The sequence below is a fragment of the Jannaschia pohangensis genome, from assembly GCF_900113875.1.
Taxonomy (GTDB): domain Bacteria; phylum Pseudomonadota; class Alphaproteobacteria; order Rhodobacterales; family Rhodobacteraceae; genus Jannaschia; species Jannaschia pohangensis.
Map to the genome: position 1 here is coordinate 220,519 of NZ_FORA01000002.1, position 56,103 is coordinate 276,621.

A 56,103-nucleotide genomic window follows, 5' to 3' on the forward strand; every position below is an offset into this window, starting at 1 on the left:
GATCATTCGCGCCCCGAACGCCCCGTCATCCGCACGCTGGAGGAGGAAATCGGCCGCGTTGTCCGCTCTCGCGTGGTGAACCCGAAGTGGATCGCGGGCGTCAAACGCCACGGCTACAAGGGCGCCTTCGAAATCGCCGCGACGGTCGACTATCTGTTCGCCTTCGCCGCGACGACGGGGGCGGTTCGCGACCACCACTTCGATCTGGTCCACGCCGCCATTCTGGAAGACGACGACACTCGCGACTTCATCGCCGAGGCCAACGCACCGGCCCTGGCCGACATCGCCGACCGCCTGCGCGAAGCCATCGACCGGGGCCTCTGGCAGCCCCGCTCCAATTCCGCGCGAGCGCTGATCGACCGTTTCGCGCGGGCATGACGCGGGCGCTCTTCATCTGCGGCAAGGCCCGGATGCGCAGCCCGACGGCGGCCGAGATCGCGCGCCAATGGGTCGAGACGGACTATGCGGGCCTCTCGCACGATGCCGATGTTGCCATTGACCACGACGCGGTGGACTGGGCCGATATCATCCTGGTGATGGAGGCGCGGCAGGCCAAGCGTCTGAAGACCCTCTTCCCCGATCTGTCGGCCCGAAAGACCATCGTCAACCTCGGGATTCCCGACCGCTATTCCTTCATGCAGCCGGAGCTGGTCACCCGTCTGACCCCCATCCTGCGCGCCCGTTTCGCGACCTGACAGGGCAGACGATCGCCAGCCAGGTCCCTTGATCGAAATCAGCGACGCGACCTCCGTGATTTGTCAGACTGCGGGGGCAAAACAGGAGATCTCACCATGCTGAAAATCGCCAAGATATCCGACAACCGGGTCGACATCGAGCTGAGCGGCAGTCTGGATGCCGACGCCATGCGTGTCGGTCTGGACAAGCTGATCGCCGACTCCGAGGACGTGCGGGCCGGGCGGATGCTTTATCGGATTTCCGATTTCTCCCTTCCGACCCTTGCGGCCATCGGGGTCGAAATGGCGCGCCTTCCCAAGCTCTTCGGCCTTCTGGGCAAATTCGACAAATGCGCCGTGTTGACCGATTCCGCGTGGTTGCGAACGGCGGCGTCGGTCGAGGGGGCGCTGTTCCCCGGTCTCGAGATCAGGAGCTTCGAGATGGCGGACGAGGCGAAGGCGGAAAAGTGGCTGGCGGCCTAAGGAGGAGCGCGGTCCGGTCCATTGAACCCCCTCCGCCGGGACGCGCCCGGACTTGACCCGTTGTCATGAGGCGAACAAATGAACGGATGACCGAAGACGAAACGCAATCACTTTCCGAGATGGAACCGCTCATCGATGCGCTCTTCGACGTCTCGTGCGACTTCGTGACGAAGTTCGGAAACTTTCTTCCGCACGGCGCGACGCTTGATTCAGCGGGGGCTGTCCGGCTGGTGGGCGCGATGACGGAAAACGAGATGACCAACTCGGAGGAAGTCCTGCCGCTCCTGCACGACGGCCTTCGCCAATCCACGGCGCAGGCCGACACCCGCGCCGTCGGGGTCAGCGAAAGCGTCTACATCGGGGCAGAGCGGGAGCCGGCGATAAAGGTGCTTGCCGAACATCGGGACGGCCTGACGGTAGCCCTTTACATGACCTGGAAGAAGCGGCTGCTGCGCGCGCCTCACTTCGGCGAAACCCGGATGGTCCGGGCCGATCCGGAAGTGGGACACTGGGCCTGATTTCCGCCTTCGCCGTCACTCCGCCCGACAGTCCAATGCCATGTTCACAAGGGCGATGTCGCCGATGGCGGTGCCTGGTTTCACGCGGCAGCCGGTGACCTCTTCGGTGGCGGCGACGGCGGCCAGGACCACTTCGGTCAGACCGGGGCGCCAAGTGGGGTTCGTGCGGGTCGCCTGCGCGGTTTCGAGGTTCCAGTTCACCCGGAAATAATGTCCGCCCGCGCTGGCGGTGCCGGACCGGTTCAGCCCGTCGAGGGGGTGCGCGCTGTTGCAGGCCGCGAGGACCGGAAGCGCAAGGAAGGCGAGGCGTCTCATCGCATCACCATCGGGTCAAAATGGTAAACGTCCGGTTAACGGGTCACGCGTCGCCAGAGCCTGTCTGCACCACATCGAGTCCACGCGCTTGCAGAAGGCGGAGCGTCGCGCGGGCCACGCGCACCTCGTTGGCGCGGGCTTCGGTCCAGGCGGCGCGAGCGGCTTCGGCGTTTTCGCCCTTGGTCGCGGGGTCGTGGCGGCGGCGGGCCTGGAAACCGGCACGGGCGAGGGAAGACACGAGTTTGCTGTCCAGCTTGGCGCGACCTGCAGTGTCGGTCTCGGGTTCATCGGTCATGGGAGCCCCTTTCAAGAAACCTGTCCGCCAATCGCTACGCCCTGCCGGTCGGCGAGCCAAGCGCCGTCTTGCCCGGTGGCGCAATCCCTCCTGTGCCGCTAGGATCGTCCGACACTACGCCGCAGGCAGGACGCAATGACAGAGACCCCGATGAAGCCCGACGACACCGAACGCCACAACGCCAAGATGGCCAAGAAAAAGGCCGCGCGGGACAAGATCATGGCCACCAAGACCGACGAGAAGGGTCTGGTGATCGTCCATACCGGCAAGGGAAAAGGTAAATCTTCCAGTGCCTTCGGGATGATCTTCCGCTGCATCGCCCATGGGATGCCCTGTGCCGTGGTGCAGTTCATCAAGGGCGGCATGGGCACGGGGGAGCGCGATCTGATCGTGAACAACTTCGGCGACCTGTGCGAATTTCACACCATGGGCGAGGGATTCACCTGGGAGACGCAGGACAAATCCCGCGACATCGAGATGGCACAGGCGGCCTGGGCCAAGGCGAAGGAATTGATCCTCGATCCGCGTAACCGTATGGTTTTGCTCGACGAAATCAATATCGCGCTGCGCTATGACTATGTCGACGTGGCCGAAGTCGTGGCGTTCCTGCGGGACGAGAAACCGCCGATGACCCACGTCGTCTGCACCGGGCGGAACGCCAAGGAGGAGCTGATCGACCTGGCCGATCTGGTGACGGAAATGGAGCTGATCAAGCATCCCTTCCGGTCCGGCGTGAAGGCGCAGGCGGGCGTGGAGTTCTGATAACGGGATCAGATTTCAGGGGTGATCCACGGGTGACGAACGGGTGATCTACGGGTGACGCGTCTGGTTTGGCTGGATTTTCCGTTTTGGACGGATGTCAGGCCAAGAACCAGCTGACGATCCGCTCCAGCAGAGGGACCAGTTTGGCCAGGATCGCCTGACCTTGCGGGGTCGCGGCCCAGAGGTGGATCGCCACCGCTCCGGTCGCGTAGGTCGAGGCCCCCTTGGCCGATCTGTCGAGTACCGCCAGAACGCTGCCGACAGTCTTGACGCCGCGACGAAGAAGACCCGGCCTGCGAGCCTCATCGGCCCGGGCCGCCTCGAAGTAGTCTTTCGCCGCCACAAGAGTTTCGCGAAGCGTGTCGTCCACGCTCGGCTCACCCTCGAACGCGGCGAGGGCCTCGTCAGTCACGGCCTCGGCGTCCTCGGGGGTCACTTCGGGGGCGAGCGGGGGCAGGTCGTCGACCTCCTCGGGCAGCAGGAGGCCGCAGTTCATCATGGGTCGCGACCAGATGGGTCCAGCCCGCCACGAAACCCTTGTCTAGGGCGTCGGTCACATAGCGGTCGGACAGGGCGCCACGCAGGATCGCCATCGGGCCGTCGAGAGTGATGTAGGTCGGAGCCTCGGCGGCAAGCACGTAGGCGTAGCGCTGCAATCGGCTCCGCTGGACATGGGGGAGTTGAACCTGCTCGGCCTCGGCAAGCAGGTCCTTCACGTCGGCACGCAGGGCGTCCAGCCGCGTGTCCCGCTCCACCGGGGCGAGGCGCTTGGGTGGGGAGGCATTGCCCGCCACGAGCTTGCCGTCGCGGACGCCCACCTCCACCTCGGCCGCATCCCGCAACCGGTCCGTCACGCTCCGCGCATCCGGGCCAGCCCCACCCCCGGCAGGGGGATCACGGAAGTCGGGGTGGGTGCCCTTGAGATATTGCACTGTCTCGATCGCGCACCTGTCTCCCGGGAGGCGTGACAAGAGGTCGAGGCGCCGGTCGTTGTTGGGATCAGCGGCGGGGGTGCCTTCGAACGACAACAGGCTAGCGCGTTCGTCCCAGAAAACAGGAATCGATAGCAAAACGCTCAGTTCACGAACACGCGTTTCATACAAAGAGAGATATGTTAGTGCAGACAGGCCGGACAGAGCACTGATATCGTCCACATGAGTCCTCGTCAGGTCCAGATGCGTCAGCGCAGACAGACCAGACAATCCACTGATGTCACTAACCTGCGTATCGGATAACCTCAGACGCCTGAGTGCGGACAGACCAGACAATCCACTGATGTCACTCACCTGCGTGTCGGCCAGGTCCAACTCTTCCAGCGCGGACAGGCTGGACAACGGAGTGATATCAATCACCGGCGTGCCGAACATAATCAAATGCGACAACTTGGAAAGGCTCGATAAAACACTGAAATCGCGGACTTCGGTGGTGGAAAGAGACAAAATTTCGATCTGAGTCAGAGCCGCCAAAGCAGAGATATCAGCCATTTTGTGAGCTATGACGTTGCTACGTTCTTCTGAGTTTAGATGCCCGATGGTGAGCACCAGCAAATCCGTAAGCAAACCGATCTCTTCCGGCACCCGCGTCAGCGCCGGAAGGTCCGAGAAATCAAGTACCAGTCGCGTTTCCGCGTTATCGCTTTCCGCCGCTGCCTCGATCCGCCGAAGCGCTTCGGCCTCGGCGGCGGAGGGGTCCGTGCGCCAAGCCTCGCTCACCCGAGCGCCTTGTCGCACCGTCCGCAGACGCCGTCGTGGCCGTGGTGGCCGACGTCGGGGAGGATCTTCCAGCAGCGTTGGCATTTGCCGCCCGTCGCCTGGGCGAAGACCACGGCGACGCCCGGCGCATCCTCGGACACATAGGCGCCTTCGGGGGCCGAAGCGGTCGAGACGGTGATGCCCGAGACGATGCACAGATCGTCGAAGACCACGTCCTTGAGCACCTCCGCCGTCGCCGTGTCGACGTGGACGGTCGGCGCGGCCTCGAGCGAGGAGCCGATGACCTTGTCGCGGCGCTGCACCTCGAGCGCGCCGGTGACCACGCGGCGGACGGCGCGGATGCGGGACCACTTGGCGGCCAGATCGGCGTCGCGCCAGCCGGGGCGCAATTCGGGGAAGTCCTGCAGGTGGACGGACGAGTCGTCGCCCGGGTGCACCTCGAGCCAGACCTCCTCCATGGTGAAGGGCAGGATCGGGGCGAGCCAGGTGGTCAGCCGGTCGTGGAGCAGGCGCAGCACGGTCCGGGCCGCCGCGCGGCGCGGCGTGGCCCCGTCGCAATAGAGCGCGTCCTTGCGCACGTCGAAGTAGAAGGCCGACAGGTCCACGGTGGCGAAGTGGAAGATCGCCTGGAACACGGCGGCGAAGTCATAGCGGGCATAGCCGTCGCGGACCACGTCATCCAGTTCGGACAGGCGGTGGAGAACCCAGCGTTCCAGCTCGGGCATCTCCAGAGGGTCGACGGGTGCGTCGTCGGTGATGGAGCCCAGCATGAAGCGCATGGTGTTGCGCAGGCGACGATAGCTGTCGGCGACGCCCTTGAGGATCTCGGGCCCGATCCGGTGGTCGGCGGTGTAGTCCACCGTCGCCACCCAGAGGCGCAGGATGTCGGCCCCGTATTGGTCCACGATGTCCTGCGGCGCGATGGTGTTGCCGATGGACTTGGACATCTTCATGCCCTTCTCGTCCATGGTGAACCCGTGGGTCACCACGGCGCGATAGGGCGCGCGGCCCTTGGTGCCACAGCCCTGAAGCATGGAGGAATGGAACCAGCCGCGATGCTGGTCGGTGCCTTCGAGATAAACATCGGCGATGCCGTCCTCGGTGCCGTCCGGGCGGTCGCGCAGGACGAAGGCGTGGGTGGAGCCGCTGTCGAACCAGACGTCGAGGATGTCGTCGACCTTGTCCCATTCGGCGGGGTCGTGGTCGGGGGCAAGGAAGCGTTCCTTGGCGCCGGGCTTGTACCAGGCGTCCGCGCCCTCGGCCTCGAATGCGGCGATGATGCGGGCGTTGACGGCCGGGTCGCGGAGCAGGAAATCCGGATCGTCGGCCTTGGCCCCCACCCTGGTGAAACAGGTCAGCGGCACGCCCCAGGCCCGCTGGCGCGACAGGACCCAGTCGGGCCGGTTCTCGATCATGGAAAACAGGCGGTTGCGGCCCGTTCGGGGCGTCCACTCCACCAGTTTGTCGATGGAGGTCAGGGCGCGTTCGCGCACCGTGGTGCCGTAATCGTCCTTGCCGTCGCCCACGGGCCGGTCGATGGCGGCGAACCATTGCGGGCGGTTCAGGCGGATGACGGGCGCCTTGGAGCGCCAGGAATGCGCGTCGGAGATGGTGATGCGGGCACGGGCCAGCAGGCCGCCGACCTCGACCAGCTTGTCGATCACCGCCTTGTTGGCACCGCCGGGCTTCTTGCCGTCTCGGCTCAGGATGTATTGCCCGCCGAAAAGCGGCAGGTCGGCGCGGAAGGAGCCGTCGGCCTCGATGTTGAAGGTCATCTTGAGGCCGTGCTTCACCCCGATCTGGTAGTCGTCGTCGCCATGGGACGGGGCGGTGTGAACGAAGCCCGTGCCCGCGTCGTCAGTCACGTGGTCGCCGGGGAACAGCGGTACGTCGTAGTCCCATTCGCCGTTGCCGCCGTCGATACCGCGGAGGGGGTGGGCGCAGGTCAGGCAGGCCAGTTCCGTCGGGGTCACGTCGCGTAGGCGGGTCCACTGCCCCTCTTCAAGCCTGGCAGCTTTCATCGTGGCCTGGGCCAAGGCATCGGCCATCAGGTATTTGTCCCCCACGGTGGCCCAGGATTCGCCGGGCGTGCCGGTCACCTCGTAGAGACCATAAGATGTGCCGGGGCCAAAGCAGATTGCCCGGTTCTGCGGCAGGGTCCAGGGCGTGGTCGTCCAGATGATGACCGAACAGCCCGCGAAATCCGCGCCCATGGCCTGCACAGCGGCGCCGAAACCCGCCTCGCCGTGCTTGGCGATCAGCTCTTCGGACAGGGCATCGTTGCCCCCGATCCCGGCGACCGGGAATTGCACCCAGACCGCGTCCGTCTGACGGTCGTGGTACTCCACCTCCGCCTCGGCCAGCGCGGTCTTTTCGACGGGCGACCACATCACCGGCTTCGACCCCTGATAGACCAGCCCGTTCATCAGGAAGGTCTGGAATTCGGCGGCGATCACCGCCTCGGCGTGGTGCGCCATGGTCAGGTACGGATCGGCCCAGTTGCCGGTGATGCCAAGGCGTTTGAACTCCTCGCGCTGCACATCCACCCACCCGGCGGCGAACTCGCGGCATTCCTGGCGGAACTCGACCACGTCGACGGCATCCTTGTCGCGGCCCTTCTGGCGGTAGGCTTCCTCGATCTTCCATTCGATCGGCAGGCCATGGCAATCCCACCCGGGCACATAGCGCGCGTCGAAGCCCATCATCTGGCGCGAGCGGACGACCATGTCCTTGAGCGTCTTGTTGAGCGCATGGCCGATGTGGAGGTTGCCGTTTGCATAGGGCGGCCCGTCGTGCAGCGTGAAGGGCGCGCGGCCCGTCTTTTCGCGCAGACGGTCATAGATGCCCATCTCTTCCCACCGGGCGAGCCAGTCGGGTTCGCGTTTGGGCAGGCCCGCGCGCATCGGAAAGTCGGTTTCGGGCAGGTTCAGGGTCGATTTGTAGTCGGGGGAGTCGGCGCTCATGTCGGCGTCCTTCGGATCAGCAATGGGGGTTCAATGCGGTGCGCGGACGGCGGCACCTTGGCCCGGCCGCCCCGATGGGTCAGGGCGCCGGGGGAATAATTCGCGGCGATATGTCTACTCTTCCCGTCATGGCGCGCGTTATAGGCCCCGGAACGGGGAAACGGCAAGCAGGCTTGGACATGGCAAGGATCGCGATTGCGGGGGCGGGGATCGGTGGGCTGGCGGCGGGGGCGGGGCTGGCGCGCGACGGCCACGATGTCACCGTTTTCGACCGCTACGAGGCGCACTTGCCCGTCGGATCGGGCCTCGTGGTGCAGCCTGTGGGTCTGGGCGTTCTTGACGGATTGGGCGTGGGCGATGCGGCCCGTGGACTGGGCCAGACCCTGCGCCGGATGGCGGGTCACGAGGCGGAGTCGGGGCGGCCCGTCCTGGATGTGACCTATGACCCGAAGGGGCGCGGACGCGAGGGGCTGGCCATGCACCGCGCGGCCTTGCATCACGTGCTGTTGACGGCAGCGGAACGCCAGCAGGTCCGGTTCGAACTGGCCGCCGAGATCACCGGGCGGGAGGGGACGCGCCTGCGCCTGACGTCCGGCCTGACCGAGGCATTCGACCTGATCGTGGATTCCGCCGGAGCCGGGTCGGTCCTGTCGCCGCTGCGGGCGCGCGCGCTTCCCTATGGGGCAATCTGGGGCAACGTTCCCTGGCCCGATGCCACGTCCCTGCCAACGGATGAGCTGCGCCAGTGTTACCGCCGCGCGGACCGGATGATCGGGGTGCTGCCCATCGGGCGACGTCCGGACGGCGGCCCGCGCCTCGCCGCGCTGTTCTGGTCGATGCCGCGCGGGGCTTTCGAGGATTGGCGGGCCACGCCGCTGGATCAGTGGAAGGCCGAGGCGCGGGCGCTTTGGCCAGAGGTGGCCCCCTTCCTCGACGGGGTCGCGCACCACGACGACATGACCATGGCGCGCTATTCCCACGGCACGCTGCGCAAACCCTTCGACGACGGAATCGTCCATATCGGCGACGCCTGGCACCGGGCCAGCCCGCAATTGGGCCAGGGGGCGAACATGGCGCTTCTGGATGCGGAGGCTCTGGTGCGCGCCGTGGCGGATGGACCGCTGGCCGAAGCGGGCGCGCGGATGCGCAACGCCCGCCGCCTGCATGTGACGACCTATCAGATGATGAGCGCGGCTTTCACGCCGCAATATCAGTCAGATAGCCGGATTCTTCCGATGGTGCGCGACCGCCTGCTGTTCCCCGTGGCACAGGTCTGGCCCGCAAGATCGATCCTGCCGCCGCTGGCCCGCGGGCAGATGGTGCCGCCGATCCTGGGCGGGCTTTAACGGGATCTTCACACACGACTGGCAAGGTCAGGGCATACAAGGAGTCATCCCATGTCCCTCAGCCTGCTTATCGCTTTCGCCGGAACCACGTTCATCGTCCTGGCGCCCCTCTGCCTGCCCAAGCCGCGCAACCAGTCTGTGCCACTCGACTGACCTAGGGGTCCTTTCGGTCGGGGTCATCGCCTTCGGCTCTGGTCGGACCGCCGTTGAATGGATTGGACGGGGCGTCGGGATCGGAAGCGGCGTCAGGATCGGGGCTTTCATCGCCGTCACCGTCGGAAGCAGCAACGGTATCGGTGCCACCGTCGGACGCAGCGGCAGCATCGGTGCCAGCATCAAGGTCAGGGTCGACGGCGGCGGAGCCGGTCCTGTCATCGCGGTTGGCCCCAGCACCCGATGCGTCGCCCTTTGCCCCGGTCTCGTCGCCGCCTGACCCCGAAGGTTCCCCGGGGTCGTCATGTGATCCCGCGGCAGGGTCCGGTCGCATTCCGCCAGCCCATCGATCAAGCCACGCGAGGCCGGCGAGGGCGAAGGCCAGGCCGACGAAGGCCCCGACCCGCAGCAACCCGCCAAGGGAGGCGGCATCGATCAGGAAGACCTTTGCCACCGTTGCCCCAAGGACGATCACACCCGCCCGCCGCCACAGGTTGGAGCCCTTGGCGACGCCCTGATAGAAAAGCGCTGCGCCCAGGATCAACAGGGCAACGGTATAGCTGGTGATTTCGGGTTGGGAGAAGCCGCTCCAAAGCTGCATGTCGTCCGGCCCGCGCCAGAGATGCCGGATGGCGAGGAAAACCCAATGGCCCGCCAGTCCGGCCCCTGCGGCGAAGATGGCCTTCGGAAACCAGGCGTCGGGCGCGCGGGCGGCCATGCGTCGACCGGCGAACAGCAGCAGAAGCGCGGGTGCCAGATAGGCGGGCAAGAGGGTGTTCAGGAATGGGGGGCCCTCGACTGTATCGTCCCAGATGAAGCCGAAAAGCGGCGACGCCAAGGTGACGCTGGAGAAGACGGCCATGGCGCCCAGGGCGAAGAACAGACCCGCAAGCACCGTGCGGAGCAGCGGCAGGCGTCCGCCACGCTCCCGCAGTTCGGCCTGGGCCCAGGCGAAGAGAAGCCACAGGAACGCGGTGAGACCTGTCGTCAGATAGACCGTATCGAGATCGGCGGCCCGTAGCACCCGCCAGAGCAGGATCGTGACCGCATAGCCCGCGACCGAAATGGCCGCGGTTTCGGCCACTGCCTCGGGTTCGGGACGGCCTCGACCGCGCAGCCAGAGCCAGGCCAGCGCGAAGCCCGCCACCGGCGCCAGCATCGACAGGAGCACGGGCAGCAGATCACCGTCGACGTGCCACAGTACGCCCGGCTCCCCGAGCAATCGCCACCCCACGAAGGGCGCGGCCAGCACCACGAACCAGCCCAGAAGCGGCAGGTTGAAGCGCCGGTCGAACCACGCGGCGAGCGCCGCCATCAGGGCAACCGCCGCCGTCAGGGCCGCCTCGCCCGCGATCTGACCAAGCGCATAGGCGATGACCGTCAGCGCGACGAGACCGGCCAACGAGGTGCGCAGCCGGTCGTCGCCGTCGCGGGCGGCCCAGAGCCCCGCCACGCCGACCAGACCGGCCGCCACGGCCAGCGCATGCAGGGCCCAGGAATAGTACCCGAGAACGAGGGGCGCGCCCCAGGAAAGATGCAGGGCGATCCCGATCACGGGCGCGATCAGAACTGTTCCAAACGCCCATCCCAACCGGTGAGTAAAGGCCTGTTGCAGTGACCGCTGAAATGCGAGGAGAGACATGGCACCGCCCGCCATCAGCATCAACGTCGTCGCAGCATCGCCATCCGGCGGGCGCGCGACCAGCACGAGGCCGAGGAGGGCTGCGGGCGGGATGAGGGCGAGATCCTCAAGCCCCTCGGCCGACCTGGCCCAAGCCGACAGGGCCGCCAGAAGCACGACCAACGCCCCCGTGGCGACCCAGATCGACTGATCGTGCGCCAGGACGACAAAGGCAGCGGCCAGGGTGACGGCGACACCGGCCAGCACGACCTCAATGTCGGGCAGCGTGCCGCGCCGAAAGGCCGCAAGAGTGGATGGCCCGGAATGGTCCGGCAGGATCCGCCCGACGGGCAGTGCCATGGCCGAAAGCGCGATCAGGGTCACGCCGATGATAAAGGCCGTCGTCGTCTCGGGCGCGCCCGCCACAAGCAGCACAGAAGCTCCGAAACCGACCGCCAGGGCCAGCCAGCTGATCCAGCGGCGCCACCAGCGGCGCACCATGTCGACGGCAAGGCCCGCGAAGGCCAGCATGGCGAAAAGCCCGTGCAGCGGGCGCAGGTCCGACCCTCGCCCCCCGCCGACCACGAAGGGGGCCGCCGCGCCGCCGACCATGCCGACGGCGATCAGCAGAGGGCCGTGAAACCATCCCAGGACGATGGAGCCGAGCGCGACCACCACCAGACCGGCCAGCGCCTGTCCCTGACCGATCAGGTCATAGAGATGGCGCGCGCCCAGGATGGCCCCGAACAGGGTGACGACGCCGCCGCTGGAGAGCACGGACGGCAGATGGGCGGTGGCCACATCCTCGCCGTCACCCCATCTGCGGCGGATGTATTCGCCGCCGACAATCAGGGCCACGCCGAATGCAAGGGCTGCGAAGACGCGCACACGCGGCGGCAGAAGGCCCTGCTCCATCCCGTATTGCACGAGAAATATGCCAGCCAGGGCCAGCGATACGGCGGCCACGGCATAAAACCAGTTGGTCGAAAGCCATTTGAGGGCCTGGTCGATCAGGCTGGGCCCCTCGCGGCGGGGGCGGGAAGGTTCCGCCACAGGATCGAGGTCGGGAACGGAGATCCGGGGCCCGACCCGCGCGACCGTCCGGTCGATGTCGTCGGCGGCTTCGGGCGTGACACGGGGCGAGGCGGTCTCGGCCTGCGACTTCCCCCAGGGTGCGGCTGCGCGGGCAGGGGCTGCGGCTTCTGTCGGTGCAGGCGCGGGCGCGGGCTTGGCGGTCGGGCGTGGCGATGGCGTCGTGCGCGCGGCAAGCTGGTCGCTCAGTTCGACGACGGCGTCCTCGATGCGCCTGACCCGCCCGGACAGCGAGCTGAGCCAGAGCAGCGCGACGATAATGCCGCCCGGCACGCCCACGACGACGACAATCGCCAAAAGGATCAAAAGACTTTCCATGACGGCACCCGCGGTCAATCAAATTGCCCGGAAGCCTAGGGGAGTGGCACGGGCTTGGGCAACCACATCTTGCGGTTGTGCCCTCGCTGCAACACGACACGTTGGTCGCGTGTCAGCTGTCCCGGAGCCGCGCCACGTGGTCCCAGACCTTGGAGATCACCACCGATCCCTCGCCCACGGCGCTGGCCACCCGTTTGACCGATCCGGCCCGGACATCGCCGACGGCAAAGACGCCGGGCAAGGATGTCGCGAAGGGGCTGTCCTGCGACACGGCATCCCCGGTCAAAACGAAGCCGTTGTCGTCGCAGGCGACCTGGCTCCCCAGCCAATCCGTATTCGGGGCGGCCCCGACCATGATGAAGAGCGCGCGACTGTCGATGCGGTCGTCGCCCGGTTTGACGCCCGGCCCCTTGAGGCTGATCGCCTCCAGCCGGTCGTCGCCCTCGAGCCCCGCGACCTGGGTGCCATAGCGGATGCGGATGCCCTCGTCCGCCTCCAGACGTTCGCTCAGATAGCTCGACATGCTGTCGGCCAGGGTGTCGCCGCGCACCAGCAGATGCACGCAGTTGGCGTGGCGCGACAGGAACATGGCCGCCTGCCCCGCCGAATTGCCGCCGCCGATGATGACGACATCGGTGTTCTTGCAGAATCGCGCCTCGATCTCGGTCGCGGCATAGTAGATGCCCGCGCCTTCGAAATCCTCCAGCCGGGGCAGCGGCAGACGGCGGTACTGCACGCCCGTCGCCACGACGACCGAGCGGGCGCAGGTGGTCGTGTCATCGTCGAGCGTCACGCAGAACGTCCCGTCCTCCCGCGTCTCGAGCGCCGTGGCCCGGCGCGGCACCGCGAAGCGGGTACCGAATTTCATCGCCTGCACTTCCCCGCGCCAGCACAGGTCGGCCCCCGAAATGCCCGTCGGGAAGCCCATGTAGTTCTCGATCCGGCTGGAGGTGCCCGCCTGCCCGCCGATCGTCGCATCTTCGAGGACCAGCGCCGACAACCCCTCGGCGCCCGCGTAGACCCCCGCCGCGATGCCGCCCGGGCCGCCGCCGACGATCAGCACGTCATGCGTTTCGGTCGCATCCAGATCGAGGTCGAGGCCGAACAGCCGCGCGATCTTGCGGGGCGTCGGGTCCGCGATGACGTGATCCTTGCCGAAGATCACCGCCGGTTCGCGGGCAATGGCACAGGTGGCGGCAACGTCCTCCGCCTCCTCCCCGTCGAGATCGAGGGTGCGGAACGGAATGCGGTTGCGCGCGGCAAAGGCCCCGATGGCCCGGATATCGCGGTCGCGGTCCATCCCGATCAGCGTCAGGCCCGCGTCGTTCGATTCGATCAGCCGCCGTCTGCGGGCCGCCAGGACCGTGACGATGATGTCCGACATCTCGGGCACCTGGCTCATCAGGTCGAGCATCGGGGCGCGATCGACCACCAGAAAGCGGCTTTCCGTGACAGTCCGCGACGCCAGCATGTTGTTGGCCCCGGTCAGGAACCCGATGTCGCCGACGAATTGCCCCGGCCCAAGGGTGGCCCCGCCGCCATACCGCCCGCCCGTGACCGGATCCACGGCCTCGGCCTCCCCCTCCAGCAGATAGAGGAACCGGTCGAGAGGCCGCCCGAGCGAGAACAACTCGACACCGGCGGCCACCACCTCCTCCCGCGCGATGGCGCGAATGCGGGCCACATGGGCGTCGGTCAGCGGGGTGCGCACCATGGTGCGAAGGTCTGCGGCAAGGCTTTCCATCAGGCGTCTTTCTGGCCGAACAGGCCGGTCAGGGCGCGCTGCACCAACGAGGTGATGCGCGGCGGGCGTTCATGGGTGAACGGCAGGGGGCGGCAGACTTCCATGGCGGCAAGGCCGACGCGGGCCGTCAAGGCCCCGTTCACCACGCCTTCGCCGAAACGGCGCGACAGCTTCGACAGGATGCCGCCCCCCGCCACCGAATGGATGAGGTCGTCGCCGACCGCGACCGCCCCCGTGGCGGCCAGATGGGTCAGAACCGTGCGCGCCAGGCGCCAGCTGCCCAGGGTGCCGCCGCGTCCGCCATAGATCAGGGCGATGCGTCGGATCATCCGCAGGTTGCTGGTCAGGGCCGCCACCACATCGGCCAGGGCAAGCGGCACCACGGCGGTGACGAGGGCGACCTGCCGCGCGGCGGCCTCCACCTCGCGGGCGGCGGCGGCGTCGAGCGGGGCAAGAAGGCTGCGTTCTGTGAGGGCGATGACCCCGTCGGCGTCGAAGACATCGGGCAGTCGGGCGGCCAGATCGTCGCGCCCCCACCGAGTGTCGGGCCGACCGGCATAGAAGGTCGCGATATGGGTGGCGAGCACTTTGGCCGAAGCAAGATCACCGACGGCCGCCGCCTCCCGGCGCAGACCGTCGATCCGGCCAAGACGCGATAGTGCGACCAGTTCGCGCAGGATGATGGCAAGGCAGACAAGCACGAAAAGGCCCACAAGGGCCGTCGCGACAAGCCCCAGGATCGGACGCTCGGCCAGCAGGGTGGTCACGAAATCCCAGGCCGCGACCGACATCGCAAAGGTCAGAAGCGCCCCGAGCGCCGCAAAGAACCATCCCGCCAGGCTCCGCTGCCGCCGCCCGGCCAGAAGCGCCAGCGTCTGCATCGCACGGCCCGAGGGGGGTGGCACGATGTCCTCGTCGGGCACGGGCGGGGCATTCGCCGGATCGATGCGGGCCAGGGGCTCCGGGTTGGCATTGGTGGCCTGCGGCGTGTCGATGTCGAACAGGACGGGACCGCGACGGCGACCGTCCTCGGGCGGGGGGGCCATGATGCGCTCCGTCTGAGGTGACCCTCAATTTAGGCGGTTCGGGTCGCGATACAACGGCCCGATGTCCTGCGTCACCCGTTGACGACTCCCGACCGGGCTGGTCCAAGGCGGCAACCTTTGACCTGCCCTGCCAGAGACCGCCCATGACCCGGACCAGACGTATCGTCCTCTCGAGCGACCACGCCGCCATCGACCTGCGCCAGACCGTAGCCGACCACATCGCCGCCCGGGGGTGGGAGGTGCTGGACATCGGTCCGATCAAACCCGAAAGCACGCCTTACCCCGAACATGGCGCGGCGGCAGCCCGGCGCGTGGCCTCGGGCGATTGCCGGTTCGGCCTGCTGTTCTGCGGCACGGGCCAAGGGATCATGATGGCCGCCAACAAGATCGACGGCATCCGCTGCGGTGTCTGTGCCGACCCGTTTTCGGCGCGCATGATCCGGATGCACAACGATGCCAACATGCTGTCCATCGGGGCGCGTGTCGTGGGGGCGGGGCTGGCGCTCGACATCGTCGACGCCTTTCTCGACGCCGAATTCGAAGGCGGACGCCACGCCACGCGCGTCGACATGATCCGCGCGCTAGAGGTCTGAACCACCCCTCCGCACTAGAGCCGGTCCGCCAGCAGGAACTCCGCCGCCCGGTCCAGTCGAATATGCGGCGGCCCGTCCCCCGGCCGCAGGGTCAGCGGTGCCGGCGCGAAATCCATCACGTCGTAGTCTCCATCGAGCCAGTCGCTCTCGCCCTGGCGCGCGGGCGTCAGGATATGGCCCGGATCCTCGGGCAGGTCGCCCGGATGCAGCGCCGCCTCGCGCCCGCCGTCCAGCAGGCGACCGCGCACCACCGGCAGCTCCTGACCGTTGTGCGTCCGCGTCTCCTCGACCGTCGCACGCAGGGCCGCCATGGAAATGGCACGCGTCTGTGCGCCTGCGAAATCGGCGCGGGACCGGGCATCGCGCACCATCGCCTCCAGGATGGCGGTCAGGCGGGCGTGCTGCGTGTGGTGCAGGTGGTCGGCCTTGGTCGCCGCGAACAGCAGGCGGTCCACCCGCCGCGCGCCCAGAAACTGCATCAGCCAGCCGAGCGCCCCGGGCCGGAATGCGGTCAGGATATCGGCCATGGCGGCGCGCATCTCCTCGACCGCGCGCGGGCCGCGCCGGATTGCCCCGAGAACGTCGAGCAGGATGATCTGGCGGTCGAGCCGGGCGAAGTGGTCGCGAAAGAACGGCTGCACGACCTGGCGTTTGTAGGCCTCGAACCGGCGCTCCATCTCACGGCGCAGCGACCCGCGCGGAGCCTCGCCCGGGGGCAGCGGCGCGAAGGTCAGGACCGGACTTCCCTCCAACTCCCCGGGCAGCAGGAAACGCCCCGGCGTCAGGTCATAGGCCCCGGCCGCGCGCGCCTGTTGCAAGGCGGCGGTATAGCTGCGCGCGAGCGCCTGTGCGACGGGCTCAACCAGCTTGGCCGCCGGATCGACATCCGCCATCGCGGCGGCATAGTCAGTCGCCCCCCAACTGGCCAGCCGGGTCAGCGCCCGCGCTGACCAATCGTCATAGCTTTTCTCCATAAGCCCCAGGTCCAGCAGCCATTCGCCCGGGTAATCCACGATATCCAGATGAACCGTCCGACTGCCCCGCAAACCGCCGAGCAACCCGCCGGGCCGCACCTTCAGCGACAGCCGCAACTCCGACACCGCGCGGGTGCCATCGGGCCAATGCGGATCGCGCACCGTCAGTGCCGCCAGATGCGTCTCATAGTCGAAGCGGGGCACGGTATCGTCGGGCTGCGGTTGCAGGAAGGCCGCCTCGATCCGGTCGCTCGCCGAAAAGCCCGGCATACGGCCCCGGTCGATCAGGTTGGCCACCAACGACGTGATGAACACCGTCTTGCCCGCGCGGCTGAGGCCCGTGACCCCAAGTCGCAACGTCGGATCGAACACATCGGTCACCGAGGCGGCGACATCCCCCACCCCGCGTGTCACCGCATCCGCCAGCCGTCCGATCATCGCCGTCCCCTCGTTTCAAGCGAACCTAGGCACGTTGCGCCCCGAGGAAAAGGAGCCCCCCTTCTCTGCTTCGAAAATACTCCGGGGGGTCAGGGGGGCTGGCCCCCCTGCCTCGGCCATCCTATCACCGGTCCATGCCGCGCTATGCACTCCAAATTGAATACGACGGTCGGCCCTTTGCGGGCTGGCAGCGGCAGGATGGGCCGGCATCGGTGCAGCAGTGCCTGGAGGAGGCGTTGCGGCGGCTTGATCCGGGGGTGCCGTCGATCGCGGCGGCAGGGCGGACGGATGCGGGGGTCCATGCCACGGGACAGGTCGCGCAGGCCGACATGAGCCGCGACTGGGACCCTTTCCGCCTGTCCGAAGCGGTCAACTGGCACCTGAAGCCCGCCCCTGTCGCGGTGACGGATTGTGCAAGGGTTTCAGACGATTGGCACGCGCGGTTTTCGGCAGTGGAGCGGCGGTATACGTTTCGGTTTGTGGCGAGACGGGCGCCTTTGACGCTCGACGCAGGGCGGGCCTGGCGGGTGCCGGGGCCGCTAGACGTCGACGCCATGCGGGCGGGAGCCGCACATCTGATCGGGCTGCATGATTTCACGACCTTCCGGGCGTCGATCTGCCAGGCGAAAAGCCCGGTGAAGACGCTGGATGAGATCACCTTCGAAGCCCCGCCCTATCCCGGCGGGCAAGATATCCGGATGCACCTTCGCGCCAGAAGTTTCCTGCACAATCAGGTGCGTAGCATTGCGGGAACGCTGGAGCGGGTCGGGGCGGGCGCGTGGGAGCCGGACCGGGTGCGCGATGCGCTGGAGGCGCGGGACCGTGCCCTGTGCGGCCCGGTTTCGCCGCCCGACGGGCTGTGCCTGACGGGGGTGGGATACCCTGACGATCCGTTCGGTGCCGCACGGGCAGAATAAATCCGCACCTGTGGTCAGCTACCTGAAATCATGGGAAAAACCGGGGCACCCCCGGTACACCCCCTGTACACCTCCCGTACATACACGGGGCGCGCGTTGACGGTTTGGTAAGTGTTCACCCTCAGGATGGCATGCGGAAGGCCGCGTCGGTTGATCCCCACAGGTCTCGTTCCGTCGGTGTTCTGTGGTCGGTTATTTTGGGTGAGGCCGTCTTGGGGTGATGCAGCGAACGGCCGGTTCGAGCCCACTTTGCCTAATGCTGCACTTCGCACAAATGTCCGGTCGTTAAGTTGCAGCTAAAAACGTGAAAACTCAAAACTGGTTTTGCCGCGGTTTGTGTCACAGGACTCTCCAACGATCCTGTCGAGTAGGCACGCAGTGGGAGAAACGACCGGTTAGGTCACTCATCCACTATTGGTAGACCCTGCCAAATCAGTGAGTCCTGAGCTTGATTAACCCACCCTTTGCCTGCGTGAAGTCGGCGGCACCGTCTGCGTACGAGGACTGATCGCGAAATCGCCCGTGCATTTGCCTGAAATACCAGATTATTGTGGCCACATGGCACGAATGGTTTTGAACCTTAAATGAGCGGATTTGATGCTAAATGACGAGGAAGATTACTGGCTGATCGACGCGGTGTCCGGATCAAGGGAAAACGATACGTCGCCTATTCTAACGGTTGAAATCATTGAGAGCGTAAGGCCATTGACCGACCAGTTTGGCGTCGCCGCACCGTTGACCGTTCCCGCATCCCTCCAAGACACGCTCTTCGGGCAAGACAAACTGGCCATAGGCAGCGCGATCCTGCCCTTGCATACCTATGTCATTCTTGATGCGGCCAAGGTGCCCGGCCTGCCCGAAATACTGGAAACCTCCGGCCTCGGTCATGCCTGCCTTTTCCAAGGCACCGCCGCCGAAGAGTTGCGAGATGTCGCGCCATGGATCGTATGCCTCGAAGAAGGGCATAGCTTCACACGCAGCCTCTTCACGGCAGGTGACGGACCAAGCCAGCACTGGGATGCAGAGCCTGGTATCTTCCTGAAATCATTGGAATCGCTGGAAGAGGTGCGCAGACACCTGCGCAAGTTCACGAGGGTCAGAGATGGGCACGACCGCTGGATCTACTTCAGGTTCTGGGAAAGTCGCTCCCTGGCCGCGCTTGCGCTGAACGGGATGGCTCGTGGTGGAATTGCGGAGCAGATGCTGGCTGGATTGGTCAAGCCGACGATGCTCTTCGTGGATAGCCGTAGATCGAGATGCATCGTCGTGCGACGCAACGAGGCTATACCAACGGCAGTTTTACCACGCGAGCCTTTACTGACGGAACGCGACAAGGAGGTTCTCTGCGTCGGTCGACGTCTGGAGCAGATCGAGATTCTGGTCGAAAAACTGCTTCGGGTCCGACCTGCGGAGATGGCAGCCTGGCCGCCCGAACAACAGCATCGCCGGATTGCCGGGATCGTGGCCCATTTCGAGGGATTGGGATTTTCGCAGATGCGTAGCCTGATGCTACTGTGCGGATGGTCGCTGACCTATGGAATCGATCTTGCCCCTATCGACCGGGACAACCGCATTGCCGAAGTGTTGCAGTCGAGATCGCCTGAACATGATCGTATCGCAGCCTTGGAAGTCTTCGTCTCCCAAAGGCATAGCCGCACATCGAGTGAACTAAGAGCATGATTTCCCTGCGCTCCCTGCTTTTCGTTCTCTGCGCGGCGATCCTCGTAACGGGATGTCGGTTCTACCCGGACCGCCTCTACTTTCAGGGCCGTTCGGCGGAACCGGGAGCATGGCCGATCATGTTCGGAACGATCGAGGTGAACGAAACGCCGATGTCCATTCTGGGGCATGGAAATGTCGATACCAGTATGCCTCCACCGGTGGAGAACGGCTCCGTTTTCCTGAGGGTCCCTTGGGTAGAGTATCGGACTGGCGCGAGTTGGCGGGCAGATATAGAGCTGCCTCTTTCACTTGCGGCTCGATATCAGAACACCGTCGATCTGGAGGTGGCGGTCGGGCGGAACGGAGAAATCGAGATATCGAGCCGCCCAACCGCAGGGGCCGAACCGATCCTGGTGTTGGCCGAATGTGCTGTCCGCACGCCGGGGTCCGACGCGGGTTTCGAGGCGACGATCCAGTATCATGCCTCTCTGGAAAACTGGGAAACGCCGGAAAATATGAATGCGCCGCTTCCACCCACTTCCTGCGTTTCGGAATGATCCAGAATGACGACCATAGATGACCCCTTGCTGGCGGAAGCCGATGACCTTCAGGACGCCGGCGCACTTGGGAACGTCGAGCGTGGGTGTCCTGTGGTGCGGGTGGAATACGGTGTATTCTTTGACGGCACGGGGAACAACGAAACGAACTACCTAAGCGGCATCGACATGCGTGCAAAAGGACAGGTGACATCGGGGAGCTATGACAATGAGGCATCGAACATCGCGAAGCTGTTCAACGAATACAAGAATGAGGAGGACGCCGCGCGCGAGCGCAACCAGGATGGCAGCCCGTGCGTCGTTTATGACAGCTTCTATGTCGACGGGATCGGGACGACGGCCGGCCGTGGCGACAGCAATATAGGTTTCGCGACGGGCCTCGGTCGGACTGGTGTGAACCAGCGGGTCGCGCGAACGATAGAGCATATCTCGATGCGCCTCGCGCAGATCTCGGCCGAGATCGATGAAGTGATCCTAGACGTCTTCGGTTTCAGCCGTGGTGCGGCCGCCGCCCGCCATTTCGTCAACCTGCTGCACGACATCCGCAATCTAGACGTCGGCGCGCGGCGCCCTGGCAGCTTCTACAGCCCGCTTTTCACACATGAAAAACTTCGCATCCGTTTTGTCGGGCTATTCGACTGCGTCGTATCGACAGGCACCGTGGCTGACGACGATAACTATGCCGGATCCGCAATTGGGTTGACCGACGACATCGCAGAAAAAGTCGTCAACATTTTTGCAGGAGACGAATTCCGCCTGAATTTCAGCGCCAATTCAATTCTGGCACGTCCCAACCGCTTGACAGGCGGCGTCGAAGGAACGCGCGAAGAATATATCGGACCGGGCGCTCATTCCGACCTGGGAGGAGGTTATTCTGCACATTTTCCCGAAGCGCCGATCATCGCGCTAGAGGCTGGTCGTGGTCCTACTTTGGCATCGCCCCAAGACATGATCCAGCATCTCGAAACAGCAGGTGAGCTCAGCCCAGCAGACATCGAACGCAAGCAAAGACTGGTCGAGAAAGGTTGGTGCCTCCCCGGCGAGATTGACAACTGTTACATCAAGCAGCCGATCTCGGACGATTGGGGTTACCACATAATCCTCGATCGTTCCGCCTTCCACGATCACCGGTTGGCCCGCGTCTACCTGCACGTGATGCACCAGCTCGCCCTCGACAATGATGCCGGGTTGCGAAGCGCCCTCCCGTCAGGACCGCTCTATGACGTGCCGGGCGATCTGGGATTCCTGAAGAACAAGGTCCTGAACCGCCAGCCTCTGACGCGTTCGGAGACCGTCTTGGTGCGGCGAATGTACACGCATCATTCAGCCCATTTCGCAATCAGCGACACATTGATCGGAACCGCGCTCGAACTGCGACCCATGATCCCGCAGAACGGTACGATACGAACGATCTATCCAAATGACCCCAACAACTAGCAGTTTGCCTCCGGCGCGTTCAGGGCGTCGCGCATTCAATAGTCGTCCTCATTGCATGTCATCGCGTTCAATCTTTGGAGATCCTGCCAACCGGTTCGTTCCCGATACCCTGCGCGGACTGTCGGGCGAGTTGAAGGGGACGGTTGCCTTCGTCGCAAGGCTCGGCCAGCTTTCGAGTTCAGAGGTTGAACATGCCGCGTAGAACCCCGTTCAAGCGCCATCGGTCTCCACGTGATGTCACCCATTGCACGGCCCGGTGCTACGTGCAGTATCCAGAGTCCTATCAGGATATCGTGGATCTGATGGCCGAGCGGGGGGTTAACTGTCGATCGTCCAAGCGTGTATCGTTGGGTAATCAAGTTTGGGGCCAAGATCACCAAAAGGACCGTTTTTTGACCGTTCTGTCCGCAAAGCAGACTGTACGCTCTTGAGCGACAAGTGCGACGTTAGGTCCCCCGTGCCCTTTCACCGCCGTTCGGGGCGGGACGCCACGGCGATGGATCGGTGATTGCCGGAAGGCGAAGGACTGGTTAGAAAGACTTACCAATTTGCCGGAGTCCGCGCCCATGCCCGTCATCACCAACGTCGACGATCTGCATCGCATCTACAAGCGGCGGGTGCCGAAGATGTTCTATGACTACTGCCAGTCGGGCAGCTGGACCGAGCAGACCTTCCGCGAGAACGAGACCGATTTCGACAAGATCCGCCTGCGTCAGCGGGTGGCGGTGGACATGACGGGCCGGTCGGTTGCGACCCAGATGGTCGGGCGGGATGTGGCGATGCCGGTGGCGCTGGCCCCCGTGGGCCTGACCGGGATGCAGCATGCGGACGGGGAGATCCTGGCCGCGAAGGCGGCGGAGGCCTTCGGCGTGCCCTTCACCCTGTCGACCATGTCGATCTGTTCCATCGAGGATGTGGCCAAGCGGACGAAGAAGCCGTTCTGGTTCCAGCTTTACGTGATGAAGGACGAAGAGTTCGTCGACAACCTGATCGGGCGGGCCAAGGCGGCGGGCTGCGACGCGCTTGTCCTGACGCTGGATCTGCAGATCCTGGGGCAGCGGCACAAGGACCTCAAGAACGGGTTGTCGGCCCCGCCGAAGCTGACCCCCGCGACGATCGCCAACCTGATGACGAAGGTGGGTTGGGGATTGCAGATGTCCAAGACGACGCGGCGGACGTTCGGCAATATCGTCGGCCATGCGAAGGGGGTGTCGGATACGTCCTCGCTGTCGAGTTGGACGGCGGAGCAGTTCGACCCGAAGCTCGACTGGGACAAGGTGCGCCGGATCAAGGAGAAGTGGGGCGGCAAGCTGATCCTGAAGGGGATCCTCGATGCCGAGGATGCGCGGATGGCTTTGCAGGTCGGGGCCGATGCGATCATCGTGTCGAACCACGGCGGGCGACAGCTGGACGGCGCCTTGTCGTCGATCCGCATGCTGCCCGAGATCGTGGACGCCGTGGGATCGCAGGTCGAGGTCCACATGGACGGTGGCATCCGGTCGGGTCAGGACGTCCTCAAGGCGATGGCCCTGGGGGCGAAGGGGACCTATATCGGACGCGCGTTCATCTATGGTCTGGGGGCCATGGGTCAGGAGGGTGTGAAGCACACGCTCGACGTGATCCACAAGGAGCTGGACGTGACGATGGCGCTCTGCGGAGAGCGGAACATCCACGACCTGGGGCCGCACAACCTGCTGGTGCCCAAGGACTTCAGGGACGCCTGGGCTGCGCCTTTGCGAAATAGCTGAGCGGCCAGATCATCACGAGGATGAGGGCGACGCAGGCGAAGGCCCACCGAAGGCCCATGACCTGCGCCCCGAGGCCCATGAGGGCGGGCGCGAAGAAGAATCCCAGGAAGCCGATGATCGCGACGCGGGCGATGACGGCGGTGCGTTGGCGTGGGGCCGAAAGGCGACCGGCAAGCGCCAGCCCCATGGGGCCGATGACCGAGATGCCCAAGCCCATGAGGCCGAAGCCCGCGTAGGCCACCAGCGGCGTGGGCGCGGCGGCGGCGATCAGGACCCCCAGGATGGCGAAGGAGGTGGCCAGGCGGATGACGCCCAATTCGCTGAGCCGTGCGGCGACGGCTTGCCCCGAGAAACGCCCGAGGGCCATGGTCATGCCGAGCATCGCGGGGCCGAAGGCGCCTTCGGCCGCGCCGCCCGACAGGGTGCGTTCGATGTGGAGGGCGGACCAGGCCTCGACCGTGGCCTCGGCCATGAAAGCGATGAGGACGATGCCGCCGCAGAGGGCCACCAAGGCCACGGGAAGGCGGCTGACCGGGCCGGTGGTGTCGTCGTGGGGCGTGACCTCCATCCGCTGGAAGGGTGCGGTGGCGAGGACGAGCAGGCCGGTCAGCGGAAAGATCACCTCGGGGCCGAAGCCCGCTTCGCGCAGCGCACCGGTCAGCAGGGCCGAGATGGCGTAGGCGACCGAGAACATGGCGTGGTTCACGTTCATCAGGCTGCGGCCGGTCCGGGCCTCCACCTCGGAGACGCGGGCGTTCATGACGACGTCCGTGAGGCCCGACACCATGCCAAGGACGCAGAGAATGGCGAAGAACACCGGCATCGTCACCGCCACGGCGGGCAGCATCGCGGCGAACCCCAGCATCGCCGTCCCGAGCGGCAGGGCCAGCGCGCCCATCCGACGGTCCCACCGGGGGGCGAGGTAGAGCGTGAACGACAGGCCGATCGCGGTGGCCAGCAGCAGCAAGCCATAGGTCGCATCGTCCGCGCCGATCCGCGCCTTGAGCACCGGCGCCATGGCCGCGATGCAGCCCCAGGTCAGGCCCACGGCCATGAAAGCCGCGACGGGCGCCCGGCTGAGCGCTAGGGCGGAGAGGATGGACATGGACGACCCTTTCGCCGCGGATCCTAGCCGTGATCCTTCATCAGGCGCGCCTTCTGACGCTGCCAGTCGCGCTTGGCCGTGGCCTCGCGCTTGTCGTTGTTCTTCTTGCCCTTGCCGACGCCGATCTTGAGCTTCACGATCCCGCGGTGGTTGAAATACATGACCAGCGGCACGATGGTATATCCCTCGCGCGCGGTGGCGTTCCATAGGCGTGACAGTTCACGCCGCGACACCAGCAGCTTGCGGCGGCGGCGTTCCTCGTGCCCGAAGGTCTTGGCCTGGGCATAGGGGGCGATATAGCCGTTTACCAGCCACAGCTCGCCCTCCTTCACCTCGGCATAGCTTTCGGCGATGTTGGAACCGCCCTGCCGGAGGGATTTCACCTCGGAGCCTTCGAGCATGATGCCGCATTCGATATCGTCCTCGATCGCGTAATCGTACCGTGCCCGCCGGTTCTCGGCGATGACCTTGTAGTTCTTGTCTTTGTCGTCCTTTGCCATGGCCTGCACTTAAGTGCGGGCGGGCGGTCTGTCCACGGGGGAGACCTTGCCGGAGGCGATTATCCACCCGACCGCCACCAGCGCGCAGGCCCCGCCAGCCAGCCCCAGGGCCCACAGTCCCGGATCCGCGACCACCAGCCCGCCAATCACCGACCCGATGGCCGCGCCGACGTAGATGCAGGCGGCATTCAGGGCCAGCGCCACCGGCGCCTGCGGCCCGGCCAGCGAGACGAGCCGCATCTGCTGCCCCGCCGTGAAGCCGTAGCCGCAGGCGTTCCAGACAAAAAACAGCCCCATGGCAAGCCCGAGGGGCAAGGGCAGCAGCGACAGGATCGGCATGATCGCCACTTGCAGGCAGGCAAGCGCCAGAATGGTGCGCAGCGGCCCCAGACGGTCAGCCACCCACCCGCCCACCAGGTTGCCTGCGACGGCCCCGAGGCCACAGACGACAAGGGCAGCGGTGACGCCATCCCGGCTGAGGCCCATCCGGCCTTCGAGCAGGGGGGCGAGGTAGGTGAAGGGGATGTAGATCGCACCGAGGAAAACGGCGGTGAAGGTGATGGCCAGCATCAGCGGCCCGTTGACCAGCACCGAGGACAGGTCGCGCAGGCGGACCGGCTGGAACGTCAGCCCCGCAGGCACCCGCATCCACATCACCGCCGTGAAGGCGACGGCCAGCGCCGCCACCAGCCCGAAGGCCGCACGCCAGCCGTAGGTATAGGCGATCCAGCTGCCGGCGGGGACGCCCAGAACCTGTGCGATGGTGAGGCCCAGAAAGACCAGCGACAGGACCTTGCCGCGCTGTTCGGGCGCGGCGAGGCCTGCGGCGACAGCGGCGATCACGGGCGTGGTCATGCCCGCCCCCGCCGCCGCCAGAACCCGCGCCGCGAAAAGCCAGCCCGGCGTCGGGGCGAGCGCCGAGGCAAGGGCCGCCAGCGCGAAGAGCCCCATGCCGAAGACCATGACCCGCCGCCGCCCGATGCCGCCCGTCGCCGACACCAGCAGCGGCGACAGCGGCGCATAGGCCAGCGCATAGGTGGTCAGGACCCAGCCCGCCTGCGACGGGGTGAGCGACAGGTCGCGGGCCAGCGGCCCGAGCGCGCCGATCACGAGGAAGGCGCCCATCCCGATCACGAAGTTCGCCCCCGAGAAGACCCAGATCAGGCCCCGGGGCATGCCACTCAATTCAGCAGGCCGGCATGGCGCATGGCGTCGGCGATGCGGGCCTTGGTGCCCTCGGTCGCGGGGGTGAGCGGCAGGCGCACCTCCTCGGTGCAGCGGCCCAGAAGCGACAGGGCGTATTTCGCGCCGACAAGGCCCGGCTCGGCGAAGATGGCCTGATGCAGGGGCATCAGCCGGTCCTGGATGTCGAGGGCGGTGGCATAATCGCCCGCCAGCGTCGCCTCCTGCATCTGGCTGAGCAGGCGGGGGGCGACGTTGCAGGTGACGGAAATGCAGCCGGTGCCGCCCTGGGCGTTGAAGCCATGGGCCGTCGCATCCTCGCCCGAGAGCTGCACGAAATCCTTGCCGCAGGTCAGGCGTTGCGCGCTGACCCGGGCCAAGTCGCCGGTGGCATCCTTGACGCCGACGATATTGGGTAGCTTGGCCAGCTCGCCCATGGTGGCAGGCGACATGTCGACGACCGAGCGGCCCGGGATGTTGTAGATGATGATCGGGATGCCGACCTGGGCCAGCACCGTGAAATGGGCGATCAGCCCCGCCTGCGTCGGCTTGTTGTAATAGGGCGTGACGACGAGGGCCGCGTCGGCGCCCACGTCCTTGGCGAATTGCACGAAGCGCAGCGCCTCGGCGGTGTTGTTGGACCCTGCCCCGGCGATGACGGGCACGCGGCCCGCGGCGCGGGTGACGACGGCCTTGATGACGGCCTCGTGCTCGGCATGGGTGAGCGTGGGGCTTTCGCCGGTGGTGCCCACGGGAACCAGCCCGTGGGAGCCTTCGGCGATCTGCCAGTCGACCAGAGCGTTCAGCGCGTCGAAATCGACCGCGCCGTCCTTCAGGGGGGTGACCAGTGCGGGCATGGAGCCTTTGAACATCGGTGCGTCCTCCTGTTGGCCGAGATCGCGCGGAAACTAGCCGCAGGCGGTCAGGGCGGCAAGCCGATGGTTTGTGATGAATCACATCACTGCTAATGAGAGAGATAAAGGTGCGACACGGAGAAGTTCGCCCTATGTTGGGGTCATGATGCAGAGATTTCTTGTTGCGGGCTGTGTGGCCCTTGGCTTGCTCGCCCCGCTGCTGCCCGCACCGGCGGCGGCGAATGCGGCGCTGGAAACGGGGCTGGCGGAACTGCGCGCGGGCGACGAGGCGGCGGCGCGCGAGGCGATGACGCGGATCACCGACCCGGTGGCCCGCGACGTTCTGCTGTGGCACCTGCTGCGCAATCGGCTTGGCACCTTCCGCGAGGGTCAGGCGTTTCTGGCGCGCAACGGCGATTGGCCCGGGCTCGAGTTGTTGCGGGCGCGGGTCGAACTGGACATTCCGGTCACCATACCGCCCGCAGATGTCGTCGCGTTCTTTGCCGAAGACGCGCCGCAAACGTCGAAGGGCGCGCTGCTGCTGGCCATCGCCTATCGCGCCCTGGGCCGCGAGACCGAGGCCGAGATCACCGCCATCGACGCTTGGTTGACGATGCCGATGCCCGCGTCGAGCGAGGCGGGGTTCCTCGAGGTCTTCGGCCCGATCCTGCCCCCGTTCGACGGCGCGCGGCTGGATGCGATGATCTGGTCCGGCGATATCCAGTCGGCGGAGCGGGTGCTGGACCGGCTGGAAGGGCCCGAGGCCGACCTGGGCCGCGCGCGCATCGCCCTGCGGGAAGATCGCGACGGGGTCGATGCCCTGATCGAGGCGGTGCCGGCCGATCTGCGCGACCATCCGGGGCTGGCCTATGAGCGGTTTCGCTGGCGGCTGAACAAGGGGCGGACGGCGGATGCACTGACGATCCTGTTCGACTATGACGAGAGTGCGGACACGCTGGCCAACCCCGAAGCCTGGGGACAGCACCGCGAGCGGCTGGCACGCGGCCTGATGCAGGATGGCAATGTCGCCGCCGGATACCGCGTGGCGGCGAACCACCACCTGATCGGGGGCAACGAGGACACGGCAGGTCTGGAGTGGCTGGCGGGGTATATGGCGCTGCGCTTCATGAACGACCCCGGGCAGGCCGCCGAGCATTTCCTGGCCTTCGACGCCAATGTCGCTTCGCCCATCTCGAAGGGGCGGGCGGGGTACTGGCTGGGTCGGGCCTGGGAAGCGGCAGGCGAGACCGCCAAGGCCGCCGAGGCCTATGCCATGGGCGCGCGCTATCAGACCAGCTTCTATGGCCAGCTTGCCGCCGAACGCGCCGGCCTGCCGCCCGATCCGTTGATGGCGGGCACCGAAGCCTTCCCGCCCCTGGCCGAGGCGTCGTTCCGCGACAGCACCGCGCTGGCCGCCGCCCGCCTTCTGGCCGGGATGGGCGAGCGGAGCCTGGCCGAACGCTTCCTCACCCACATGGCCGAGGAATTGCCCCGGACCGATATCGGCACGTTGATCGACGTGGCGCTCGACGATCTGGACGACCCGCATATCGCCCTGCTGATCGCCAAGCGCGCCGCGCAATACGGGCACGAACTGCACCGGGGCTATTTCCCCGTGACCGACCTTGCTCGCCTCGACAGCCCGGTGGCCCCCGAGCTGGCGCTGGCCATCGCCCGCCGCGAAAGCGAATTCGACCCCGTCGTGGTCTCGGGGGCCGGGGCCGCCGGGTTGATGCAGCTGATGCCCGGCACCGCGCGCGAGATGTCGGAGCTGATCGGGTTGGATTACCGCCAGTCGGCGCTGACGACCGATCCGCTTTACAATGCGCGCCTCGGCACTGCCTATCTGGGCGAGCTGGAACTGGAATTCGGCTATTCGCCCATCCTCGTCCCCGCCGCCTACAATGCGGGCCCGTCGCGCGCGCGCCGCTGGTCCTCGGAACTGGGCGATCCGCGCAGTGCTTCGGTCGATGTGATCGACTGGATCGAGGACGTCCCCTTCGCCGAGACCCGCAACTACATCATGCGCGTGTCCGAAAGCCTGCTGCCCTATCACGCCCGCTTGAACGGCGTCCCAGACCGCGTCCCCCTGACCCGCTGGCTGCGAGAAGGCTACGGGGAGCTTGCACCGCCGACCGTCGGGGCGACGCGGGGGAATTGAGAACTACGGGGCAATATCAACGATTGGCTTTTTCCAGTCTTCGAGAAGTTCGCCACCCGCAAGATGTACATTTCAATGGCATTCCTTGCCGTGGTGCCATGATCAAGAACCGTTGCGTATAAGAATATGCATCAAGGAACGTCTCTCCGCCTGATATCAATCTCACAACTTTTAATCATACCGGAATGAAGCTGCAAATTACGCCGAATTCGTTTATCTGCTTATTAGATGCCACTCTCTCGAAAAACACCCCGGACCGGAATCAAGCCGAAGGCGCCGGTCTGATCGGCAACCCGCCCCGACCCTCAGGCCTTCCGGGCGCGCCAGAGGGTGAAGAGGCCCGCGGCGCAGACGATGGCACCGCCCAGGAGGACGTGTGTTTCGAGCGCTTCGCCGAACACGGTCACGCCGATGAGCGAGGCGAAGACCAGTTGCAGGTAGGCGAAGGGTTGCACGGTGCTGGCCTCGGCGACCTCGTAGCAGCGGATCAGCAGCCAGTGGCCAAGCGCGCCCGACACGCAGAGCGCGGCCATCCAGCCCCAGTCGGGCGGGCTCATGGGTTCCCAGAACCAGATGCCCACGGCGGTCATGGCGATGGCGCCCATGGTGCCGGTCCAGAAGAAGCTGGTCGCCGCCGTGTCCTTGCGGGCGACGTAGCGGGTGAGCAATCCGTAGAGCGCGAACATCAGTGCCGCCGTCAGCGGCAGAAGGGCCGCCGGGGCGAAGACCGACACGCCGGGTTGCAGGATCACCAGCACCCCGACGAAGCCCACGGCGATGGCGAGCCAGCGCCGCCAGCCCACCTTTTCGCCCAGGACAGGACCGGACAGCGCTGCGACCAGAAGGGGATAGGCGGCGAAGATGGCGTGGCTTTCGACCAGCCCCAGAAGAACAAAGCCCCCGACCATGACGCAGATTTCGGTGGCCAGCAGCAGGCCCCGGAACGCCTGAACCAGCGGTTGCGAGGTGGCCGCAGCCGCCCGGAGTCCCCCCGCCTTGCGCGACGCGATGGTCATCACGAAGGCCGCGAAAAACCAGTAGCGGATCATCACCACCATCAGGACGTTGTATTCCCCCGCCAGGTGCCGCGAGAAGCCGTCCTGAATGGCGAAGACCAGGGTCGTCGCGACCATCAGCCAGATGCCCAGACGATCGCCAGTCATGTCAGCCGCCCCCGTGTCATGTGTCGTTTGCGGCCATGGCCTGGCACGCGCTCGACCGTGAAGCCCGCGTCTTGCAGGGCGCGGCGGACGTGGCCCGCTGCCGTATATGTGGCGAAGGTGCCGCCCGGGGCGGTGTGCTGCGCGACCTCGGCCATCAGGGCGGCGTCCCAGAGTTCGGGGTTCCTGGCGGGCGAGAAGCCGTCGAGGAACCAGGCGTCGGCGCTGCCGTCCCAGGTCGGCAAGGTCGCACGGGCATCGCCCGGGACGATGGTCAGGTCCATGCCCGGCAGGTCGATCCGCATGGCCGGCCAGTGATCCAGCAAGGCCTCGGACGGCAGGTCGGGAAAGGCAGAGAGCGCGCGGGCCATGTCGTCGCGCCCCAATGGATAGGCCTCGAACGAGGTGAAGCGGAGGCGGCCCGGACCGGCCCAGGCCTGCGCCGTGACCAGCGCGTTGAGCCCGGTGCCAAAGCCCAGTTCGGCGATATGAAACCCGTCCCGCAGGCGCCCGGGCAGGTCGTTGCCGTCCAGAAACACGTGCCGCGTTTCCGCCACGCCATCGTCGAGCGAGAAATACGGATCGTCGAACCGCGTCGCGATCGGTGTCCCGTCGCGCCACTCCAGATCGGATGAGAGGTTTTCGTCGTCCATACCGTGCCCTATGCCCTCAGTCGGACAGGACAGGAAGAGGCAGGCCTTGGCAATCGACGTCACCGTATTCGGCGCGGGCATTTTCGGCCTGTCCTGTGCCTGGGCCCTGGCGCGGCGCGGCGCGCGGGTGCAGGTCATCGACCCGGCGGGTGTCGGCGCGGGGGCGTCCGGCGGCATCGTCGGCGCGCTGGCCCCCCATGTGCCCGAACAATGGAACGACAAGAAGGCCTTCCAGCTCGACAGTCTTCTGATGGCCGAGGCGTGGTGGGCGGACGTGGTGCAGGCGGGCGGCGGCGCGCCCGGCTATGCGCGCACGGGTCGGTTGCAGCCGATCCCCGACGCCGAGGCGCTGACCCGGGCCGAAGCGCGCGGGGTCGGAGCCGCCGAATTGTGGCGGGGTCAGGCGGTCTGGGACGTGGTCGCGGCACCCGACGATTGGTCCCCTGGCACGGCGCAGGTCATTCGCGACACACTCAGCGCGCGGATCCACCCGCGCCGCGCCTGCGATGCATTGGCCGCCGCGATCTGCGCCACCGGCGGGCGGATCGAGACATCGGGAGAGGCGCGGGGCCTGACGCTGCACGCCACCGGATGGACCGGGCTTGCCGCGATGACCGACACGCAGGGCCGCGCGGCGGGTGGCGGGGTCAAGGGTCAGGCGGTCCTTCTGGATCTGGACCGTCGCGATCTGCCACAGCTCTATGCCGACGGGTTGCACATCGTGCCCCATGCGGATGGGACCACGGCCATCGGCTCCACCTCCGAGCGGGACTTCGACAGAACCGGAACCGACGCGCAATTGGACACGGTTCTGGCGCGCGCCGTTGCGGCGGTGCCCGCATTGGCGGCGGCGCGGGTTCTGACCAGATGGGCGGGGGTGCGGCCCCGGGCCCGGTCGCGGGCGCCGCTTCTGGGACCATGGCCCGGACGGCCCGGGCATTTCATCGCCAATGGCGGTTTCAAGATCGGCTTCGGCATGGCCCCCAAGGTGGCCGAGGTCATGGCCGACCTTATGCTGACCGGACAGGGCGACATTCCCGAAGCCTTCGGCACCGCGGGGCTTGCGCCCGGCCCCGGTCGGGATTAATCGGCCCCCCTGCCCCGCCGGGGCCATGTCTCCGACCACCATGTAAAAACGGACTTACATCATGATCTTCGCAATTCTCGCCATGGGGCTGATCGTCGTCGCCTCCAACATCGGGGTCCAGTTCCTGATCGCCGACGGATGGCTCACCTGGGGGGCGTTCAGCTATCCGCTGGCCTTCCTCGTCACGGACGTCACCAACCGCCTTTACGGGCCGCAAAAGGCGCGGGTCGTCGTGCTCGCGGGCTTTGCCGTCGGGCTTGTCTGCTCGCTGATCGGGACACAGATCATGGGCGAGTTCGGGCCGCTTGTGACGCTGCGCATCGCGATGGCGTCGGGGCTGGCGTTCCTTGTGGCGCAGATGATCGACCTTGCCGTCTTCTCGCGCCTGCGGGAGCGGCAGTGGTTCGTCGCACCGCTGACCTCCTCGGTGATCGGGTCGGTGGTGGATACGGCGCTGTTCTTCACCATCGCCTTCGCCGGTTTCCTCGCGTTTCCCGTGGCTTGGGGCGACGTATCCTGGGCGCAGGAGGCGACGGCTGTGGGGCCGCTCTGGGTCGGGCTGGCTTTGGCGGACTGGTCCGTCAAGATCGCGGTCGCGCTTTTGGCGCTGGTGCCTTTTTGGGCCATTACGCGAAAGTTTGCACAACGGGTTGCTTAAAGGGGGTTGACGCATACCAGATGTGTGCCACTTTCGGGTCATCGGCAACCCATTGAAAGGAGGTGATCCAGTGTCAAGAAAGATGGTGGAGAAGTGCGTCGGGACAATCCTGGAGACGCGTGGCTGAGGCAGCCCTTACCACGTGATATCAACAGGTTGAGGGCTCTCTAACCGACCCCACCTCCTGAACTTTCGGAAGGCCGCCCCGTGTCGAAGGGCGGCCTTCTTTCCGTTCGGCCCACGGGTCCTGCGGCGACCCCGGAGCGGCGCTGAATTTCAGGGGTGATGCACGGGTGATCCACGTCGGATATACGTCCGACGTAAGTCCGCCCACGCCCACGCCCCCGGAGCCGCCATGCCGCTGCGCATCACAGACAAGATCGAGATCGCCGACTGGGAAATCACCGAAAGCTTCGTGCGCGCGTCGGGCCCGGGCGGGCAGAACGTCAACAAGGTGTCGTCGGCGGTGGAACTGCGGTTCGAAGCGGAGCGCTCCCCGTCCCTGCCCGGCCCGGTCAAGACGCGGCTGCGGCGGCTGGCGGGGCGGCGGTGGACGAAGGACGGGGCGGTGGTGCTGCAGGTGTCCGAAGAACGCAGCCAGGCCCGCAACCGCGAAATCGCCCGCGACCGCCTGACCGACCTGATCCGCGCCGCCACCGTGACCCCCAAACCCCGCGTCAAAACCCGCGTCTCCGCCAACCAGAAGCGCAAGCGCGTGGAGGCGAAGAAGAAGCGGGGGGAGGTCAAGGCGTTGAGGGGTGGGGTGGAGGATGTTTAGGGCCGGTAGTGTGGTTGGCGCGCGGGCGTAGGGCGGGGTTCACCCCGCCGTTCGGAGGGTGGGTCGTGGTTGGATAGATAGTGGGTTGGAGGCCCACGCTACTCTTACTTCAAACCTCTTCTACGCTTTCGTCATCATCATCTTCCCACAGTCCGATCTCTAGAATGCGGATTTCTGGGTTTCCGAGCTGCCATCGCTGACCTGTTCGCTCAAGGTCGCCGGTGACAGCAACGGGCTTCTTGTCTCGATGAGCGGAAATTGCAGTATGATACTGCTCCTGCGAAAGCTGTGCGACTACCGATTGGCTTTTCCCTTCGAAATCCGCTTTAAAAGTAACAATCCCATCCTTACTGCCTGTGTCTCTTGACAAACGCTTGACGGACGCAATCAGTGTTTGATTGGGTTTAGGTCGCTTTTCCTTAAACTTTCTAGCTGCTTCCCTTAGAATCGCCGAATCGTTCTCAGTGAACGAATAGCAAGAGAACTTCTCAGGTGTTGGTCTAGTTGTCGCCCAATTTATCGACAAATCTATTTCGTCCGTTTTGTCGATAATGTTGGCAATAGCCTCACAGAGGTTCGCGCTTACCCCCACGCCGACAGAGCTTTCAAAGAACTCCATAGCGTTTCCAGAAACTGCCTCACCGATACCAACCTGAATTGCTCTCAATCCAGTTGCGAGTCGCCGCGTTACTTGTCGCTCAAATGGATCATCGCGCATTTCAGGCCAATCCTCGGACAAATTCATTTGCAGAGAGGGAGGAACTGGAGCAAGTATCGGGGCTATGAAGCTACCCACTTCCGTTTGCCCCAAGCGCACTCTTTCGAGATACTCGTTCGCATCCTTGTTCGCTCCCGCCCTATAAACTGCTTGCGGATTGACTGTGGAGCACGCTGCAGCTAACAAGACTTCCCTCGCTTGACTGATCAAATTCAGCCCTCTTTGCAGCGATATTGTCCCATCATCGTCATGCCCCCTAGCACGAAACCTAATCACGTCATGTTCCGCGTCAATCAGAGACTTAAAAATTGAAATTAAAGGCTGATCCGTATTTCTTGAGAAGATATCCATTATTCTTTGGACTACTGAAGTGTAGTCTAAAAATTTATCCGTGCGCGGGATAATGATTTCGGGACCAGCACTGCGCACATAGACATCTGCGATATCTCTATATGCTTCGGTTTTCTCCCAACCGTAATTCCGCGCCATAGCAGCCAGTGCCGACGGCGACACCGCAGCCAATGCGTCACGATCAATCGAAGACGTACTCACAAGACTTGCCTTTTTCGTATCCTGTTCATAATCAACGGGAGAGATATTTCATTGAACCGCTGCGAGGACGGAATCGATATAGTGGTAGAAGTCGTATTCGATGTCTGCGGAAAACCATTCAATGACATCCAGTACGCCTTTTGCTTAATCAAAAGGCTCTCGTCACCACAGACAATCCACTCCTCGGAACACCTTTCTAATCCGCACAGAACTAGTATTCTGGGGACTATAGTATTTCCAATCAAGAGATCATAATTTCTCTGTTTTAATGGATATTTAATCACTCCATCGTCGTCAGCTGGCAAGTTTACAGTTCCTTTCAGCTGAATATCGAGAGTTGGAAGCATATCCCCTCCGTCACGGAGCTGAATATCAACCCCATCAACGTCGAAGTCTTGCTCGGAAGCAACGTATCCCAGCCGTGCAGCCAGCGCCTTTACATAAGCTTTCGTCACAGCTTCTTCGCGAAGTGTAGGTGTCAAGAGCATGAGTAGCAATCTGCGTTACTTTGAGGCAAAAATATGGCGGCATTCCGCGTAGTCAAACCACAACCTCCATAGCCTTCTGCCGCCCCACCCCAAACACCCGCTTGTAGCGCTCGATCTCGGCGGCAGGCCCCATGGCCTTCTTGGGGTTGTCCGACAGTTTGACCGTGGCGCGGCCGTCCGCCTCGACCGCCTTGCAGACCAGAGAGAACGGGGCCAGGGCGTCATCCGCGACCAGACCGCGGAAATCATTGGTCAGCAACGTCCCCCACCCAAACGACACCCGGACGCGGCCCGAGAACTGGGCGTGGAGGGCGCAGATCTTGTCGACGTCCAGCCCGTCCGAGAAGATGATCAGCTTGTCGCGCGGGTCCTCCCCCCGTGACTGCCACCAGCGGATCGCGGTTTCGGCCCCCGTCGCGGGGTCGCCCGAATCGATGCGGATGCCCGTCCAGCCCGCCAGCCAGTCGGGCGCGTTGTCGAGAAACCCCTGGGTCCCGTAGGTGTCGGGCAGGATGATGCGCAGGTTGCCCGAATGCTCCTCGTGCCAGTCGGCCAGCACGTCATAGGGGGCGCGGGCCAGAGCCGCGTCATCGGGGGCGAGGGCGGCATAGACCATGGGGAGTTCGTGGGCGTTGGTGCCGATGGCCTCCACATCCCGGTTCTTGGCGATGAGGCAATTGGAGGTGCCGGTGAAGTTGTCGCCCAGCCCCTCCTGCATCGCCTGGACGCACCAGTCCTGCCACAGGAAGCCGTGGCGGCGGCGGGTGCCGAAGTCGGCGAGGCGCAGGTTTTCGAGCGGGCGCAGGCGTTCCACCTTTTCCCAGACGCGGGTCATGGCGCGGGCGTAGAGGACCTGCAGCTCGAACCGGCCCATGGTGGCGAGGACAGCGCGGGAGCGCAGTTCCATCAGGATCGCGAGGGCGGGGATTTCCCAGAGCATCACCTCGGGCCAGGTGCCCGCGAAGGTCAGTTCGTACTGGTCGCCCACCCGTTGCAGGTCGTAGGGCGGCAGGCGGAGCTGTTCGAACCACTCCATGAAGGCGGGCGTGAACATCTGGCGTTTGCCGTAGAAGGTGTTGCCCCTGAGCCAGGTGGATTCGCCCCGGGTGAGCGAAAGCGTGCGCACGTGGTCGAGTTGTTCGCGCAGTTCGGATTCGTCGATGAGGTGCGCGAGGGGGATATGGGTGGAGCGGTTGATAAGCGAGAAGGTCACCTGCGTGGTGGGGTGGTTGCGGAACACCGACTGGCACATGAGCAGTTTGTAGAAGTCGGTGTCGATCAGGGACCGGACGATCGGGTCGATCTTCCATTTGTGGTTCCAGACGCGGGTGGCGATGTCGTGCATGGGTCGGTCCTCCGGGGGGTACTAGAGCAAACGGCGGCGCGGCGCGGAAGGGGTGATTGCCCCGGGGGGCCGGGAATTGCCCCGTTGTGGTCATTGTCGGGCCATGGAGCGGCGGAAGGGTGACGGGCAGGAAACAGCAAGAGGCCCGAGATGCCGCAGCCAAGTTATCATGTGGACGTGCATTACCTGATGCCGCGCGAGATGTTCGAGGACGAGGAGCGGGCCGCAGCACTGCGCGCCGCCGGGATCGAGGCCGAGAGCGTGGCGAACACCGTGCTGCTGTTTCGCGATCCGGCGGCGGTAGAGGCGTTGCGGCAGGCCCCGACCTGGCTGCGCGAGGCGATGGAGGCGGCGGGGTTCGGATTTGTCGAATCCGGCGGGACGGCCCCGATCGAGCGGTTCGACCTGCTGGAAGACCGCCACAGGATGCGCAAGTTCAAGACCCTGCTGGAGACGTTGAAGGCCCATGAGAACGGATGGGACCGGTTCCGGGGCGGGTTCGACACGCGTCTGCTCTGGGCGCATGAATCGCGGATGCAGGCGCTGGCGGCGGCCAAGCAGGGCGATACGAGGTGGCAGGAGGTCATGAACGTCTGCCTCGACGCCGCGGCGCAGCTGGAGCACAAGGCCGGTGAGCCGTCACCCGACTGGCCCACGGAGACCCATGTTCGCGCGGCGCAGGCCGCAGATGACGCGGTACGTACCGGGGATGCAAAGCGGCGCAAGGCGGCGACGCGTTCGAGCCGGACATCGGGCGGAGGTCTGCGCTGGCTGCGCAAGGCGGCCCTTGTCGTGATCATCCTGGGCTTGCCCTTCTATGGCCCGTTCCTGACGAACCCGGGGATGATGGTCAGCTTGATGTCCGGCAACTGACCGGCGGCGGGCGGCGGAACCGTCACATCGAACGACACATGCCGCTCCGCATCGGATCGACGGCTGACCGCTATCGCGCCGACCCCAGACCGCGCGACAGGCGGCGGCGTTCGGCATCGAGAGAGGTCGGCGCATGGCGGCTGGCCCGCAAGGCGGCATCGATATCCTGTCCGTCGAGGGCGGCGGCGGCCAGGGTGGCCAGCCCGTGGGTCGGCGCGAGGGTGATGCCCTTGAGGGCGGCGCGGGCGAGGGATTGGGCGGTGATGTGGATGATCTGCGCCGGGAGGGTGCCGGTGCCGGGCCTGGCGTCGCCCTCGGCAATGGCCTCGCAGGCGGTGACGTCACGGCTCACGTAGGTGCGGCAGATCATCGGGCGCGCATCATAGGCGCGGCAGAGGCGGGTTTCGGGGTCAAGCGACGGACAGCCCTGCGGGTGCCAGTCGCGGCCATCCGGTTGGCCCCGGAGCGGAGTGAGGGCGGCATGGAGGGCGCGGGCCTCGGACGCGGTGATGGTGCCGCCGTCGTCCCCCGGAAGGATGCAGCAGAAGGCGCAGCCCGCCGCGCAGTCCAGCCCCTCGGGCGCGGCGCTGCGGTCGATGAGGGCCTGGGCTATGGTGCGTGCGGCCTCTCCGTCGGACAGGGCGCGGACAGTGGCGGCGAAGGTGCCCCGTTGCGCGCCCAGCCAGGCTAGGAGCAGGCTTCGCGCCTGTTCGGTGACCTGGGGTGCAGCCCCCGGAAGACGTGCCGTCGCAATCGCCTCGCGCAGGGCGGGCAGGTCGGTGGCCGGGCCCTTGCGGGCGGCGCGGCGGGCGGTGCGGGGGGATCGGGCCATGGGGCCTCCGGGCGCGGGTCAGGTCAGATGCGCTTAGACCAAAGCCATGGGGGCGGCGAAAGGGGGTTCGGCGCCGCAGTCAGCGCGATGGTCGCAGGGGCATCACGAGTTCGCGTTGACCGATCTGGGGGATCGCGCCCAAAGCATGCAGGAAAGCCGCGAAACCCGCATCGTCGGCCTGAACGTTGAACACCCGGAGGGGTGTCGCGCCAAAGGTGGCCTGAGCGGCGGAGATCAGGGAGCGGCCCAAGCCCCGTCGGCGACGGTCCGCACGGACCGCGATCTGGGCAACGGTGCCGGTGGCGGTGATGGCCGCAAGATAGCCCGTCGGCCCGCTGGCATCGCGCAGGAGCAGGCAGGTCAGACGGTCCGGGATTGCGGCGAGGGAGCGGTCGCTGTTCTGCCACGTCGGACCCCAGGACCGCAGGCGCGGAGCGGCGTCGACGATGGCGTCCCAAGGGACGGTGACGATGTCGGCAGAGGCCCGCTGCGTCGCCGTGGGGGCCGGGATGGTCGCGCAATCGAGCCACCGGGCCACCGTCATGCCAAGCCCGAAATAGAGGCCCGCCGCGATGTCGTTGCCGTCCATCACCTCGGTCTGGAAGGAACGGACGCCGCGCCTGCGCAACTCGGCAAGGCAGGCCTCGGCCAATTGCCGGGCCAGGCCCCGCGACCGAAAGACGGGGCGCGTTCCGCTGGCGATGAGATAGGCGCGGTCGTCGCGATGCGAGACAAGCCAGATCGCGGCGATCGACCCCTCGACGACGGCCACGAAGGACGCCGCGCGGTCCAGCCCGCGTTGCCGCATCATGGTGGCGAACGCATCCTCGGTCAGCTGCATCGGCACGGCGTAGTCGGAAAAGGCGTCGTTCATCGCTGCGCAAAGGTCCGCATCCGCGATGTCCTGGGCGGTTCGGATGTCGATCATCGGCTTCTCCGGTTCAAACGGAAAAGGGCGCCCCGAAAGGCGCCCCCCTCGATCTAGTGCAGTCGGGTCACTCAGCCGGGATGCCCGCGCCCAGGACCGGAGCGCTCGCGCCCTCGATCTTGTCGTGGGTGGTGGCGACGCCCGCGCGCTGGCGGCGGCCATCGTTCCAGATCGCCTTGAGCAGCGAGATGCACATCAGCACCATGACCGCCGAGAAGGGCAACGCGCCGATGACCATGGCCGTTTGGATCGCCGAGGTTCCGCCCGACACGAGCAATCCCGCCACGACGACGCCCAGAGCCACACCCCAGAACAGGATGTGCGGACGCGCCTTGGGCCCTTCGTCGCCGGCCGCGTTGATCGTGTTCACGATCAGAACGGCCGAGTCCGCCGACGTCACGAGGAACGTCATCAGCAGGACCACGATCAGGAGCGACATGCCCCAGGACAGGATTTCCGAGATCGGCTGCAACATCAGCGTCGTCATCGCGAAGATCTTGTCCCCGTCGGGCGCCCCGAAGATCGACCCGTTGGCCGTGCCGTTCAGTTCGAGGTCGATGGCGGTGCCACCGGCCCAGGCGAACCAGACAAAGCACATCAGCGCGGGCACGATCATCGCCCCCAGAACGAATTCCCGGATCGTGCGACCCCGGGAGATGCGCGCCAGGAACAGGCCCACGAAGGGGGCGAAGGCAATCCACCAGGCCCAGTAGAAGACCGTCCAGCTGCCCTGCCATCCGGCGAGTTGTGCCGCGACGGACCCCTCGACCCCGTCATTGCCCCAGACCGTGACCAGCATGGCGGGTGTTGCGACAAGGTAGTCGAACAGGCCGACCGTCATCGCCTGGAAGCCGAAGAACGTGGCCCCGAAGAGGATGAAGAAGGTCAGAAGGATGATCGAAAGACCCATGTTGATGTTGGAGAGCCACTTGATGCCCTTGCCCACGCCCGAGAGCGCCGACAGGGTCGAAGCCCCCATGATCACCAGCAGGGCGGTGATGATGCCGAAGGTGGTCACCGCGCCCTCGGCGTCGGTCAGACCGCCGATCCCGATGCGGGTCAGGCCCGCCGCGAACTGCGCCACGCCGAAACCCAGGGTCTGGGCGACGCCCAGAATGGTGGCGATGACGGCGACGATGTCGATGATGTGACCCAGCACACCCGACAGGTGCCGACCGAACAAGGGCGTCAGGGCCGACCGGATCGTCAACGGCAGGCCGCGACGATAGGTGAAGAACGCAAGGCACAGGCCCGCGACCGCGTAGCAGGCCCAGGCCGCAAGACCCCAATGCAGATAGGACCATTTGTAGGCGTTCATGACGTTGTCGGCGCCGCTTGCCGTGGCCAGCCCCTTGATGACATCAGGGTTGTTCTGGAAGTGATAGACGGGTTCCGCCACGGACCAGGTCAGCATGCCGACCCCGATGCCCGCGCCGAACATCATGGAGAACCACGAGAAGTTGCCGAACTCGGGCTTTTCGCCCTCGAGACCCAGGTTCATCCGACCCCCCGTCGGCCAGATCGCGAGACCCAGGCAGACCGCGACGAAGAACGCCACGACCCAGACGTACCAGGCGGCGAAGTTCTGCAGGATGAAGCTGTTCATTCCGTTGAGGACCGCTCCGGACTGGATGGGCCAGAAAATGGCCCAGACGCACAGCGAGCTGATGATGATCTTGCCCGGAACCGCGACGCTGGTCGCGAAGCCGTTGTAGAAGCCGCCCTCGCTTGTCTTGATGGACAGCTGAGTCAACGGTGGGTCGATATCTTTGGACATTTGGTGCCTCCTCACTCAATTCCCGGCGTCAGCCTGCGCGCAATTCGCTTCAACACGAAACAAAAAAAGCAGTTTTCCGGGAATAGGGCCGAATTCGACCCTATTTATGCCGAAATCGGCTTGGACGACTGATCCGTCGCGCGCCGGGAACGGGACTCTGGAGGGGTTCGGCGCGCCTGCCTGACATGGGCGAGGGCGGGATCAAGCCAGAATCACACCCGCTTCGGTCATGCCCCGGCGCGCCTGTGCCAGGCTGTCGTTCAGGTCGATGGCCCGGCAAAGCTCGGTCAGGACGGTGACGGAAAAGCCCGCGTCGGCGGCGTCGACGGCGGAATAGTTGACGCAGAAATCCTCGGCCAGGCCGACGAAGGTCAGATCGGTCACGTCGAGGGTGCGCAGAAGACCGGCCAGACCCGTGGGCGTCTTGCGATCGTTCTCGAAGAACGCGGAATAGCTGTCGACGGCGGGGTTCATGCCCTTGCGGATCACGGCGCGGGCGCGGTCCGTGTCCAGTTCGGGATGGAAGTCGGCGTCGGGCGTGCCCTGAATGCAGTGATCGGGCCAGAGAACCTGCGGACCATAGGGCATCTCGACCATCTCATACGGGGACTTGTCCGGATGGGACGAGGCGAAGGACGAATGGCCCGCCGGGTGCCAGTCCTGCGTCAGGATCACATGGTCAAACGTCGGCATCAGCGCGTTGATCCCGCCCACGATCTGATCGCCGCCGGGCACGGCCAGGTTGCCGCCGGGGCAAAAGCCGTTCTGCACATCGATGACAATCAGGGCGCGGGTCATGTCGGTCTCCGGTCTGGGATGGCGCGAGGGTAGCGCTTGAGGCGCGGGGCGCAACGGCTTATCCCGCGCGACCATGTACCGGATCGCAGCGCTCTACCGTTTCACGCCCTTTGCCGACCCCGCCGCCCTGCGGGGGCCGCTGCTGGAGGTTTGCGAGGCGAACCGGGTGACGGGCACGCTTCTGCTGGCGCGCGAGGGGATCAACGGGACCATCGCCGCCCGGCCCGAGGGGCTGGAGGTGGCGCTGGCCCATATCCGCGCCCTGCCCGGTTGCCCAGACCTCGCCCCGAAATTCGCGAATGCGACCGAGGCGCCCTTCGGCCGGATGAAAGTGCGGCTCAAACGGGAAATCGTGACCATGGGCCAGCCGGAGGTCGATCCGTTGGCGGGGGTCGGGCACTACGTGACGCCGCAGGACTGGAACGCTGTGGTGCGCGACCCCGGAACCGTCGTGATCGACACGCGCAATGCCTATGAGGTCGCCATCGGCACCTTTCAGGGTGCGGTCGATCCGGGAACCGAGGCCTTCGGCGAATTCCCTGCCTGGTGGCAGGCCAATCGCGAGCGTCTGCGCGGCAAGCGGATCGCCATGTTCTGCACCGGCGGCATCCGCTGCGAGAAATCGACGGCCTACCTGCGTGGCGAGGGGGTGGAGGATGTGGTCCATCTGAAGGGCGGCATCCTGAATTACCTGGAACAGGTCCCCGAGGAAGACAGCCTCTGGCAGGGCGGATGTTTTGTCTTCGACGACCGCGTGAGCGTGGGCCACGGTCTTGCGGAAACCGGGCACGTCCTGTGTCACGCCTGTCGTCGCCCCCTGTCGCCGCAGGATTGCGACCGCCCCGAATATGAAGCGGGCGTTCAGTGCCACCAATGTGTGGAGCAGTTCGACCACGCCGATCGCGCCCGGTTCCGCGAGCGCGTGAAACAGATCGCCCTGGCCAGATCACGCGGCGCGCGTCACCTGGGCAGCTAGGGCAGGACCGGACTACAGGTCGAGTTCTTCGCTTCGATCCAGCTGCGTCCAGCGACGTGTGAGAAGCCGGACAAGCACGACGGCCCCGAAGACCGCGACGGCAAGCATAAAGAAGTCGGTCATCCGTTCCTCCCACAAACGAAAGCCATGGATCGAGATTACCATGGGTTGTCGAGTTCACCAACACTGTGTTCAGTCAGGCCATGGGATCGGCGATTGTCATCGGAACGGGCGTAATCGGGGCGGCAACGGCGCTGGCCCTGGCGCGGGCTGGCTGGATCGTCACATCGGTCGACCGCAACGCGATGGCGGGGCATGGCTCCACCTCGGCTTCGTCCGGCGTGATCCGCATGCATTATTCCACCCGCGAGGGCACGGCCCTGTCCTGGGAAGGACAGCACCACTGGGCGGATTGGGCCGGATACCTGGGCCTGCCCGATGGCACGGCTTTGGCGCCGTTCCGCAAGGTCGGCTGCCTCGTGATGAAACACGCGAGCAACGGCGACCTTCGCCGCAACATGGAGCATAGCGAGGCCCTGGGCATCCCCTTCGAGGTCTGGGAGCCGGAGACGATTCGCAAGCGGCTGGCGCAACCCGACCTGCGCTGCTTCTGGCCGCCCCGCCGCCCGGACCACGGCGCCTTCGGCATGCCGACGGGCGGCAACATCGCGGGCGGCGTCTTCTGGCCGGATGCGGGCTACGTCAGCGACCCGGCGCTGGCCGCGCAGAACCTGCTGGCCGCTGCCGCCGCGCGCGGGGCGCAGATCGTGCGGGGCGAGGTGACGGGCATCCTGCGCGACACCCGCGTCCGGGGCCTGCATCTGGCCGACGGGCGCGAATTGCGGGCGGATGTGGTGGTCAACGTCGGGGGGCCCGCGTCGTCGCGCCTGAACCGCATGGCGGGCGTCGCCGCCGGCATGGCCGTGACGACCCGCCCGCAGCGGATGGAGACGGCCTATCTGCCCGGTCCGCCCGACTTCGACATGGCGCGCGACGGGATCGTGGTGTCGGATGCGGACATCGGCTGCTATGCCAAGCCGGACGTCGGCGGCGGCGTGTCGGTCGGCACCGAGGGCCCGGCCTGCGACACGCCCGACTGGATCGAAGGTGATACGACCGAACGGGACACCGTCGGCGAACAGGCAGAGGTTCAGGCGATGCGCTATGCCCAGAGGATTCCCACGGTGCCCCTGCCCCGCCGGATGGCCGGGGCGGTCGGCATCTATGACGTGACCGAAGACTGGCTGCCGATCTATGACCGCAGCGACCTGCCGGGGTTCTACATGGCCTGCGGCACCAGCGGGAACCAGTTCAAGAACGCCCCCGTGGCGGGCCGGATCATGGCCGCCCTGATCGCGCATTGCGAAGGCGGCGGCGATCACGACCGCACGCCGCTGGCGTTCACGCTGCCCTATACCGGCAACACCATCGACCTTGGCCATTTCTCGCGGTTGCGGCAGGCGAACCCGGCCAGCAGCTTTTCGGTGCTCGGATGATGCCGCTCGTCCTATTGCCCGGGATGATGTGCGATGCGCGCCTGTTCGCGCCCCAGATCGCGGCCCTGTGGGATCGTGCCGTGCAGGTCAGTCCGATCACCGGGGCCGACACCACCGCCGCGCTGGCCCAGGCGGTGCTGGCGGCGGCCCCGCCCCTTTTTGCGCTGGCGGGCCTCAGCATGGGGGGCATCGTCGCGATGGAGATGCGGGCCATCGCGCCCGACCGGATCGCGGGCCTGTGCCTGATGGACACCAACCCCAAGGCCGAACATCCCAAGGTCGCCGAAGCCCGCGAAGCGCAGATGGCCCGCATCCGCAGGGGCGAGTTGCGCGCCGTCATGCGCGACGAGATGAAGCCGAACTATCTGGCCGACGGGCCGGGGCGGGAGGGCATTCTAGAGACCGTGATGCACATGGCGGAAACGCTCGGACCCGACGTCTTCCTGCGCCAGTCGCGCGCGCTGATGACCCGTGCCGACCGGCAGGAGACCTTGCGCGGCGTGACCGCACCCGCGTTGGTGCTCTGCGGGCGCGAGGATCGGCTCTGCCCCGTCCATCGCCACGAATCGATGGCGGAGCTGATCCCGGGGGCCGAGCTGCGCATCCTGAACAACGCGGGCCACCTGCCGACGCTGGAGCAGCCGGGCGCCACCACCCTCGCGCTGCGCCAATGGCTTGCCCGGGTGGACGACGCATGACCCATCAGGCGCTCATCATGCTGGCGGCCGGGATCGGCATTCCCATCCTCGCGGCATTGAACGCAAGGCTCGGGGCCAATATCGGCGCGCCCGCTGCGGCAGCCGTGGTGTTGTTCACCGTGGCCCTTGTGACGGCGGGGGCGGCCTTGGCGGTGACGGGTCCGGCGGCCTTGACCCGCGTTGCGGGTCAGCCCTGGCATTTGTTCCTGGCCGGTGTCCTGATCGCCTTCTACGTCCTGTCCGTCACGTTCATCGCGCCCAGTTTCGGGGTTGGCAACGCGGTGTTCTTCGTCCTTATGGGACAGATGATTTCCGCCGCCCTGATCGACCAGTTCGGGCTTTTCGGGGCGCGCGTGGTGCCCCTGTCCCCGATGCGCGCGCTTGGTCTCGTGGCCATGGTGGGTGGCCTGGCCCTGACGCAGTTGGCCGGGCGGAGTTCGTGACGGCGCAGGTGTTGCAGAGCGACCGGCTGACCCTGCGGCCATTGTCGGCCAAGGACGGGGCCTTCGTCGCCGCATTGATTTCCGACCCCCGGGTGCGTCGCTATCTGGGCGGGCCGGTGCCCGTGGCAGAGCAGCCCGCAACCGTCGAGCGCTATCTGGCAGAGGCGTGGATTTGGTGCGTCCAGCCGCGCGGGTCCACCGGGGCCGTCGGCCTGATGTCCCTGTCGCCCCACCATGACGGCGCGGACACGGAGCTGTCGTTTCAGATGATGCCCGGGGTCTGGGGTCGGGGGCTGGCGTCCGAAGGGGCGGCGCGTCTGTGCCGGCACGGGCTGACCGACCTCGCCCTGCCCCGGGTGCTTGCCGAGACGCAGGCCGCCAACGCCCCCGCGCGGCGCCTGTTGAACCGGATCGGAATGCCCGAAGTGCGGCGCACGCAGCGCTTCGGGGCCGTGCAGGTCATCCACGCGACGCCCACCCACCCTTGACGCCGGGCGACCACGTGGCATCACCGGGGGCATGAGCGACACCTCCCCTTCCCCCGGCTTCATCGGCCGCCTGACCGGCGCGCTGGACGGTTTCATCCAGCGCTGGCTGCCCGAACCGCTGGTCATCGTGATCCTGCTGACCTTCTTCGTCTTCGCCCTCGGCATCGCGGTCGAGGGGGCGGCCCCCGCAGACATGCTGACCTATTTCGGGGACGGGTTCTGGGACCTGCTGACCTTCGCGATGCAGATGGCGCTGGTGCTGGTCACGGGCTTCGTCTTTGCCACCACGCCGCTGTTCGCTCGGCTTCTGGGCTGGATCGCGCGGCGGGCGCGGACAGCGGGTCAGGCCATCGTGCTGGTGACGCTGGTCTCGCTGGCGGCCAGTTTCGTGAACTGGGGCTTTGGCCTGGTGATCGGCGCGCTCTTCGCCAAGCGGTTGGCGCGCGAGGTGCCCGAAGTCGATTACCGCGTCCTGATCGCGGCAGGCTATAGCGGGTTTCTGATCTGGCACGCGGGGCTGTCGGGGTCGATCCCGCTGACGGCGGCGACGCCCGGCAACTTCCTCGAGGACGAGATCGGACTGATCCCCGCGTCCGAGACGATTTTTGCCCCCTTCAACCTGATCCTGCTGGCCGTGATCGCCTGCGGCCTGCCTTTCCTCAACCGGATGATGCTGAACCACGGCGGCAGGGTCGTGCGCGCGGGCGACCTGCATCTGGAGGACGAAGATGCGGAGGAGCCCGAGGTCGCGCCCCGGACACCCGCCGCCCGTCTGGAGCACACGCCTTGGATCGGGCGGGGGATCGGCGGCTTCGGGCTGGCCATCCTGGCGTTGCAGGTCGTCCGGGGCGAGTTCTCCCTGACGCTTAACACCGTCAACTTCGCCTTCCTCTTTGCGGCGTTCCTGCTGCACGGCTCGGCCCATGCGTTCCTGAGGGGGCTGGATCAGGCCGTCAAAGGCGTGGGCGGCATCCTGATCCAATTTCCGTTCTATGCGGGCGTCATGGGGATGATGGTCGGATCGGGGCTGGCCGCATCGCTGACGGACGTCTTCGTGGGGGCCGCCAATTCCACGATCCTGCCCCTGCTCGCGTTCCTGTCGGCGGGCGTCGTCAACGTGCTGGTCCCGTCGGGCGGTGGCCAGTGGGCGGTGCAGGGCCCGATCATCATGCCCGCCGCCGAAGCGCTCGGGGCCGACAAGGCCCGCGTCCTGATGGCGATTGCCTGGGGCGACGCCTGGACCAACATGATCCAGCCATTCTGGGCCCTGCCCGCGCTGGCCGTCGCGGGACTGAGCGCGCGGGACATCATGGGGTTTTGCGTGCTGGTCCTGCTGGTCTCGGGCGTGGTACTGGGTGTCGGCCTGACCTTCCTGCCCTGACCCCCGGCGTCCAACGACCCCGTTTCAAGAACGCAGTGCTGACCTTCTGGGGCCGACGGACCCAACTGTGGCATCTTTGCGGCAGCAATGTGGCATGGCGGCACCATCGCGGTCGATCGCGCGCAACGGGGCCGCGGTCCCCGTTGATCGGTTGCCCCGTCCCTCCAACCTTTGACCTGAGGTCAGGCGTTTTCCGCCGAACCTGAGTGCTTGTTCAAGATTGGAGATCGACATGAAACGTCTTCTGACCCAGCTTCTGAACGGGGTTGCCGTGACCTCGATCGCGACGGCGGCCCTTGCTTCGGGCCCCTTGTCCATCGATCCCGAAACCCTTGGTCTGCCTACATCCCACAGCATTCCGGTCGACAGTGGACGCGGGTCATCGGCGACCATCCTCGTCTCCCTTGCCGGGCTGAATGCCGAAATCGTCGACGGGCGCATCGCAGCCGAGATCACGCTGGCGCTGCCGAACCTCGACGCCGCCCTCGACCGGCTTCTGGATACCGACGACTTCCGCATCAAGGAGATCTTCAAATACCGCCACGGCGACATGATCCATGGCCGGGCGGATGCCAACGACCCGCACATCCTGCGAACACGGTTCGGCCTGCGCATCAAGAACCGCATCTCCAGGGACTCGCACACCCACCATGGCGATATCGCCGTCACGGTTGAGACCGATGCCACGACCGTGGGTATCGATTTGCGTCTCGGCGCCAAGGACGGATTTCCCAACTGGATCGAAAAGGCGATCCAACGCGAACTGAACCGCTTTGCCACCCGCCACGCCCTTGCGCCGGAACTGGTGGCAGCGGGTGTCCGCATCGAAGACGTGCGGTTCTCCGGTGCTGCGGAGGACGGCACCCTGGGTCTGCGCGTGTCGGTCAGTGCGCCGCTCGCCTTCCTGCCCAAACTGGTCGCGGGCGACCTGCCTGCGGCGGATGCGCTTCTGGTCCCGGTGGCCAAGGCGCCAGCCCCGGCACGGCGGTCCCAGGGCTGCGACCATGTCATCGGCGGGGGGTGGACCTGCCGTATGGAACCCTGAGTCAGGTCGGCGGGGTTCCGGCCCCGCCGGTCCGCTCGGGGATCACCTTGCCCGGGTTCATGCGGTTGTCGGGGTCCAGTGCGGTCTTGATCGCCCGCATCACGTCGAGCGCGACCGGGTCCTTGCGGCGCGTCATCGTGGTCAGCTTGCTCAGCCCGATGCCGTGTTCGGCACTGATCGACCCGCCCAAGGAAACGGTCACGCCCTCGATCATTTCGCGGATCGCATCAAGCTGGCCATCGTCGGTGGGATAGACCGTAAGATGCACATTGCCATCGCCCAGATGCGCCACGATCAGGGTGTCGGCCCCCGGGTCCAACGTCGCAAGCCCCGCATGCATGTCGTCGATGAACTGCGCAACAGCGTCGAGCGGCAGGGCCACGTCGTTGTCGACGATCGGCAGGCGGGTGAAGGTGATCTCGGCCGCCGCCTCCCGCATGTCCCAGATCAGGCGGCGCTGTGCCTCGTTCTGGGCCACCATCGCGTCGAGCACATCACCCGATTCGACGCCTGCCTCCAGGACCGCCTCCATGACGTCGCCAAGCGGACGGCTGAGGCCGCCCAGGTCGATCATCACGCAGTGGTCGTGGACAGCGAAGGGTTGCCGCAAGTCGGGGCGATGCGTGGCCAAGGCAGTCATGTAGCTGCGGGGCATATACTCGAAAGCCTCGACCGCGCCGTCCGTCGCCGATTGCAACGCCCGCAACAGGCGCAGCGACGCGGGCAGGTCCCGCACCGCCACCAGCGCCGCCGCATGGTGCCGGGGTTTGGGCACAAGCCGCAGGACCGCCGCCGTGATGATGCCGAGCGTCCCCTCGCCCCCGATGAACAGGTCGCGCAGGTCGTAGCCGGAGTTGTCCTTGCGCAGCTCGCTCATCAGATCGAGGATGCGCCCGTCGGCCAGCACCACCTCGATCCCGAGGACGAGGCCGCGCGTCGGGCCATAGCGCACCACGTTGGACCCTCCCGCATTCGTCGACAGGAAGCCGCCCACCCGGGCCGAGCCCCGCGCCCCGAAGGTCAGCGGGAAGAACATGTCCTGCGCCTCTACCGCCGCGTGGATATCGGACAGGATCGCGCCGCCCTCGACCACGGCCAAACCCGCGGCGGGGCGGATGTCGCGGATCGTCGTCATCCGTTCGAGCGAGATCATCAGCGCGCCGGTGTTGGACGTGCCCCCGACGAGGCCGGTGTTGCCACCCACGGGCACGATGGAGAGGTCGAAGGCGGCGGCCAGTTTGACGACCTGCGACACCTCGGCGGTGTTGGCGGGGCGCACCACGGCCAGCGGGTCGGCGCGCCACTTGCCGGTCCAGTCGCGGGCGAATTTCTCGACGTCGCCCCCGGTCAGGACATGGGCATCGCCAAGCAGGGTCCGCAACGCGGCCAACGGATCGTCAGGGGTGTCTTTCACGGCGTTCTCCTCCGCCCGGAACCGTGCCACGGGGCCGTATGAAAGAAAAGCCATGCAGGCCGGCTTGACGGACCGCCGCTGCCGCCGTATCTGGCCCGCCAGTGGCGGTGTAGCTCAGTTGGTTAGAGCAGCGGAATCATAATCCGCGTGTCCGGGGTTCGAGTCCCTGCACCGCCACCAGTTTCCGACATTCTTTGCAATTCGATCCGGCATTTGGCAGACTGCTGTCATTGAAGCTGGCTTTTGGCCGTTTTGCCGGTCCGGATCCTTACTCCGGGGCAGCAAGGTCATGGGCTGACACGCGCGGGAACGTGCGTTAACTATTGTTAAGGACGCGCGCCTACCCTTCCCCTGCGCCGACCGCTGCCATTTCTGCGGCGTCGGCATGATATCAAGGCTGACCATGAATTTGCGAGACCTCCTGCGGACCGGCACACGCCGCGCTCAGGACTCGGCCGAAGCCGCTTACCGCCGGTTCGATCTGAAGCAGCCAGAGAGCCTGGCTGGGTTCCTGACGGCGCAGCGTCTGACGTTCGAAGCCATGTGGCCCGTTGCCACGGATCCGGGGACGGCCGCGGCCCTGAGCACCGCCATCGCCCAGATCCGGACCGATATGACTGCGCTCGGGCACCAGATGCACGGCAAGGTCCCGCCGCTGCCTTCGGCGGACGAGGAACTGGCCCAGGGCTATGTCTGGCACAGCACCCGGCTCGGCGTGCGACTTCTGGCGCGCGACTGGCAGGACGCCACGGATGCGAACGTGCGGTCTGCCGGCCGATACCTGAGCGCGCCCCGCGACAGCGAAGGATGGCGCGCGCTTTGTGCCCGCCTCGAGGAAATCGAAGGTTACGGCGCCCTGCCCGACAGGGTTCTGACGGCGGCGAACGCCTGGTTCGTTCTCTATGAGACTGTCGCCCACGATCAGGCCCGCCGCTTGAAATCCTGACACTTCAGGCCCGCTCGTGGTCTGGCCTTTCCAACCGCCCGGTTGCACTCTAGGGACGTGTTAACGGTAACATCGCACGGCGTGGAGAGATCATGGGAACGCAGGACGAGACAGGGGCGCGGATCGGTCTGATCGGCCTTGGCACGATGGGCGCGGCCCTTGCATCGAATATCGCCGACAAGGGCTTCGACATCGCGGTCTTTAACCGCACCACCGAAGTGACTCGCGACTTTGCCTCCAACGCAGGCCCGCTGGCCGACCGCATCACCCCGACCGAGAGCCTCGAGGCCTTGGTGAACGCGCTGGCCAAGCCGCGCGCCATCATCCTGATGGTGCCCGCCGGTGACGCGGTCGACGCCCAGATCGACGCGCTGCGGCCCCTGCTGGATGCCGACGACCTGATCATCGACTGCGGCAACGCGCTGTTCCACGACACCGACCGGCGGGCGTCGTCGGGCAAGTGGCCGTTCCTCGGCGTCGGCGTGTCAGGCGGCGAGGAGGGGGCGCGCCACGGGCCGTCGATCATGGGCGGCGGCGACCCCGACCATTGGGCGCGGGTCGAGGATATCATGACCGCCATCTCTGCCAAACACGACGCCGACCCCTGCGCCGCACTGATGGGTCCGGGCGGGGCGGGGCATTTCGTCAAGATGGTCCACAACGGCATCGAATACGCCGATATGCAAATGATCGCCGAGGTTTACGGCATTCTGCGCGACGGGCATGGCATGGGCTATGACGCCATCGCGGATGTGTTCGACGCCTGGAACAAGGGTCAGCTCGAAAGCTATCTGGTCGAAATCTCCGGCATCGTGGCACGGGCGCGGGATGTGGAAACGGGTGAGCCGCTGCTGTCGGTGATCGTGGATGCGGCCGGTCAGAAGGGCACCGGACGCTGGACCGCCATCGAAAGCCAGCACCGTCTGGCCCCGGTTCCCGCCATCGAAGCCGCTGTTGTTGCACGGAATTTGTCGTCGCGGCGGGATGAGCGGGCGCGGGGGGAGGCGATTTTCGGATCGGCACCGCAGGCCTTCGACGGGCTGGACCATGGCACGCTGGAGCAGGGCCTGATCGCGGGCAAGATCCTGTGCTATGCGCAGGGCTTCGAGATGCTGTCGGCGGCGACGCGCGATTTCGGATGGGACCTGCCGATGTCCCGCATCGCCCAGATCTGGCGACAGGGTTGCATCATCCGGTCCTCGATGCTGGACGACATGGCCCGTGTCCTCGACGCGTCACCGGGCACCAACCTGATGTATACAGACCATTTTTCGGCCATCCTGAAGCAGACCCACGGGGCCTTGCGGCAGGTGGTGGCACAGGCGTCGCTCAATGGGCATCCGGTGCCGGCGCTGGCCTCGGGGCTGGCCTATTTCGACGCGATGCGGACCGGGCGTGGCACGGCGGACATGATCCAGGGGCAGCGCGATCACTTCGGCCTGCACGGGTTCGAGCACACCAACGGCAAGACCGGTCAGCACGGTCCCTGGGCCAAGAACTGACGTATGATCCACGGGTGATCCGTGGGTGATCTGCGGGTGACGTGTGGGTGGACGGCGCAGGATTAGCTGCGCCAGTCGAAAAATCCGTCGGGCGCGCGGTCGAGCAGGTCCTGGGCCATGCGGTCCCCGAGGGCCGCGCCATCGGTCGCGGGGCAGTCGCCCGACACGGTCAGCACATCTGACCCGTCGGGTCTCAGGATCTCGCCCCGGAAGCGCAGCCTGTCACCGTCGAGGTCGGCGAGGCCGGCGATCGGCGTCTCGCAGGAGCCGTCGAGGGTCTTCAGAAACTGCCGCTCGCAGGCAAGGCGCAGGCCGGTGTCGTGGTGATGGATCGCGGCCAGCATGGCGGCGATGCGGTCGTCGTCGGCGCGCCGCTCGATCCCGATGGCGCCCTGCGCCACGGCGGGCAGCATGTCGCCGGTGTCGATGGCGGTGCGCGGCACGTCGTCCATGCCAAGGCGGTTGAGGCCGGCCATGGCGAGGAAGGTCGCCCGGGCGACCCCGTCGCGCAGCTTGCCCATGCGGGTCTGCACGTTGCCGCGGAACTCCACCAGCTCCAGATCGGGACGGCGCAGCGCCAGTTGCGCGCGGCGGCGCAGCGAAGATGACCCGACAACGGCCCCCTGCGGCAGGTCGGCCAGCGTGCCGCCGTCGAGCGTGACGAAGGCGTCGCGTGGATCTTCGCGCGGCAGATAGCAGTCGATCAGCAGGCCGTCCGGTTGCAGGGTCGGCATGTCCTTCATCGAGTGGACAGCGATGTCGATGTCGCCCGCCAGCAGCGCCTCCTCGATTTCGCGGGTGAACAGGCCCTTGCCGCCGATTTCCTTGAGCGGGCGGTCCAGAATGCGGTCGCCGGTCGTCTTGATGACGTTGATTTCGAAAGCATCGCCGGGCAGGTCGAACGCCGTCGCAAGACGGTCGCGCGTCTCGTGCGCCTGGGCCAGCGCCAGGGGCGAGCCACGGGTGCCGATCTTGAGGGGATGTGCGGAAGTGAAGTCTTGGGCCATGGCTCAGCAGTCTCTGACGGGATGCAATATGTCAAGCAAGGTTGACACTCGCGCGATGTTTGACACTTTGAGCCCAAGGCGGCACCCGCTGTCCAGACCCGGCCGGAGACACGAATGACCAAGACCCTGTTGAGAACGCTTGCCGGAGAGATCCTTCCGACCCAGCCGATCTGGATGATGCGCCAGGCGGGGCGGTATCTGCCCGAATACCGCGCCACACGGGCCGAGGCGGGCGATTTCCTGTCGCTGTGCTACAACCCGGACCTTGCGACCGAAGTGACGCTGCAACCGATCCGGCGCTATGGGTTCGATGCGGCCATCCTGTTTGCCGACATCCTGCTGATTCCCCAGGCCTTGGGTGCGGACCTGTGGTTCGTCACCGGCGAGGGCCCGCGCCTGTCGACGGTGACCGGCCCCGCCGACCTTGCGAAACTGCGCGGCGCGGCGGACGTGCACGAGACGCTGGCCCCGATCTATCAGACGGTGCGCAACTTGGCCGGGGCGCTGCCGGCCGAGACGACGCTGATCGGCTTTGCGGGCGCGCCCTGGACCGTGGCAACCTATATGATCGCCGGTCGCGGCACGCCCGATCAGGGGCCGGCCCACGCGCTGAAGGACACCGACCGCGCGACGTTCGAGGCGCTGCTGGACCTGCTGACCGAGGCGACCATCGAATACCTGTCGGCGCAGATCGAGGCGGGGGCCGAGGTCGTCAAGCTGTTCGACAGTTGGGCCGGATCGCTGCGCGGGGATGATTTCGCGCGTTATGCCGTGGCCCCGGCCAAGCGGATCATCGGCGCCCTCAAGGTCCGTCATCCGGGCGTGCCGATCATCGCCTTCCCGCGCGAAGGCGGAGACGGATACATCGGCTTTCACGCGGCGACCGGGGCGGATTGCGTGGCGGTGGACGATTCCGTCACGGCGGAATGGGCCGCGGAACACGTACAGGTGTCGGGTTGCACCCAAGGCAACCTCGCCTCGCGGCACATGGTCACCGGCGGCGACGCGTTGGTGTCGGAGGTGCGGCGCATCCGCGATGCCTTTGCCAAGGGGCCGCATATCTTCAACCTGGGCCACGGGATCACGCCCGAGGCGAACCCCGACAACGTGTCCCTGATGATTGACACCCTGCGCGAAAACGCCTGAGGGTTCGCCCGGAGCGAAGGGGGCGGCATGGAACGGTTCGATTTCGTGGTGATCGGCGGCGGCATGATGGGCGCGCCCTGTGCCCGCCATCTGGCCGAGGCGGGGCATCGGGTCGCCTTGGTCGCGGCGCCGGAGCCGGCGGTCAAAGCCGAGTGGCAGGGCCCCTTCGGCAGTCATTTCGACGCCGCCCGCATCACCCGGCAGGTGGCAGCAGACCCCGATTGGGCGTTGCTGTCGCAGCGATCGATCGCGCGCTATGGCGATCTGGAGGCGCGGTCGGGCCAGACCATCTTCCGCGAGGTCGGGGCCCTGATGGCCGGGCCGACCGACGGGCCGCTGGCGGGTTTTACCGAAGGATTCCTTGCGGTCGCCCAATCGGTTGAGGGTGCCGAGATCCTGTCGGCGGGGGATATCTGGGAGGCGCTCGGCCTCGCCCTGCCCGATGAGAGCGAGGTCTGCCTCGAGCGCAGGGGCGGCGGCTGGATCGACCCGCGCGCCATGCGACACGCACAGGTCATGCTGGCCGCCCATGCAGGCGCGCGGATCGTGCCGCAGGCCGCGGTGGCGCGCAACGGCGATGTGGTGGCGCTGGCCGACGGGGAACGGATCGGGGGCGACGAGATCGTGGTCGCCACCGGCCCGCACGCCGGGTCGGACGGGCTGCTGCCGCTGGTGCCCTCGATGAAGGTCTGGGCGCGGACCATCGCGCTGGCCCGGATCAGCGAGACGATGGCCAGACGGCTTGCCGGGATGCCGAGCGTGATCTGGGTGCCCGAGGGGTGGGACCACGACCTCTATTTGCTGCCGCCGGTGCGGTATCCGGACGGGCATCTCTATCTCAAGATCGGCGGGCAGCTGGACAGCCCCCGCATACACAGCGCCGCCGACATGCGCGACTGGTTTCACGGGACGGGAGACGCGGCGGTCGGGGCGCGGTTGATGACGCAGATGCGGGAGTTGATGCCGGACCTGAAGGTGCAGGCGACCCATACCGAACCCTGCGCCGTGGTCTGGACGGACACGGGTTTTCCCTATGTGGCGCGGGTGGCCGAGGGGCTGACCGTTCTGACGGGCGGCAACGGCGCGGCGGCCAAATGCGGCGACGAGTTGGGCCGGTTGGGCGCGATGGTCGCCCGGGGGCAGGACATCAGCGGCGAGGGCTACGCCACCGATTTCCGCGCCGTCTGGGTGCCCTAGGTCAGTACCACTTCGCCTCGGGCGGCAGGGACATGAGCACCGCATTGGCGTCGTGCCCGGTTTCCAGCCCGAACTTGGTGCCCCGATCATAGACCAGGTTGTATTCCGCATAGAGACCCCGGTGGATCAGCTGCGCGTCCTTGTCGGCGTCGGTCCAGGGGTCGGCGCGGCGCTTTTCGACCAGTGGCACGAAGCCCGGCAGGAACTGACGGCCGACGTCCTGGGTGAAGGCGAAATCCGCCTCCCAATCGCCGGTGTTCAGATCGTCGTAGAAGATGCCGCCGACGCCCCGGGCGCGGCCCCGGTGCGGGATGAAGAAGTATTCGTCGGCCCAGGCCTTGAGCCGGTCATAGCGCCCCGCCTCGTGCGCATCGCAGGCGGCCTGCATGCAGGCGTGGAAATGAGCGGTATCCTCGGCGTATTCGAGACAGGGGTTCAGGTCGCTGCCGCCGCCGAACCACCACGCGTGGGGCGTCCAGAACATGCGGGTGTTCATGTGGACAGCCGGCACATGGGGGTTACGCATATGGGCGACCAGACTGATGCC

53 protein-coding genes and 1 tRNA gene (2 of these 54 cut by a window edge) are annotated in these 56,103 nt (G+C 66.2%); 29 read left to right on the forward strand and 25 right to left on the reverse strand.

Features of this window, described 5'->3' with window-relative positions; all coding sequences use genetic code 11:
* From cobN to BM002_RS08055, 4 genes are all read left to right on the forward strand, one after another.
* Nucleotides 1-378: the 3' end of a cobaltochelatase subunit CobN gene (cobN, locus tag BM002_RS08040; protein WP_092779313.1), read on the forward strand. 3,282 nt of this gene lie to the left of the window's left edge; the window shows 378 of its 3,660 coding nt (coding positions 3,283-3,660); the start codon falls outside the window, past its left edge; its stop codon occupies nt 376-378.
* On the forward strand, nt 375-695 hold the full coding sequence (locus BM002_RS08045) for a hypothetical protein (protein WP_092779315.1): 321 nt from the start codon (nt 375-377) through the stop codon (nt 693-695). The genes cobN and BM002_RS08045 overlap by 4 nt, the downstream gene beginning before the upstream one ends.
* A 96-nt stretch (nt 696-791) precedes the next feature.
* On the forward strand, nt 792-1,157 hold the full coding sequence (locus BM002_RS08050; protein ID WP_092779317.1) for a SpoIIAA family protein: 366 nt from the start codon (nt 792-794) through the stop codon (nt 1,155-1,157).
* 86 nt (nt 1,158-1,243) lie between these two features.
* Nucleotides 1,244-1,675, forward strand: a complete 432-nt coding sequence (locus tag BM002_RS08055; RefSeq protein ID WP_092779319.1) for a hypothetical protein — start codon at nt 1,244-1,246, stop codon at nt 1,673-1,675.
* Nucleotides 1,676-1,690: 15 nt separating this feature from the next.
* Here the strand turns inward: BM002_RS08055 and BM002_RS08060 are convergent, their stop codons facing one another.
* A complete protein-coding gene (locus BM002_RS08060; protein ID WP_092779321.1) occupies nt 1,691-1,990 on the reverse strand; it encodes a hypothetical protein in 300 nt (99 codons plus the stop codon).
* 43 nt (nt 1,991-2,033) lie between these two features.
* Nucleotides 2,034-2,285 carry a hypothetical protein gene (locus tag BM002_RS08065; RefSeq protein ID WP_092779323.1) on the reverse strand — a complete coding sequence of 84 codons (252 nt, stop codon included), beginning with the start codon at nt 2,283-2,285 and terminating at the stop codon, nt 2,034-2,036.
* A gap of 135 nt (nt 2,286-2,420) precedes the next feature.
* Here BM002_RS08065 and cobO point away from each other — a divergent pair, with 135 nt between their 5' ends.
* On the forward strand, nt 2,421-3,047 hold the full coding sequence (gene cobO / locus BM002_RS08070; RefSeq protein ID WP_175484839.1) for a cob(I)yrinic acid a,c-diamide adenosyltransferase: 627 nt from the start codon (nt 2,421-2,423) through the stop codon (nt 3,045-3,047).
* Between the two features lie 97 nt (nt 3,048-3,144).
* On the opposite strand, the gene BM002_RS08075 is transcribed toward cobO, so the two are convergent.
* Genes BM002_RS08075 through ileS form a run of 3 tightly spaced genes read right to left on the reverse strand, consistent with a single transcriptional unit; the run spans nt 3,145 to nt 7,722 of the window.
* Nucleotides 3,145-3,543, reverse strand: coding sequence for a hypothetical protein (locus tag BM002_RS08075; protein ID WP_092779325.1), 399 nt, complete (start codon nt 3,541-3,543; stop codon nt 3,145-3,147).
* Nucleotides 3,452-4,759 (reverse strand): leucine-rich repeat domain-containing protein, encoded by a 1,308-nt coding sequence (locus BM002_RS08080; RefSeq protein WP_092779327.1) that lies wholly within the window; start codon nt 4,757-4,759, stop codon nt 3,452-3,454. The genes BM002_RS08075 and BM002_RS08080 overlap by 92 nt, the downstream gene beginning before the upstream one ends.
* Nucleotides 4,756-7,722 carry an isoleucine--tRNA ligase gene (gene ileS / locus BM002_RS08085; RefSeq protein WP_092779329.1) on the reverse strand — a complete coding sequence of 989 codons (2,967 nt, stop codon included), beginning with the start codon at nt 7,720-7,722 and terminating at the stop codon, nt 4,756-4,758. Before ileS ends, BM002_RS08080 begins: the two co-directional genes overlap by 4 nt.
* Before the next feature lie 179 nt (nt 7,723-7,901).
* Between ileS and BM002_RS08090 the strand changes: the two genes are divergently transcribed.
* Entirely contained in the window at nt 7,902-9,068 is a 1,167-nt protein-coding gene (locus BM002_RS08090) for an FAD-dependent oxidoreductase (RefSeq protein ID WP_092779331.1), read from the forward strand.
* Nucleotides 9,069-9,222: 154 nt separating this feature from the next.
* Here the strand turns inward: BM002_RS08090 and BM002_RS08095 are convergent, their stop codons facing one another.
* From BM002_RS08095 to BM002_RS08105, 3 genes are all read right to left on the reverse strand, one after another.
* Entirely contained in the window at nt 9,223-12,252 is a 3,030-nt protein-coding gene (locus BM002_RS08095) for a DUF2339 domain-containing protein (protein ID WP_092779333.1), read from the reverse strand.
* Nucleotides 12,253-12,364: 112 nt separating this feature from the next.
* Nucleotides 12,365-13,996, reverse strand: coding sequence for an FAD-dependent oxidoreductase (locus BM002_RS08100; RefSeq protein WP_092779335.1), 1,632 nt, complete (start codon nt 13,994-13,996; stop codon nt 12,365-12,367).
* Nucleotides 13,996-15,042 (reverse strand): YcjF family protein, encoded by a 1,047-nt coding sequence (locus BM002_RS08105; protein WP_092779337.1) that lies wholly within the window; start codon nt 15,040-15,042, stop codon nt 13,996-13,998. The genes BM002_RS08100 and BM002_RS08105 overlap by 1 nt, the downstream gene beginning before the upstream one ends.
* Before the next feature lie 143 nt (nt 15,043-15,185).
* Here BM002_RS08105 and rpiB point away from each other — a divergent pair, with 143 nt between their 5' ends.
* Nucleotides 15,186-15,635, forward strand: coding sequence for a ribose 5-phosphate isomerase B (rpiB, locus tag BM002_RS08110; protein WP_092779339.1), 450 nt, complete (start codon nt 15,186-15,188; stop codon nt 15,633-15,635).
* A 14-nt stretch (nt 15,636-15,649) separates the two neighbouring features.
* On the opposite strand, the gene BM002_RS08115 is transcribed toward rpiB, so the two are convergent.
* Nucleotides 15,650-17,047: a YcjX family GTP-binding protein gene (locus tag BM002_RS08115; RefSeq protein ID WP_092779341.1), complete on the reverse strand. Its 1,398-nt coding sequence runs from the start codon at nt 17,045-17,047 to the stop codon at nt 15,650-15,652.
* A 134-nt stretch (nt 17,048-17,181) separates the two neighbouring features.
* Between BM002_RS08115 and truA the strand changes: the two genes are divergently transcribed.
* The 5 genes from truA to BM002_RS08140 all read left to right on the forward strand — a co-directional run bounded on the left by truA (nt 17,182) and on the right by BM002_RS08140 (nt 23,368).
* Nucleotides 17,182-17,964, forward strand: a complete 783-nt coding sequence (gene truA / locus BM002_RS08120) for a tRNA pseudouridine(38-40) synthase TruA (protein WP_092779343.1) — start codon at nt 17,182-17,184, stop codon at nt 17,962-17,964.
* A 597-nt stretch (nt 17,965-18,561) separates the two neighbouring features.
* A complete protein-coding gene (locus tag BM002_RS08125; protein WP_092779345.1) occupies nt 18,562-19,644 on the forward strand; it encodes a DUF4123 domain-containing protein in 1,083 nt (360 codons plus the stop codon).
* Nucleotides 19,641-20,183 carry a hypothetical protein gene (locus BM002_RS08130; protein ID WP_092779347.1) on the forward strand — a complete coding sequence of 181 codons (543 nt, stop codon included), beginning with the start codon at nt 19,641-19,643 and terminating at the stop codon, nt 20,181-20,183. Before BM002_RS08125 ends, BM002_RS08130 begins: the two co-directional genes overlap by 4 nt.
* 6 nt (nt 20,184-20,189) lie before the next feature.
* Nucleotides 20,190-21,620: a T6SS phospholipase effector Tle1-like catalytic domain-containing protein gene (locus BM002_RS08135; protein ID WP_092779349.1), complete on the forward strand. Its 1,431-nt coding sequence runs from the start codon at nt 20,190-20,192 to the stop codon at nt 21,618-21,620.
* 566 nt (nt 21,621-22,186) lie between these two features.
* Nucleotides 22,187-23,368: an alpha-hydroxy acid oxidase gene (locus tag BM002_RS08140; protein ID WP_092779351.1), complete on the forward strand. Its 1,182-nt coding sequence runs from the start codon at nt 22,187-22,189 to the stop codon at nt 23,366-23,368.
* On the opposite strand, the gene BM002_RS08145 is transcribed toward BM002_RS08140, so the two are convergent.
* The 4 genes from BM002_RS08145 to dapA are packed head-to-tail and all read right to left on the reverse strand — an operon-like array spanning nt 23,331 to nt 27,027.
* The gene (locus tag BM002_RS08145) at nt 23,331-24,473 is read right to left on the reverse strand and encodes an MFS transporter (RefSeq protein ID WP_092779353.1); all 1,143 of its coding nucleotides are present in this window, start codon (nt 24,471-24,473) and stop codon (nt 23,331-23,333) included. The two genes, BM002_RS08140 and BM002_RS08145, sit on opposite strands and share 38 nt — an antisense overlap.
* Nucleotides 24,474-24,496: 23 nt before the next feature.
* Entirely contained in the window at nt 24,497-24,973 is a 477-nt protein-coding gene (smpB, locus tag BM002_RS08150) for an SsrA-binding protein SmpB (RefSeq protein WP_092780491.1), read from the reverse strand.
* 9 nt (nt 24,974-24,982) lie between these two features.
* Nucleotides 24,983-26,149 (reverse strand): MFS transporter, encoded by a 1,167-nt coding sequence (locus BM002_RS08155; protein ID WP_092779355.1) that lies wholly within the window; start codon nt 26,147-26,149, stop codon nt 24,983-24,985.
* 5 nt (nt 26,150-26,154) lie between these two features.
* A complete protein-coding gene (gene dapA / locus BM002_RS08160; RefSeq protein WP_092779357.1) occupies nt 26,155-27,027 on the reverse strand; it encodes a 4-hydroxy-tetrahydrodipicolinate synthase in 873 nt (290 codons plus the stop codon).
* Nucleotides 27,028-27,175: 148 nt separating this feature from the next.
* Here dapA and BM002_RS08165 point away from each other — a divergent pair, with 148 nt between their 5' ends.
* A complete protein-coding gene (locus BM002_RS08165; protein WP_139212313.1) occupies nt 27,176-29,170 on the forward strand; it encodes a transglycosylase SLT domain-containing protein in 1,995 nt (664 codons plus the stop codon).
* Between the two features lie 305 nt (nt 29,171-29,475).
* Here the strand turns inward: BM002_RS08165 and BM002_RS08170 are convergent, their stop codons facing one another.
* Nucleotides 29,476-30,333, reverse strand: coding sequence for a DMT family transporter (locus tag BM002_RS08170; protein WP_092779361.1), 858 nt, complete (start codon nt 30,331-30,333; stop codon nt 29,476-29,478).
* Complete coding sequence (mnmC2, locus tag BM002_RS08175; protein WP_092779363.1) at nt 30,330-30,983, reverse strand: tRNA (5-methylaminomethyl-2-thiouridine)(34)-methyltransferase MnmC2; 654 nt, start codon at nt 30,981-30,983, stop codon at nt 30,330-30,332. The genes BM002_RS08170 and mnmC2 overlap by 4 nt, the downstream gene beginning before the upstream one ends.
* A gap of 10 nt (nt 30,984-30,993) precedes the next feature.
* On the opposite strand from mnmC2, the gene BM002_RS08180 reads away from it, so the two are divergent.
* From BM002_RS08180 to arfB, 3 genes are all read left to right on the forward strand, one after another.
* Nucleotides 30,994-32,070: an NAD(P)/FAD-dependent oxidoreductase gene (locus BM002_RS08180; RefSeq protein ID WP_092779365.1), complete on the forward strand. Its 1,077-nt coding sequence runs from the start codon at nt 30,994-30,996 to the stop codon at nt 32,068-32,070.
* A 61-nt stretch (nt 32,071-32,131) separates the two neighbouring features.
* Nucleotides 32,132-32,728, forward strand: a complete 597-nt coding sequence (locus BM002_RS08185) for a queuosine precursor transporter (RefSeq protein WP_092779367.1) — start codon at nt 32,132-32,134, stop codon at nt 32,726-32,728.
* Between the two features lie 355 nt (nt 32,729-33,083).
* Entirely contained in the window at nt 33,084-33,506 is a 423-nt protein-coding gene (gene arfB / locus BM002_RS08190; protein ID WP_092779369.1) for an alternative ribosome rescue aminoacyl-tRNA hydrolase ArfB, read from the forward strand.
* Between the two features lie 109 nt (nt 33,507-33,615).
* Here the strand turns inward: arfB and BM002_RS19035 are convergent, their stop codons facing one another.
* The 3 genes from BM002_RS19035 to pncB are packed head-to-tail and all read right to left on the reverse strand — an operon-like array spanning nt 33,616 to nt 36,609.
* Nucleotides 33,616-34,746: a hypothetical protein gene (locus BM002_RS19035; RefSeq protein WP_139212314.1), complete on the reverse strand. Its 1,131-nt coding sequence runs from the start codon at nt 34,744-34,746 to the stop codon at nt 33,616-33,618.
* 26 nt (nt 34,747-34,772) lie between these two features.
* Nucleotides 34,773-35,258, reverse strand: coding sequence for a DUF4365 domain-containing protein (locus tag BM002_RS08195; RefSeq protein ID WP_175484840.1), 486 nt, complete (start codon nt 35,256-35,258; stop codon nt 34,773-34,775).
* Between the two features lie 58 nt (nt 35,259-35,316).
* Nucleotides 35,317-36,609, reverse strand: coding sequence for a nicotinate phosphoribosyltransferase (pncB, locus tag BM002_RS08200; RefSeq protein ID WP_092779373.1), 1,293 nt, complete (start codon nt 36,607-36,609; stop codon nt 35,317-35,319).
* A gap of 150 nt (nt 36,610-36,759) precedes the next feature.
* On the opposite strand from pncB, the gene BM002_RS08205 reads away from it, so the two are divergent.
* Nucleotides 36,760-37,482, forward strand: a complete 723-nt coding sequence (locus BM002_RS08205; RefSeq protein ID WP_139212315.1) for a hypothetical protein — start codon at nt 36,760-36,762, stop codon at nt 37,480-37,482.
* A gap of 70 nt (nt 37,483-37,552) precedes the next feature.
* Here BM002_RS08205 and BM002_RS08210 read toward each other — a convergent pair whose 3' ends face one another.
* The 4 genes from BM002_RS08210 to pncA form a co-directional block, all read right to left on the reverse strand.
* The gene (locus BM002_RS08210; protein ID WP_092779377.1) at nt 37,553-38,314 is read right to left on the reverse strand and encodes a YkgJ family cysteine cluster protein; all 762 of its coding nucleotides are present in this window, start codon (nt 38,312-38,314) and stop codon (nt 37,553-37,555) included.
* 79 nt (nt 38,315-38,393) lie between these two features.
* Nucleotides 38,394-39,242: a GNAT family N-acetyltransferase gene (locus tag BM002_RS08215; RefSeq protein ID WP_175484841.1), complete on the reverse strand. Its 849-nt coding sequence runs from the start codon at nt 39,240-39,242 to the stop codon at nt 38,394-38,396.
* 67 nt (nt 39,243-39,309) lie between these two features.
* Complete coding sequence (locus BM002_RS08220; protein WP_092779381.1) at nt 39,310-41,019, reverse strand: BCCT family transporter; 1,710 nt, start codon at nt 41,017-41,019, stop codon at nt 39,310-39,312.
* Between the two features lie 201 nt (nt 41,020-41,220).
* Entirely contained in the window at nt 41,221-41,817 is a 597-nt protein-coding gene (gene pncA, locus BM002_RS08225) for a bifunctional nicotinamidase/pyrazinamidase (protein ID WP_092779383.1), read from the reverse strand.
* 73 nt (nt 41,818-41,890) lie between these two features.
* Between pncA and trhO the strand changes: the two genes are divergently transcribed.
* The 7 genes from trhO (at nt 41,891) to BM002_RS08260 (ending at nt 48,344) form a co-directional block, all read left to right on the forward strand.
* The gene (gene trhO / locus BM002_RS08230) at nt 41,891-42,793 is read left to right on the forward strand and encodes an oxygen-dependent tRNA uridine(34) hydroxylase TrhO (RefSeq protein ID WP_092779385.1); all 903 of its coding nucleotides are present in this window, start codon (nt 41,891-41,893) and stop codon (nt 42,791-42,793) included.
* Between the two features lie 203 nt (nt 42,794-42,996).
* Nucleotides 42,997-44,289, forward strand: a complete 1,293-nt coding sequence (locus tag BM002_RS08235) for an NAD(P)/FAD-dependent oxidoreductase (RefSeq protein WP_092779387.1) — start codon at nt 42,997-42,999, stop codon at nt 44,287-44,289.
* The gene (locus tag BM002_RS08240; protein WP_092779389.1) at nt 44,286-44,987 is read left to right on the forward strand and encodes an alpha/beta fold hydrolase; all 702 of its coding nucleotides are present in this window, start codon (nt 44,286-44,288) and stop codon (nt 44,985-44,987) included. The genes BM002_RS08235 and BM002_RS08240 overlap by 4 nt, the downstream gene beginning before the upstream one ends.
* On the forward strand, nt 44,984-45,430 hold the full coding sequence (locus tag BM002_RS08245) for a DMT family transporter (RefSeq protein WP_092779391.1): 447 nt from the start codon (nt 44,984-44,986) through the stop codon (nt 45,428-45,430). The genes BM002_RS08240 and BM002_RS08245 overlap by 4 nt, the downstream gene beginning before the upstream one ends.
* The gene (locus BM002_RS08250) at nt 45,427-45,918 is read left to right on the forward strand and encodes a GNAT family N-acetyltransferase (protein ID WP_092779393.1); all 492 of its coding nucleotides are present in this window, start codon (nt 45,427-45,429) and stop codon (nt 45,916-45,918) included. Before BM002_RS08245 ends, BM002_RS08250 begins: the two co-directional genes overlap by 4 nt.
* Before the next feature lie 31 nt (nt 45,919-45,949).
* Nucleotides 45,950-47,299: a short-chain fatty acid transporter gene (locus BM002_RS08255; RefSeq protein ID WP_092779395.1), complete on the forward strand. Its 1,350-nt coding sequence runs from the start codon at nt 45,950-45,952 to the stop codon at nt 47,297-47,299.
* A 232-nt stretch (nt 47,300-47,531) separates the two neighbouring features.
* A complete protein-coding gene (locus BM002_RS08260) occupies nt 47,532-48,344 on the forward strand; it encodes a hypothetical protein (RefSeq protein ID WP_139212316.1) in 813 nt (270 codons plus the stop codon).
* A gap of 1 nt (nt 48,345) precedes the next feature.
* On the opposite strand, the gene BM002_RS08265 is transcribed toward BM002_RS08260, so the two are convergent.
* Complete coding sequence (locus BM002_RS08265) at nt 48,346-49,758, reverse strand: FAD-binding oxidoreductase (protein WP_245749175.1); 1,413 nt, start codon at nt 49,756-49,758, stop codon at nt 48,346-48,348.
* A gap of 103 nt (nt 49,759-49,861) precedes the next feature.
* Between BM002_RS08265 and BM002_RS08270 the strand changes: the two genes are divergently transcribed.
* The 3 genes from BM002_RS08270 (at nt 49,862) to gndA (ending at nt 52,206) form a co-directional block, all read left to right on the forward strand.
* Nucleotides 49,862-49,938, forward strand: a tRNA-Met gene (locus BM002_RS08270).
* A 223-nt stretch (nt 49,939-50,161) separates the two neighbouring features.
* A complete protein-coding gene (locus BM002_RS08275; RefSeq protein WP_092779401.1) occupies nt 50,162-50,704 on the forward strand; it encodes a heme oxygenase-like domain-containing protein in 543 nt (180 codons plus the stop codon).
* 92 nt (nt 50,705-50,796) lie between these two features.
* Nucleotides 50,797-52,206 carry an NADP-dependent phosphogluconate dehydrogenase gene (gndA, locus tag BM002_RS08280; protein WP_092779403.1) on the forward strand — a complete coding sequence of 470 codons (1,410 nt, stop codon included), beginning with the start codon at nt 50,797-50,799 and terminating at the stop codon, nt 52,204-52,206.
* Between the two features lie 62 nt (nt 52,207-52,268).
* On the opposite strand, the gene hemC is transcribed toward gndA, so the two are convergent.
* Nucleotides 52,269-53,213, reverse strand: a complete 945-nt coding sequence (hemC, locus tag BM002_RS08285; protein ID WP_092779405.1) for a hydroxymethylbilane synthase — start codon at nt 53,211-53,213, stop codon at nt 52,269-52,271.
* A 114-nt stretch (nt 53,214-53,327) separates the two neighbouring features.
* On the opposite strand from hemC, the gene hemE reads away from it, so the two are divergent.
* Together hemE and BM002_RS08295 are read left to right on the forward strand one after the other, a co-directional pair.
* Nucleotides 53,328-54,359 (forward strand): uroporphyrinogen decarboxylase, encoded by a 1,032-nt coding sequence (hemE, locus tag BM002_RS08290; protein WP_092779407.1) that lies wholly within the window; start codon nt 53,328-53,330, stop codon nt 54,357-54,359.
* A 27-nt stretch (nt 54,360-54,386) separates the two neighbouring features.
* On the forward strand, nt 54,387-55,556 hold the full coding sequence (locus BM002_RS08295) for an NAD(P)/FAD-dependent oxidoreductase (protein WP_092779409.1): 1,170 nt from the start codon (nt 54,387-54,389) through the stop codon (nt 55,554-55,556).
* A gap of 1 nt (nt 55,557) precedes the next feature.
* Here the strand turns inward: BM002_RS08295 and hemF are convergent, their stop codons facing one another.
* On the reverse strand, nt 55,558-56,103 hold the 3' portion of the coding sequence (hemF, locus tag BM002_RS08300) for an oxygen-dependent coproporphyrinogen oxidase (protein WP_092779411.1). Its footprint extends 348 nt past the window's final position; 546 of the gene's 894 nt are visible here — the last part of the coding sequence; its start codon lies beyond the right edge, outside the window — the gene reads right to left on this strand; it ends in the stop codon at nt 55,558-55,560.

Bases quoted from the DNA above. Each gene is read 5' to 3' on its own strand.
- BM002_RS08100 (WP_092779335.1), bottom strand. From the start codon at position 13,996: ATGGAAAGCCTTGCCGCAGACCTTCGCACCATGGTGCGCACCCCGCTG.
- BM002_RS08135 (WP_092779349.1), top strand. From the start codon at position 20,190: ATGACGACCATAGATGACCCCTTGCTGGCGGAAGCCGATGACCTTCAG.
- hemE (WP_092779407.1), top strand. From the start codon at position 53,328: ATGACCAAGACCCTGTTGAGAACGCTTGCCGGAGAGATCCTTCCGACC.
- rpiB (WP_092779339.1), top strand. From the start codon at position 15,186: ATGACCCGGACCAGACGTATCGTCCTCTCGAGCGACCACGCCGCCATC.
- BM002_RS08155 (WP_092779355.1), bottom strand. From the start codon at position 26,149: ATGCCCCGGGGCCTGATCTGGGTCTTCTCGGGGGCGAACTTCGTGATC.
- BM002_RS08090 (WP_092779331.1), top strand. From the start codon at position 7,902: ATGGCAAGGATCGCGATTGCGGGGGCGGGGATCGGTGGGCTGGCGGCG.
- BM002_RS08060 (WP_092779321.1), bottom strand. From the start codon at position 1,990: ATGAGACGCCTCGCCTTCCTTGCGCTTCCGGTCCTCGCGGCCTGCAAC.
- BM002_RS08130 (WP_092779347.1), top strand. From the start codon at position 19,641: ATGATTTCCCTGCGCTCCCTGCTTTTCGTTCTCTGCGCGGCGATCCTC.
- BM002_RS08275 (WP_092779401.1), top strand. From the start codon at position 50,162: ATGAATTTGCGAGACCTCCTGCGGACCGGCACACGCCGCGCTCAGGAC.
- BM002_RS08115 (WP_092779341.1), bottom strand. From the start codon at position 17,047: ATGATCGGACGGCTGGCGGATGCGGTGACACGCGGGGTGGGGGATGTC.
- BM002_RS08075 (WP_092779325.1), bottom strand. From the start codon at position 3,543: ATGAACTGCGGCCTCCTGCTGCCCGAGGAGGTCGACGACCTGCCCCCG.
- BM002_RS08180 (WP_092779365.1), top strand. From the start codon at position 30,994: ATGCCCTCAGTCGGACAGGACAGGAAGAGGCAGGCCTTGGCAATCGAC.
- BM002_RS08050 (WP_092779317.1), top strand. From the start codon at position 792: ATGCTGAAAATCGCCAAGATATCCGACAACCGGGTCGACATCGAGCTG.
- BM002_RS08260 (WP_139212316.1), top strand. From the start codon at position 47,532: ATGAAACGTCTTCTGACCCAGCTTCTGAACGGGGTTGCCGTGACCTCG.
- BM002_RS08165 (WP_139212313.1), top strand. From the start codon at position 27,176: ATGCAGAGATTTCTTGTTGCGGGCTGTGTGGCCCTTGGCTTGCTCGCC.
- BM002_RS08215 (WP_175484841.1), bottom strand. From the start codon at position 39,242: ATGATCGACATCCGAACCGCCCAGGACATCGCGGATGCGGACCTTTGC.
- arfB (WP_092779369.1), top strand. From the start codon at position 33,084: ATGCCGCTGCGCATCACAGACAAGATCGAGATCGCCGACTGGGAAATC.
- BM002_RS08065 (WP_092779323.1), bottom strand. From the start codon at position 2,285: ATGACCGATGAACCCGAGACCGACACTGCAGGTCGCGCCAAGCTGGAC.
- BM002_RS08055 (WP_092779319.1), top strand. From the start codon at position 1,244: ATGACCGAAGACGAAACGCAATCACTTTCCGAGATGGAACCGCTCATC.
- gndA (WP_092779403.1), top strand. From the start codon at position 50,797: ATGGGAACGCAGGACGAGACAGGGGCGCGGATCGGTCTGATCGGCCTT.
- pncA (WP_092779383.1), bottom strand. From the start codon at position 41,817: ATGACCCGCGCCCTGATTGTCATCGATGTGCAGAACGGCTTTTGCCCC.
- hemC (WP_092779405.1), bottom strand. From the start codon at position 53,213: ATGGCCCAAGACTTCACTTCCGCACATCCCCTCAAGATCGGCACCCGT.
- BM002_RS08220 (WP_092779381.1), bottom strand. From the start codon at position 41,019: ATGTCCAAAGATATCGACCCACCGTTGACTCAGCTGTCCATCAAGACA.
- BM002_RS08170 (WP_092779361.1), bottom strand. From the start codon at position 30,333: ATGACTGGCGATCGTCTGGGCATCTGGCTGATGGTCGCGACGACCCTG.
- truA (WP_092779343.1), top strand. From the start codon at position 17,182: ATGCCGCGCTATGCACTCCAAATTGAATACGACGGTCGGCCCTTTGCG.
- BM002_RS08105 (WP_092779337.1), bottom strand. From the start codon at position 15,042: ATGGCCCCCCCGCCCGAGGACGGTCGCCGTCGCGGTCCCGTCCTGTTC.
- BM002_RS08255 (WP_092779395.1), top strand. From the start codon at position 45,950: ATGAGCGACACCTCCCCTTCCCCCGGCTTCATCGGCCGCCTGACCGGC.
- BM002_RS08125 (WP_092779345.1), top strand. From the start codon at position 18,562: ATGCTAAATGACGAGGAAGATTACTGGCTGATCGACGCGGTGTCCGGA.
- BM002_RS08205 (WP_139212315.1), top strand. From the start codon at position 36,760: ATGCCGCAGCCAAGTTATCATGTGGACGTGCATTACCTGATGCCGCGC.
- smpB (WP_092780491.1), bottom strand. From the start codon at position 24,973: ATGGCAAAGGACGACAAAGACAAGAACTACAAGGTCATCGCCGAGAAC.
- dapA (WP_092779357.1), bottom strand. From the start codon at position 27,027: ATGTTCAAAGGCTCCATGCCCGCACTGGTCACCCCCCTGAAGGACGGC.
- BM002_RS08140 (WP_092779351.1), top strand. From the start codon at position 22,187: ATGCCCGTCATCACCAACGTCGACGATCTGCATCGCATCTACAAGCGG.
- pncB (WP_092779373.1), bottom strand. From the start codon at position 36,609: ATGCACGACATCGCCACCCGCGTCTGGAACCACAAATGGAAGATCGAC.
- BM002_RS08185 (WP_092779367.1), top strand. From the start codon at position 32,132: ATGATCTTCGCAATTCTCGCCATGGGGCTGATCGTCGTCGCCTCCAAC.
- BM002_RS08145 (WP_092779353.1), bottom strand. From the start codon at position 24,473: ATGTCCATCCTCTCCGCCCTAGCGCTCAGCCGGGCGCCCGTCGCGGCT.
- BM002_RS08045 (WP_092779315.1), top strand. From the start codon at position 375: ATGACGCGGGCGCTCTTCATCTGCGGCAAGGCCCGGATGCGCAGCCCG.
- BM002_RS08295 (WP_092779409.1), top strand. From the start codon at position 54,387: ATGGAACGGTTCGATTTCGTGGTGATCGGCGGCGGCATGATGGGCGCG.
- BM002_RS08235 (WP_092779387.1), top strand. From the start codon at position 42,997: ATGGGATCGGCGATTGTCATCGGAACGGGCGTAATCGGGGCGGCAACG.
- BM002_RS08240 (WP_092779389.1), top strand. From the start codon at position 44,286: ATGATGCCGCTCGTCCTATTGCCCGGGATGATGTGCGATGCGCGCCTG.
- mnmC2 (WP_092779363.1), bottom strand. From the start codon at position 30,983: ATGGACGACGAAAACCTCTCATCCGATCTGGAGTGGCGCGACGGGACA.
- BM002_RS08245 (WP_092779391.1), top strand. From the start codon at position 44,984: ATGACCCATCAGGCGCTCATCATGCTGGCGGCCGGGATCGGCATTCCC.
- ileS (WP_092779329.1), bottom strand. From the start codon at position 7,722: ATGAGCGCCGACTCCCCCGACTACAAATCGACCCTGAACCTGCCCGAA.
- trhO (WP_092779385.1), top strand. From the start codon at position 41,891: ATGTACCGGATCGCAGCGCTCTACCGTTTCACGCCCTTTGCCGACCCC.
- BM002_RS08095 (WP_092779333.1), bottom strand. From the start codon at position 12,252: ATGGAAAGTCTTTTGATCCTTTTGGCGATTGTCGTCGTCGTGGGCGTG.
- cobO (WP_175484839.1), top strand. From the start codon at position 2,421: ATGACAGAGACCCCGATGAAGCCCGACGACACCGAACGCCACAACGCC.
- BM002_RS08210 (WP_092779377.1), bottom strand. From the start codon at position 38,314: ATGGCCCGATCCCCCCGCACCGCCCGCCGCGCCGCCCGCAAGGGCCCG.